The organism is Paenibacillus sp. 276b (assembly GCF_900107875.1).
GTDB lineage: Bacteria > Bacillota > Bacilli > Paenibacillales > Paenibacillaceae > Paenibacillus > Paenibacillus marchantiae.
The window spans coordinates 1-57,108 of sequence record NZ_FNRR01000014.1 but is presented as its reverse complement, the minus strand read 5'-3'; the positions used below and the strand labels follow the sequence as shown (position 1 = coordinate 57,108).

Here is a 57,108-nt window from a genome sequence, read left to right as displayed (position 1 = left end):
CGACGTGCTTCTTCACCCTGATCTACTTTATATAAGCTCTTCACTTCCAGCAATCCATAGGTTACTCCGTCATTATCGCCAATAAGTGCCACAGTCTCACCGATCTGGAGTGATGCAGCCTGCTGCTCATCTACAGCTAAGGTAATGGGGATACTCCAGACTGTTCCGTCAGCAAGACGCATACGAGATATAACTGAAAGATAGTCTTCTTCATTCATGAAACCTTGAAGCGGTGAGAATGCACCCACACCAATGAGATCCAAATCCGAAATTGTCCAGCTGTTAATACGTAAAGAGGACAGTTTCTCACTCTCTCGTAATAATTGTTCCCGTTCTTCTCCTTGTACGACACGCTGTATCAGCGTACCTCCATGAGGCAGAATCGAAGTCATCTTGTCAGCTCCCTGTTTCACCATTTTTTATATCATCAAGAATGATTCTAGTGCATTATTATATCCATCACTTATTCTGAATAAATTATTTATGAAGACCACATTCCGTTTTTTCGTTCCCCGACCAGCGTCCCGCACGTGGATCTTCTCCAGGCATAACCTGACGTGTGCAATACTCACAACCGATACTCGGGTAATTTTGATCATGCAGCGGATTGTACACGACATTATTGACACGAATATAATCCCATACATCCTCTGTAGTCCAGTGTGCAATCGGGTTGAACTTCATAAGTCCAAACTTAGCATCATATTCGACCTTCTTGGAATTTGCACGTGTCGGTGCTTGATCTCTCCGAATACCGGTAATCCATGCATCATACTGGGATAGAATACGTGTCAGCGGCTCAACCTTCCGAATATTACAGCAAGCATTAGGATCCGACTTCCACAATTGTTCTCCATGTTGAGCTGCCTGCTCCTCCGGAGTAATTTTCGGAGCCACACGTACAAAATCAAGATTGTATTTCTCTTTCATTTTGTCACGAGTTTCGTATGTCTCCTTAAAATGAAAATCAGTATCTAGATAAAATATATCCGTGGATGGGCTGATCTTCTGAAGCATATCTACAAGTACAACATCCTCCGCACCGAAGCTGCATGCAAAAGTGATATTTGGAAACGTCTCAATAGCATAACGAATAATATCCTCTGGACTTGCGTTTTCCAATTCTTCAGCCTTCGTCCGTGCAAGTTCTTCTTTCTCCAACAAGTTCATGTCTGCATTTCCCCCATTCTGCATTTCAACAATCACTAAAGCCGACTAATCTAATATGAATTATGTATAGTATAAATCTTTCATGGGGGATGTCAATGCCTGCCATATGGTAAAAAACATCAGTTTTGGCCCATTTTTTTGTTGTTCGTTTTGAATATAATTTGGTGTTAATTATGCATTTAAACGATTTGTGGATAAAAGCATCCATGTGTAACGTCTTCGACTTTTATTTTATCCTTATCTCTTCGTCATTGAAATCCTTTGCCACTGCTGGGTTTATGGTGCCAATTTGATAAAACGATGTATAGAATAACTCTATAGAATCGAAGGAATATAGAAATACGAGAAGGATTTAATAATGAGATAAATGCGGGAATCCTATTCTTCAATTGTAAGGGACCTTTATCAAAACCATAAGAAAAACTGATGAAAATTGAGAATGAAAAATGAATGATTACAACCATTATGATGTTCCTAACCTGCAAATTTGATCTTTGTGCTATAGGAGGTTTGCGTTTACTGGAGTATTAGCTGGAGGAAGAAACTTTAACCGATACAGAGGAACCCGAAGCTACTTTGGTGCATCTTCTAAAGTAAAGAACATTTAATACACCTATTGGTCTGTAAATACAAAAAAGCCTTTGACCGAGGCCAAAGGCTTGTAATGCATATTAACGTTTGGAGAACTGAGGTGCGCGACGTGCGGCTTTGAGACCGTATTTTTTACGCTCTTTCATCCGTGGGTCACGAGTCAGGAATCCTGCTTTTTTCAGGGAAGCACGGTATTCCGGATCTGCTTTCAACAGAGCGCGGGAGATACCATGACGGATAGCGCCGGCTTGACCGGAGATTCCGCCACCATGAGCGATAACAAGAACATCATAGTTGCTGAGTGTTTCTGTCAGGTTCAGTGGTTGTTTTACGATCAGTTTGAGTGTTTCCAAACCGAAGTATTCATTAATATCACGTTTATTGATGACAATGCGTCCTTCACCCGGTACAAGGCGAACACGAGCTACCGAATGTTTACGACGACCTGTCCCATAGTATTGTACTTGTGCCATGAAACTGTCCTCCTTTTAATTAACCGCGAAGTTCATAAACTTCTGGTTTTTGTGCTGCATGTGGATGCTCAGTGCCTCTGTACGCTTTAAGTCTCAACTTCATTTTCTCGCCCATGCGAGTTTTAGGAAGCATACCGCGAACAGCCAATTCCAACATACGTTCCGGTTTGTTTTTAACCATCTCTTCAGCAGTAGTTACTTTCAAACCACCTGGGTGCATCGAGTGACGGTAGTATTTTTTACCTTGCATTTTTTTACCAGTCAATACAATTTTCTCTGCATTGATGATAACAACGAAATCGCCAGTGTCCACATGTGGAGTGAATTGTGGCTTATGTTTGCCGCGGATCAAAGCAGCTGCTTCGCTCGCCAAACGTCCGAGCGTTTTGCCATCGGCATCAATGATGTGCCATTGGCGCTCAACTTCGTTAGGCTTCGCCATGTACGTGGTACGCATGAAAAGTTCCTCCTTAAAATGTTCAACATCATTATATTCATTTATCTTCATTCATTAAGTGATAACTTTAGGTGTTGATGGATAGTTCTTTCGTTGTGACCCTCTTAATTGGGGCTGTGGGAAAGCCATTAAGAAAACACAACTTTTATATTACATGATAGGAGCTTAAATCGCAAGTGTTAATTAAGCATTTCATTTCGCAAATTTAATCTTTTTTGTATTCAAGGTCCCAGAGCATTAAACCGCAGCTAACTGCAGTAGGTCCTGCAGCAGATCGATTACATGCAGCAATCATATTTGGTACATCAGAGGCTTTCCGTTTGCCCTCTCCGATCTCCAGCAGTGTACCTACAATGATACGAACCATATGCTGCAAAAAGCCGTTACCACTCACATAAATGTGAATGACACCCTGATCGCGCGGATGGTCTCTGCACATTGATCGGTCCACTTCCATCCATGCTTCGTACACCGAACGGACATGATTCTCTTTCTGAGACTTGCGTGAAGCAAAAGAGGTAAAATCATACGTCCCTATGAAATGTCGTAAGCCCTCCTGCATTGCCATAATATCAAGCTTCGCATGATGATGATATTGCAGTCTTCTGTTGAATACATCCGGAAATTGATTCGCATTGACTGTATAACGATACGTTTTCTTTTTCGCTGCATAGCGAGAATGAAAATCAGCCGAAACTTCAATCGCATCAATAACGACAATATCGGAGGGTAATCTGGAGTTGAGTGCAATACACCAACGTTCAATCGGGATCTGGGACTCCGTAGGAAAATTGAAGATTTGTCTGCGGGCGTGAACACCTGCATCTGTTCGGCCTGAACCTGTAATTTTAACCTTCTCACCGGTTAAAGCACGAATCGCATCTTCAAGATGATCCTGAATGGTATTCCCACCCGGCTGTACTTGGAAGCCGAAATAGGCAGTGCCATCATAAGTTAACGTCATACATAAGTTCCGCATTATTACCACACCTTTGTTCCATACTATACATATCCCTATCCCGAACAGCAAAAGAAGCCCCTTACGGAGCTTCTATTACAGCACGAATTCCGAAATGAAGAGAAAAAAAGGGTTAATCCAGAATCGTTGATTCTGTCCCCTTTCCTCATCTCATCTGTTTTACGCGCGGTCTACCAGTTCCAAGTAAACCATTGGCGCTGCGTCACCACGACGAGGTCCCAGTTTCAAGATACGAGTGTATCCACCTGGACGCTCAGCGTAACGACCGGACAATTCGCTAAACAGTTTTTGGATTGCATCTTGCTCACCATCGATAGTTTCGCGGCGAACATAAGCTGCCACTTGGCGACGGGCATGAAGATCTCCCTTTTTCGCTTTAGTGATCAGTTTTTCAGCAATAGAACGAACCTCTTTTGCTTTCGCTTCAGTTGTCTGAATGCGTTCGTATAAGAACAGGTCGGTTACCAGGTCACGGAACAAAGCTTTACGTGCGCTGGAATTACGGCCCAACTTTTGGTATGCCATTGTTTTCCCTCCTTCACTTCAAGCACTCGGCTGTCTATTCTTCTGTACGGAGTCCCAAACCAAGTTCCTCAAGCTTCTCTTGAACTTCTTCCAAAGACTTGCGTCCGAGGTTACGGACTTTCATCATGTCTTCTTCTGTTTTTGTAGTCAGCTCTTGTACGGTATTAATACCGGCACGTTTGAGGCAGTTGTAGGAACGAACAGAGAGATCCAGCTCTTCGATCGTCATTTCGAGTACTTTTTCTTTTTTGTCTTCTTCTTTTTCGACCATAATCTCTGCATCTTTCGCTTCGTCTGTAAGACCCACGAAGAGCATCAGATGCTCGGTCAAAATTTTAGCGCCAAGGCTTACAGCCTCTTCAGGACGAATACTTCCGTCAGTCCAAACTTCCAACGTGAGCTTGTCATAGTTGGTTACTTGGCCGACACGCGTATTTTCCACAGCGTAGTTAACGCGGCTGATCGGGGTGAAGATGGAATCGACTGGGATGACGCCGATCGGCTGGTCATCGCGTTTATTCCGATCTGCCTGGACGTAGCCGCGACCGCGATTGGCAAAAATACGCATGTGAAGTCTCGAACCTGGTCCGAGCGTAGCAATGTGCAAATCCGGGTTAAGGATTTCCACATCGGAGTCAGCACGGATATCTCCAGCCGTAATTGCTCCTTCGCCTTCAGCATCAATCTCGAGCACTTTCTCCTCATCAGAATGAATTTTAAGCGACAAAGCTTTCAGGTTAAGAATGACCTCCGTAACATCTTCCATTACGCCAGGAACTGTAGCAAATTCATGCAGAACGCCATCGATTTGAACCGAAGACACTGCCGCACCCGGCAGTGACGAGAGCAAGATTCGGCGAAGCGAGTTTCCAAGCGTCGTACCGTATCCGCGCTCCAGCGGTTCTACTACGAATTTCCCATAGGTGCCATCATCGTTGACGTCTACCGTCTCAATTTTCGGCTTTTCGATTTCAATCACTGCAATACCCCTCCTTCAAAACGTCGGTCCTCTATGAAACATTTACCTTCTCTTGCGAAAACATGTAGTAGTATGCCTAAACAACCATTATTAGCAGATTGTGCCGGAAATATACCACACGCAGGGGCAAATCTCATTAGACACGACGACGTTTTGGAGGACGGCATCCGTTATGCGGGACTGGAGTTACGTCTTTGATCAGGTTAACTTCAAGACCAGCAGCTTGCAAAGAGCGGATCGCTGCTTCACGGCCTGCGCCTGGTCCTTTAACCATAACCTCAACGGCTTTCATCCCATGTTCCATTGCAGCTTTGGCAGCAGTCTCAGCAGCCATTTGTGCAGCAAACGGAGTCGATTTACGGGAACCTCTGAATCCGAGGCCGCCGGAGCTTGCCCACGAAATTGCGTTTCCGTGAGGGTCCGTAATGGTAACGATAGTGTTATTGAACGTGGAGCGGATATGTGCCACGCCAGATTCAATATTTTTACGGTCACGACGTTTAGTACGTACGACTTTTTTCGGTTTAGCCATTTTCTCTTATCCCCCCTTATTATTTCTTCTTGTTCGCTACAGTACGACGAGGACCTTTACGAGTACGAGCATTCGTTTTCGTACGTTGTCCACGAACAGGCAGACCACGACGATGACGAACTCCACGGTAACAACCGATCTCCGTCAAACGTTTAATATTCAAAGAGATTTCACGACGCAGGTCACCTTCTACTTTGACCTCTTTGTCGATACTTTCACGCAATTTGCTGACTTCATCTTCCGTCAAATCACGGACACGAGTGTCCCGATTGATGCCTGTTGTGCTCAGAATTTTCTGGGAAGTCGTTTTACCGATTCCGAAAATATAAGTCAAGGCGATCTCAACGCGCTTATCACGTGGCAAATCCACACCAGCTATACGTGCCATTTTACGCTACACCCCCTTCTTTAACCTTGTTTTTGTTTGTGTTTCGGATTTTCACAGATAACCATAACATTCCCTTTGCGGCGAATGACTTTGCATTTTTCGCAAATCGGCTTGACCGAAGGTCTTACCTTCATGTGAATTACCTCCTCAAAGTTTTGCTAAGCAAAACCCTCTTCGTAAGCATTGACCTTGTTTTACCATTGTAAAACCGGCTTCGAAGCTTTCGCAAGTTTTGCCGGGCAAAACCCGCTTCATAAGCTTCACAGTTCATTGCAACTGTCTACTACTATTTACGGTAAGTTATACGACCTTTTGTCAAATCATAAGGTGATAACTGAACAACTACTTTGTCTCCAGTCAGGATACGAATAAAGTGCATCCGCAACTTGCCGGAAACGTGAGCGAGAATTTGATGACCGTTCTCAAGCTCAACCTTGAACGTTGCATTCGGTAGCGGTTCGAGAACCGTACCTTCCACTTCAATGACATCTTCCTTGGCCATTAGTCAGTCTCCTTTCTCTTCAGCTTGAATGTTGGTGGATTCCAGAAACGAATGAACCGCATAGCGGAGCTTTCCGTTTGTCACCCGACCACTCTCGTTTAAACTGTTTACAACCTCGCTGCTAATCATCGGCTGGAGTTCAAGATGAAGAATATTCTTCTTCTTGGGTTGATCAAACTTACGTTTGTCCCCATCCGCAATATATACGAACTTACTGTCCGCTATAGCAACAATTACTGCGGCTTGGTCCGCATTGCGGCCTTTACGGATCTTCACAAGTTGACCGAGCTGCGGATTAGACTGATTGTTCATGCCTTATCACCTACGCATTCAGTTTTGTGAAAATTTCCATGCCTTCATGTGTAACTGCTACGGTGTGTTCAAAGTGGGCGCATAACGATCCATCAACAGTGACGACAGTCCAGTTATCTTCCAACGTTTTCACATACCGTCTACCTGCGTTAACCATCGGCTCTATGGCCAGCACCATGCCCGCTTTAAGCCGTGGTCCCCGATCAGGAAGACCATAGTTCGGAATCTGTGGTTCTTCGTGCAGATCCGCTCCTATACCGTGACCGACATATTCACGTACTACCGAGAACCCTTCATCTTCAATATATTTCTGAATCGCATGAGATATTGTAAACAAGCGAACGTCCGGTTTTACCAGCGCCAGACCTGCGTATAACGAAGCCTCGGTAACGTCCAGAAGACGACGGGCTTCTTCGGAAATACGGCCGACTGGATAAGTCCAGGCGGAATCTCCGTGATAACCCTGGTACTGCGCGCCAATGTCAAACGTAACGATATCGCCCTCGTTCAACTTTCGTTTGCCGGGAAATCCATGCACCAACTCTTCATTCACTGAAGCGCACACACTGGCAGGGAAACCGTTATAACCTTTGAAAGACGGCACAGCTCCTTGACTGCGGATGTATTGATCGGCCATATGGTCAAGTTCTCCAGTCGTAATACCGGGAGCGATATGCTCTGCCAAGAGACGATGCGTTTCCGCAACAATTCTCCCTGCTTCCCTCATCAAGCCCAGTTCCGTTTCGGACTTACCAATGATCATTCAATTAACCTCGCAGCAGGGACACGATTTCATGAGAAACTTGATCGATATCCTGCTCTCCGTCCATTTGACGAAGAAGGCCTTTGTTCTCATAAAATGTGAGGAGTGGTGCTGTTTTGTTGATATATTCGTCGAGACGTGTGCCTACGCTCTCTTCATTATCATCAGAGCGCTGGTACAAGTCACCGCCGCATTTATCACAAATACCTTCCTGCTTGGGCGGATTGAACACGACATGATATGTGGCGCCACAGTTCTTACAAATACGACGACCCGTCAAACGGGCGAGCAATTTGTTGCGGTCCACTTTCAGGTTGATTACATGATCGAGACCTGAGTTCAGTCGATCCAGAATGCCATCGAGCGCTTCTGCTTGAGACAGGGTTCTTGGAAATCCATCCAAGAGGAATCCTTCTCTGCAATCAGGCTGCTGCAAACGTTCTTCAACAATGCCGATGGTTACATCATCTGGTACGAGCAATCCTTGATCCATATATTCTTTGGCTTTCAGGCCAATGGGAGTTCCCTGCTTAATCGCCAGACGAAATGCATCGCCTGTTGAAATGTGGGGAATACCGAACTCTTTCACAATGACGTCTGCTTGCGTTCCTTTTCCTGCCCCCGGAGGGCCCATGAATAGGATGTTCACGTTATGTCACTCCCTCCAAGACTACCCTACATCAACAAACAGCACAATAGGTGCCGGCAAGTAAATCTTAGCTTGACCGGTACCTATTGCCTATTTATTGATAAAACCTTTGTAGTGGCGTTTGATCAATTGGCTTTCGATTTGCTTCATGGTATCCAGCGCAACACCGATAACGATCAGGAGAGAAGTTCCTCCAATTTGCGCTGATTGAGGCAAACCAGAAAGTGCCCCCAAGATTACAGGCAGAACGGAAATTACTGCCAAGAAGATGGCACCTGCCGTTGTCAAACGAGTCATGACACGGGTCAGATATTTCTCGGTTGCTTTACCCGGACGAATGCCTGGGATGTAACCGCCGTTCTTTTTCATGTTGTCAGCCATCTGCTGTGGATTCATCTGTACAAAAGTATAGAAGAATGTGAACCCGAAAATCATCACTACATAGAGTAACATACCCAGAGGTTTGTGAGTAGTGAGATTGGCTCCGATCCACTGTGCCCACGTACGATCAGCCCAGAAGTTTGCGATGATCGATGGGAACATCAACAGAGATGAAGCAAAGATGACAGGGATAACACCTGCTGCATTAATCTTCAGCGGGATATGTGTGTTCTGTCCACCGTACATTTTGTTACCTACGACACGTTTAGCGTACTGTACAGGAATTTTCCGAATCGCCTGCTGGATGTAAATGACACCTATGATAATCAGCACAATAACAATTGCGACGATTACCCCTTTAAGAATGTTCATGAACAGTTGATCAGCTTGGATGAAGTCGGATTCGATCGTTTGTTTGATAATATTAGGTACCGTTGATAGGATACCCGCAAAGATCAAAATCGAAATCCCGTTTCCTATGCCCTTTTCGGTGATCTGCTCACCAAGCCACATTAGGAATGAAGTACCGGCCGTAAGTACAATTGCGATCAAGATATAATCTGCAAATGTTGCGTTAGGCACCATTTCTGTATTGTACAAGCGGTTGAATCCGATCGACGTACCAAACGCTTGAATCAATGCCAGACCTACCGTTAAATAACGGGTCAGTTGTGCAGATTTCTTCTTACCTTGTTCACCCTGCTTTGCCCACTCCGCTAATTTAGGAATAACGTCCATGGAAAGCAGCTGCACTATGATAGACGCAGTGATGTAAGGCACGATCCCGAGCGCAAATATCGAGAACTGGAAGAGCGCTCCACCCGAGAACGTATTGAGAAGTCCAAAAACTTCTTTACCCGCAGAATTTGTCGCTTCGAACACATCTTTGTTAACTCCCGGTACGGGAACAAAGGAGCCGATGCGGTAAATGATCAGTACAAAAAGGGTAAATAATACCCTTTTGCGCAGATCTTCAACCCGCCAGATATTCTTTAGGGTCTTGAACATTAAATCACCTCAGTTGTACCGCCGGCAGCTTCAATTTTCTCAATAGCAGATTGAGAAAACTTGTTAGCTTTAACAGTCAGCTTCACAGTGACATCACCGTTACCCAGGATTTTGATTCCGGATTTAGCGTTTTTAACTACGCCGTTCGTCATCAAGAATTCTGGAGTTACTTCAGTACCCGCAGCAAAACTGTTCAGGTCTTCAGTATTCACAACTGCATATTCTTTGCGAGTTGGGTTTACAAAACCACGTTTTGGCAAGCGACGATATAATGGATTTTGTCCACCTTCGAAGCCTGGACGTACTCCACCGCCAGAACGAGCGTTTTGTCCTTTGTGACCGCGACCTGATGTTTTACCTGTACCACTACTTGGACCGCGACCAAGACGTTTACGTTCTTTGCGGGATCCAGGAGATGGTGAAAGCTCATGTAACTTCATCGTTCGTTGCACCTCCTTAAAGATTTGTGGGATTAACCCGTTTTTAAGCTTCTACTTCTTTAACAGCAACCAAGTGGCTTACTTTGTTAATCATACCACGGATGGCAGGATTATCGTTTTGTACCACTTTGCTATTGATTTTGCGCAAACCCAATGTTTTCACAGTTGTTCTTTGCGTCTCCGGACGTCCGATCAAGCTGCGGACGAGGGTAATTTCTAATTTAGCCATGAGAATTCCCTCCTTAACCCAGAAGCTCTTCGACGGATTTTCCGCGCAGTTTAGCCACGTCTTCAGCACGCTTCAAACGGGACAAACCTTCCAAAGTCGCATTGACCATGTTCATGGAATTCGAAGAACCCAGAGATTTTGTCAAAATGTCACCTACACCAGCAAGTTCGAGAACCGCACGTACAGGACCACCAGCGATAACACCAGTACCTTCAGATGCTGGTTTCAACAGCACGCGTCCTGCGCCGAACTTACCTGTTACCAAGTGAGGAATCGATGTTCCTACGAGTGGAACGTGTACAAGGTTTTTCTTAGCGTCTTCAATACCTTTGCGAATTGCATCAGGTACTTCGCCCGCTTTACCGATACCAGCTCCAACCCAGCCGTTGCCGTCGCCGACTACAACCAGTGCGCTAAAGCTGAAACGGCGTCCGCCTTTTACTACTTTAGCTACGCGATTAATATTTACAACTCTTTCAGTCAGTTCCAAAGTATTCGGATCTACACGCAAGTCGTTAACCTCCTTTTGAAAAATATCTTAAAACTCAAGTCCTGCTTCACGAGCCGCTTCAGCCAATGCTGCGATACGACCATGGTACAGATAACCGCTACGGTCAAATACGATGTTGGAAACACCTTTGTCTTTAGCACGTTTAGCAACGAGTTCGCCAACTTTACGAGCTGATTCAACAGATGCACCATTTTTGATGTCAGTGCTCAATTCTTTGTCTACGGTAGACGCGGAAGCGATTGTTACACCAGCAACATCATCGATGATTTGAGCATACATATGTTTACCAGAACGGAATACGTTCAAACGAGGACGTGCTGCCGTTCCTTGGATTTTCTTACGAACACGCAGGTGTCTTTTCAGACGTGCCTTGTTTTTATCTGTTTTCGTAATCATCTCAGGGATTCACTCCTTTCAGGTTACCTCGCTGGCTTCAAACCGGAAGCCACGGGGTATATTAGAAACACAAGAAGCAAGCAAGCCGAAAACCGCGCAAAGGCGGTAAGAAAAATCTTATTTCTTCTTACCGGCTTTACCTTCCTTACGGATGATACGCTCGCCTTCATATTTAATACCTTTACCTTTGTACGGCTCAGGTTCACGAACGGAACGGATTTTAGCAGCGTAAGCACCTACACGCTCTTTATCGATTCCGCGAACGATGATTTTCGTATTCGAAGGAACTTCGAATTCGATTCCCGCTTCCGGTGTAATTTCAACCGGGTGAGAGTAGCCAACGTTCAGAACGATTTTATCTCCGGATTTGCTTGCACGATATCCGACCCCAACCAGCTCCAGAGATTTTGCGAATCCTTCAGTAACACCACTCACCATGTTGTTTACAACGCTACGCGTTGTGCCGTGCAAAGAACGGTGAGTTTTGTTATCGGAAGGACGCACAACTGTAATTTCGTTGTTTTCAACTGTTACCTTCATATCTTTATGAAGTTCACGAGTCAAAGATCCTTTTGGTCCTTTTACCGTAATAACGGTGTTGTCCAGTGTGATGTCCACACCACTTGGTACTGTAATTGGTTTGCGACCAATACGAGACATATGTTGCACCTCCTATCTTGTGACGTTATATTACCATACGTAGCAGACGACTTCTCCGCCGGATTTTGATTGACGAGCTTCTTTGTCCGTCATGATACCTTTGGATGTCGAGATGATAGCGATACCCAGACCACCAAGTACACGAGGTACTTCGTTGCTTTTCGTGTAAACACGAAGACCAGGTTTACTGATTCTTTTCAGACCAGTAATAACACGCTCGTTATTTTGACCGTATTTCAGGAAAACACGGATAATCCCTTGTTTGTTATCATCGATAACTTCAGCGTCACGGATGAAACCTTCACGCTTCAGGATATCGGCGATTTGTTTTTTCATTGTCGAAGCAGGCATTTCTACCGTTTCGTGACGAACTGTGTTCGCGTTACGAATACGAGTAAGCATATCTGCAATTGGATCAGACATAGTCATTGTGAGTTAACCTCCTTCCCGTTCAGGACTTTTTACCAGCTTGCTTTTTTCACGCCAGGGATCTGGCCTTTATAAGCTAATTCACGGAAGCAAATTCTGCAAATTTTGAACTTTTGCAGGACCGAATGTGGACGTCCGCAACGCTCACAGCGTGTATAAGCACGTACTTTAAACTTTGGTGTACGTTGTTGTTTAACTTTCATCGAAGTTTTTGCCACTTAGCCTGACACCTCCTAAATAATTTCGGAGAAAAGGGAGTCTTTCCAGACACCCGGAAACGTTATAGCAACATTATTTTACGAAAGGCATTCCGAGTTGCGTGAGCAATTCACGGGATTCTTCGTCTGTTTTCGCCGTTGTTACGATGACAATATCCATACCGCGGACTTTGTCTACTTTATCATACTCGATCTCTGGGAAGATCAATTGTTCTTTCAGACCCAGTGTGTAGTTACCACGTCCGTCGAAAGCTTTGCTCGATACACCGCGGAAGTCGCGGACACGAGGAAGCGTAACGTTGAGCAGTTTATCGAGGAAGAAGTACATGCGCTCGCCGCGCAATGTTACTTTCACACCGATAGGCATGTTCTCACGCAGTTTGAAACCTGCGATAGATTTTTTAGCACGAGTGATTACAGGTTTTTGACCTGCGATCAATTGCAAATCGTTTACTGCGGAATCCAACACTTTGGAGTTTTGGACAGCGTCGCCCACACCCATGTTGATAACGATTTTCTCGATTTTCGGCACTTGCATTACCGTTGTATAGTTAAACTTCTGCATCAAAGCAGGAGCAATTTCGTTCAGGTAACGTTCTTTCATTCTTGCTGCCATGAATCATAGACCTCCTTTCTCATTCGGTTCAATTAGTCGATAATTTCTCCGGAACGTTTAGCAACGCGCACTTTCTTTCCGTTATCCAACACTTTGTAACCTACACGGGTTACTTTTCCGCTCTTTGGATCGATGTGCATTACGTTGGAAACGTGAATCGGAGCTTCCTTCTCGATAATGCCGCCTTGCGGATTTTGCTGGTTAGGCTTCTGGTGTTTTTTAATCATGTTAACACCTTCCACAAGGACGCGGTTCTCACGAGGATAAGCAGCGATGACACGGCCTTTTTTACCTTTGTCTTTACCGCTGATCACCATAACTGTATCTTCTTTTTTAACATGAAGTTTATTGTTATGGGATTCCAGAACTTTTTTCACTCTTGGCATTTCGTACACCTCCTGTTTCTAACATCACGAGATTAAGCTTTAGATAACTTCTGGGGCCAAGGAAACGATTTTCATGAAGTCTTTCTCGCGAAGTTCACGAGCAACAGGTCCGAAAATACGTGTTCCACGCGGGCTTCTGTCGTCTTTTACAACAACCGCTGCATTTTCATCAAAACCGATGTAGGAACCGTCTTTACGACGTACAGAACGCTTCGTACGAACGACAACCGCTCTAACTACATCACCTTTTTTGACAACGCCGCCTGGTGTTGCTTGTTTTACAGAACAAACGATCAGATCACCGATTTGAGCTGTACGACGTCCCGTACCGCCGAGTACGCGGATACACATCAGTTCCTTCGCACCGGAGTTGTCAGCCACAGTCAAACGTGTAAATGGTTGAATCATTTAGTATTCCTCCTTTCAGCTATGCTGCTGATGCATTAGATGATAACCGCTTTTTCTACGATTTCAGTAAGTCTCCAGCGTTTATCTTTCGAAAGCGGACGAGTCTCCATGATTTTCACCGTGTCACCGATTTTCGCAGTGTTTTCTTCGTCATGCGCTTTGAATTTTTTAGTAACCTTAATGCGTTTATGGTACAAGTTGTGTTTTTTGTAAGTTTCTACAGCAACAACAATCGTTTTGTCCATTTTATCGCTGACCACTTTACCGGTTTGCACTTTACGTGCGTTACGTTCTTCGCTCATTGTTGGCCTCCTTCCTGATTACGGACGGATTATACATCCGATCCCTAATTAACCGATTCCCAATTCTCTTTCACGGATAATGGTTTTAGCACGAGCTATTTCTTTCCGCACATCACGGATTCGAGTCGGGTTATCCAGCTGACCGGTAGCGAGTTGAAAGCGGAGGTTAAAGAGTTCTTCTTTAAATCCGGCAATCTTTTGCTCGATTTCAGCAGAGGTTAGGTTGCGAAATTCACTAGCTTTCATTTGCTTCACCACCCAATTCTTCACGTTTCACAAACTTCGTTTTGATTGGCAGTTTATGAGCGGCAAGACGCATTGCTTCACGAGCAACATCCTCCGGTACACCAGCAAGTTCAAACATGATCTTACCTGGTTTCACAACTGCAACCCATTTTTCTACGTTACCTTTACCGCTACCCATCCGAACCTCGAGAGGCTTTTGAGTGATTGGTTTGTCTGGGAAGATCTTGATCCAAACTTTACCACCACGTTTGATGTAACGAGTCATCGCAATACGAGCCGCTTCGATTTGACGGTTCGTAATCCAAGCCGGTTCCGTAGCTTGCAGACCATATTCACCAAAGTTCAGCGTAGTTCCGCCTTTAGCTTGGCCCTTCATATGTCCACGTTGTTGCTTACGGTGTTTTACACGTTTTGGTACCAACATGATTAGTTGCCTCCTTCCTTAGCAGCTTGTTTCTTAGCCGTAGGAAGAACCTCTCCACGATAGATCCATACTTTCACGCCGATACGGCCGTAAGTAGTATGAGCCTCTGCTGTACCGTAGTCGATGTCGGCACGAAGCGTGTGCAGTGGAACAGTTCCTTCGCTGTAGCCTTCCGAACGAGCAATCTCAGCACCGCCAAGACGTCCGCCCACTTGAGTTTTAATACCTTTTGCACCAGAGCGCATTGTTCTTTGAATAGCTTGTTTCAGAGCACGACGGAAAGAAACACGACGCTCCAATTGTTGTGCGATGCTTTCAGCTACCAGGATTGCGTCCAGGTCTTGGTTCTTAATTTCAGAAATGTTGATGTGTACTTTTTTACCGCCTGCGATTTTCGTAATTTGATTACGCAGATTTTCAACTTCCGAACCACCCTTACCGATAACCATACCTGGTTTCGCAGTGTGAATCGTTACGTTTACGCGGTTAGCCGCTCTCTCGATTTCAACACGAGACATAGCGGAGTCTTTCAATTTATTTTTCAGGAATTCACGAATTTTCACGTCTTCCATCAAAAGATCGCCGAAGTCTTTACCTGCATACCACTTAGATTCCCAGTCACGGATAATTCCGACACGGAGTCCGACTGGATTTACCTTTTGGCCCACACATTTCCCCTCCTTCTACTTTTCAGATACCACCAAAGTGATGTGGCTAGTACGTTTGTTAATACGACTTGCACGTCCCATTGCACGAGGGCGGAAACGTTTCATTGTCGGTCCTTGGTTCACGTAAGCTTGCGAGATAACCAAGTTATTAACATCCAAAGAATAGTTATGTTCCGCATTCGCAATAGCGGAATTAAGCAACTTCTCAACGATAGGAGAAGCGGATTTCGGAGTGTGACGGAGAATGGCAACCGCCTCACCTACTTGCTTGCCGCGAATCAAGTCAACAACGAGTTGAACTTTACGAGGAGCAATCCGGATAAACTTAGCATGTGCTTTTGCTTCCATTGTGTAACCTCCTCTCAAACATTAAAGATATTCATTTATCTTCTTGTTTTCTTATCATCATCAGTATGGCCTTTGTACGTACGGGTTGGAGCGAACTCACCCAATTTGTGTCCGACCATGTCCTCAGTTACGTATACTGGTACGTGTTTACGACCGTCATATACGCCAAATGTGTGTCCGATGAATTGCGGGAAAATTGTAGAACGACGGGACCAGGTTTTAATAACAAGCTTTTTACCGGATGCTTCCATGTCTTCTACTTTTTTCAGCATGTAGCCATCAATGAATGGCCCTTTTTTCAAACTGCGACCCATGTGGAGATCCTCCCTTCAAACGTAGCTATTATGCATCCGCAGATGCCTCACGAAGTTATGCACAATGTGTATTACTTCGTGCGGCGGCGAATGATGTATTTATCAGAAGCTTTATTTTTCTTACGCGTTTTGTAACCAAGAGTAGGTTTACCCCATGGTGACATTGGCGATTTACGTCCGATTGGAGCACGACCTTCACCACCACCGTGTGGGTGATCGTTAGGGTTCATTACTACACCACGAACTTCAGGACGTTTACCCAACCAACGGCTACGACCGGCTTTACCGATTTTGATGAGCTCGTGGTCTTGGTTACCAACAGCTCCAATTGTTGCGCGGCAAACTTTCAAAATACGACGAACTTCTCCGGAAGAGAGACGAACAGAAACGTATTTTTCTTCTTTACCAAGCAATTGAGCTTCTGTACCAGCAGCACGAACCAATTGTCCGCCTTTACCTGGTTTCAACTCGATGTTGTGGATAACAGTACCTACTGGAATATTTTCGAGTGGCAATGCGTTTCCGATTTTGATGTCTGATTCAGGTCCGGAGAATACTTGATCTCCAACTTTCAAACCTTTAGGAGCGATGATATAACGTTTTTCACCATCAGCATAGTGAATCAGAGCGATGTTAGATGTACGGTTCGGGTCATACTCAATCGTAGCAACGCGGCCCGGTATTCCATCTTTAGTACGTTTGAAGTCGATGATACGGTATTTACGTTTGTGTCCACCACCATGGTGACGAACTGTAATTTTACCTTGGTTGTTGCGGCCTGCTTGTTTGCTCAATGGGGCCAACAACGATTTCTCCGGCTGATCTGTGGTGATTTCCTCAAATGTAGAAACGGACATGTTCCGTCTTGCCGGGGATGTTGGTTTATACTTTTTGATTGGCACTGGGTTTCCCTCCTTACTTCAAAAATTCAATTATACAGTTTCAAAGAACTCAAGCGTTTTGCTGTCTTGTGTCAGCGTTACAAACGCTTTTTTCCATTCGCTAGTATATCCGGAATAACGTCCGTACCGTTTTGGCTTAGCTGGAACACGAAGCGTGTTCACGTTTTTCACTTTTACGTTGAAAATAGCTTCCACGGCTTTCTTGATCTCGGTTTTGTTTGCACGGATATCGACTTCAAATACATATTTCAAGTCATTCATCATGTCAGCAGTACGTTCCGTAATAATCGGACGTTTTACAATATCACGAGGATCCTTCATTACGCGAGCACCTCCTCTACCTTCTGAACTGCTTCTTTCGTAATGATCAGTTTGTCGTGCGAAAGCACGTCAAGAACATTAATGCCGTCAGCAGCTACGAATTTCACGCCTGGAATATTCCGTGCGGAAAGAGCCACATTATCATCATAGCTAGGAGCTACGATCAAAGCTTTGCGTCCAACTTTCAAGTTATTCAAGATGGCTGCAAATTCTTTCGTTTTAGGTGAGCTCAGCGTGAGAGCGTCCAGAACGATAATGTCATTGTCGATCACTTTGGATGAAAGAGCTGATTTGATCGCCAAACGGCGAACTTTCTTAGGCAGTTTATACGCATAGCTCCGTGGTGTTGGACCAAATACGATACCGCCGCCTTTCCATTGTGGTGAACGAATTGAACCTTGACGAGCGCGACCTGTACCTTTTTGTTTCCAAGGCTTACGTCCACCGCCACGTACTTCAGAACGTCCTTTTACTTTGTGGGTACCTTGACGAAGGGAAGCGCGTTGCATAAGAACTGCATCGTACAGAACGTGTTGGTTCGGCTCAATTCCGAAAACCGCATCGTTCAATTCAACTTCGCCTACTTGGCTACCATCTACATTGTAAACTGATACTTTTGGCATTTTGTGTTCCTCCTTTCTTCAGTGGTTATTTTTTCACTGTTTCTTTAACTTTAATGAGACTGTTTTTCGGTCCAGGAATGGAACCTTTCACGAGCAACACATTACGTTCAGCGTCTACTTTAACTACTTCAAGACGTTGGATTGTAACAGTATCATGTCCCATGTGTCCTGGCAGGCGTTTGCCTTTAGGAACGCGGTTAGCTTGGATCGAACCCATTGAACCAGGGCCACGGTGGTAACGCGAACCGTGTGACATAGGTCCAGTGCTTTGTCCCCAACGTTTGATAACGCCGGCAAAACCTTTACCTTTAGAAATACCCGTTACGTCAACGAATTCGCCTTCAGCGAAAATGTCAGCTTTCAGTTCTTGGCCAACTTCATATTCTGCGATGTTGATACCGCGAACTTCACGAACGTAGCGCTTAGGGGCAGTGTTCGCTTTTTTAGCGTGACCTGCTTCTGGCTTGTTAGCATTTTTCTCTTTCTTATCGGAGTAACCGATTTGAATTGCTTCGTAGCCATCATTCTCAATGTCTTTCTTTTGCAAAACAACACAAGGGCCTGCTTCGATAACCGTTACTGGTACAACGTTACCCTCAGGTGTAAATACTTGAGTCATTCCGAGTTTTTTTCCTAAGATTGCTTTCATGTTGACACCTCTTTTCCTTTATACATGGTCTTTGTTGTAGCTTGTATTACAATTTAATTTCGATATCTACACCGGACGGCAGATCCAAGCGCATCAAGGCATCCACAGTTTGTGGAGTCGGGTTAACGATGTCGATCAAACGCTTATGTGTGCGTTGTTCGAATTGTTCCCGAGAATCCTTGTACTTGTGCACCGCACGAAGAATAGTAATGATTTGTTTTTCAGTAGGAAGCGGAATCGGACCGGATACACCTGCACCCGAACGTTTTGCTGTTTCAACAATTTTCTCCGCGGATTGATCAAGAATTCTGTGGTCGTAAGCTTTCAAACGAATACGAATTTTTTGCTTTGCCATTTTAGTCCCTCCTTCTATCGCCCAATTTTTTATCGGACATACTCCGTGAAAATTTTCTAGCCACTGTCCCATGGCAAAGGGGCCGGGTGTGCCAGTAACCTCTCACATCATCGCAACGTCACAGAACAACATTCATTATTATATAGAAAAGATGGGCGTATTGCAAGCATATTTAAGAAAAACATTTAAACTTATCTTTTCTGATGAAATGACTTCGTTTAGTGCAGTGTTTATCTTCAATATTCATGCTGCCTTACCAATCCATCTACATTCGTAAATGATGTTCATTTCGTATGACGCAGGTTCCGAAACTATTACATAATAAAAGAGTTCTTTATCCGATGTCGGATAAAGAACTCTTCCGAAGCTTCGTTACAATACAATGTTACTCGTTCCAGTACACTGTTGCATATGCTTTATTCAGCGTTAAGCCGAATTATTTTTGGATCGATGCTACGGAACCTGCACCTACTGTACGTCCGCCTTCACGAATGGAGAACTTAGTTCCTTCTTCAATCGCGATTGGGGAGATCAAGGAAACAGTAACCGTGATGTTATCACCAGGCATTACCATTTCAGTACCTTCAGGCAAGTTGATGATGCCTGTTACGTCAGTTGTACGGAAGTAGAACTGTGGACGGTATCCAGTGAAGAAAGGCTTGTGACGGCCACCCTCTTCTTTAGTCAAAACGTAGATTTGTGCAGTGAATTCTGTGTGTGGCTTAACAGAACCTGGTTTTGCAAGTACTTGACCGCGCTCGATTTGAGTACGATCAACACCACGCAACAATGCACCGATGTTGTCGCCCGCTTGAGCGGAGTCCAACAATTTACGGAACATTTCTACGCCCGTAACTACGGATTTTTTAGTTTCTTCAGTAATACCAACGATTTCGATCTCTTCGCCGACTTTAACAGTACCACGCTCTACACGGCCAGTAGCAACAGTACCACGACCAGTGATGGAGAATACGTCCTCGACAGGCATCAAGAAAGGTTTGTCAGTTTGACGCTCAGGCAATGGGATGTACGTATCGATCTCTTTGAACATCTCAACGATTTTTTGAGCCCACTCACCATCAGGGTTTTGCAGAGCTTCACGAGCGGATCCACGAGTGATTGGAGTATCATCACCTGGGAACTCATATTCGTTAAGAAGGTCGCGAACTTCCATCTCAACCAATTCCAACAACTCTTCGTCTTCAACCATATCACATTTGTTCAAGAAAACAACAATGTAAGGTACGCCTACTTGACGGGAGAGCAGGATGTGCTCACGAGTTTGTGGCATTGGGCCGTCAGCTGCGGATACTACCAAGATAGCTCCGTCCATTTGTGCCGCGCCAGTGATCATGTTTTTAACATAGTCGGCGTGACCTGGGCAGTCTACGTGAGCGTAGTGACGAGTGTCAGTTTCATACTCAACGTGTGATGTTGAGATTGTGATACCGCGCTCGCGCTCTTCTGGAGCTTTATCGATTTGATCGAATGCAATTGCTGCGCCACCGTAAGTTTTAGACAATACAGTAGTGATTGCAGCAGTCAGAGTTGTTTTACCATGGTCGACGTGACCAATAGTACCAATGTTAACGTGGGGTTTATTACGTTCGTATTTAGCCTTTGCCATTTGAACGTGGCCTCCTTAAAATTATAATTTTATGTTTTCACTAAATGAAGTGCAAAGAATACATGACTCTTATGCACTTTCATTCAATGAGAGAAAACTACTCGGTTCCTTTTGTTTTGGCAACAATCTCTTCAGCGATGCTCTTAGGAACTTCTTCATAGTGAGAAAGCTCCATGGAGAATACGCCGCGTCCTTGAGTACCGGAACGAAGAGTTGTAGAGTATCCGAACATTTCAGACAAAGGTACTTTAGCACGGATGATTTGGGCTCCACTACGGGAATCCATACCTTCGATGCGGCCACGACGGGAGTTAAGCATACCCATAACGTCACCCATATACTCTTCTGGAACGGTTACTTCTACTTTCATGATTGGCTCAAGCAGAACCGGCTTACATTTGTCTTTCGCAGCTTTTAGCGCCATCGATCCGGCAATTTTAAATGCCATCTCGTTGGAATCGACATCATGGTAAGATCCGTCTACGATTGTAGCCTTAACGTCAACAAGCGGGAAGCCTGCGATAACGCCGTTTTTCATTTGCTCTTCGATACCTGCAAGAGCTGGTTGAATGTATTCTCTTGGAACAGAACCACCGACAACCTTACTTTCGAACTGGCTGCCTGTACCTGCTTCGAGAGGTTCGAACTCAACCCATACGTGACCGTATTGACCACGACCACCGGATTGACGAACGAATTTACCTTCAACACGCGCTGGTGCACGGAAAGTTTCACGGTAAGCTACTTGTGGTTTACCCACAGTAGTTTCAACCTTGAACTCACGACGCATACGGTCAATGATGATATCAAGGTGAAGCTCCCCCATACCTGCCAAGATCGTTTGGCCTGTTTCTTCATCAGTATGAGCACGAAGAGTAGGATCCTCTTCAGTCAACTTACCGAGAGCAACACCCATTTTATCTTGGTCAGCTTTGGTTTTAGGTTCAACGGCGATTTCGATAACCGGATCAGGGAAGTTCATTGACTCCAGGATAACCGGATTTTTCTCATCACACAGTGTATCACCTGTACCCGTATCTTTCAAACCTACAGCAGCTGCAATGTCACCGGAGTAAACTTCAGTGATTTCTTGACGGCTGTTTGCATGCATTTGAAGGATACGACCGATACGCTCACGTTTGTTTTTAGTTGCGTTCAATACGTAAGATCCGGATTGAAGAACACCGGAGTATACGCGGAAGAATGTCAATTTACCAACGTAAGGGTCAGTCATGATTTTGAATGCCAATGCGGAGAAAGGCTCTTCATCGGATGACTTACGAATTGCTTCAGTTCCATCTTCAAGATGACCAGTGATAGATGGAACGTCTGTTGGAGCCGGCAAGTAGTCGATAACAGCATCCAACATCAGTTGAACACCTTTGTTACGATACGAGGATCCACAGATAACCGGGAAGATCTTAACATCAACAACACCTTTACGGAGGGCCGCTTTGATCTCATCAATAGTGATCTCTTCGCCTTCCAGGTATTTCATTGTCAAATCTTCGTCGAGTTCTGCAACACGCTCAACCAATTCGTTACGGAGTTCTGCAACTTGCTCAACAAATTCCGCAGGAATTTCGGTTTCTTCGATATCTTGTCCAAGGTCATCTTTGTACATATGAGCCTTTTGTGCAACGATATCAATGATACCTTTAAAATCATTTTCAGCGCCGATAGGAAGTTGAATCGCAACTGCGTTCGCTTGAAGGCGATCACGCATGTCAGATACAACGTTCAGGAAGTCAGCACCGATGATATCCATTTTGTTTACATAAGCGATACGAGGTACGCCGTACTTGTCAGCCTGTCTCCATACGGTTTCGGACTGAGGCTCAACGCCTTCTTTCGCACTGAATACACCAACTGCTCCGTCCAATACACGAAGGGAACGTTCAACTTCAACAGTGAAGTCAACGTGTCCCGGGGTATCAATGATGTTAACGCGGTGGCCTTTCCAAGCAGCGGTAGTCGCAGCGGAAGTAATTGTAATTCCGCGCTCCTGTTCCTGTTCCATCCAGTCCATTGTCGCAGCGCCTTCGTGTACTTCACCGATTTTGTGCGTACGTCCTGTGTAGAACAAGATCCGCTCAGTTGTCGTGGTTTTACCCGCATCAATATGAGCCATGATCCCGATATTACGTGTATTTTTCAAGGAGAACTCTCTTGCCATGAAATGGGTCTCCCTTCAAAATTGAAGTTATTATTGTGAACCGAATCCTACCAACGGTAGTGAGCAAACGCTTTGTTCGCTTCAGCCATTTTATGCGTATCTTCACGTTTTTTAACGGAAGCGCCTGTGTTGTTGGAAGCGTCGATGATCTCAGCCGCCAAACGCTCTTCCATTGTTTTCTCACCGCGGTTGCGGGAGTAGTTCACGAGCCAACGTAATCCCAAAGCAGTACGTCTCTCTGGTTTTACCTCGATTGGTACTTGGTAGTTGGCACCGCCGACACGGCGAGCTTTAACTTCCAGGACTGGCATGATATTTTTGATTGCTGCTTCAAATACTTCCATAGGGTCATTACCCGTACGTTCTTGAATCAACTTAAACGCATTATACAGAATGCTTTGAGCAACACCGCGTTTTCCGTCGAGCATGATGCGATTGATCAAACGAGTAACCAGCTTGCTGCTGTATACCGGATCTGGCAACACGTCTCTTTTCGTAACTGGACCTTTGCGTGGCATGGATATCCCCCTTTCTTTCTTCATGAGCACATCCTACACCTCCTGGGATTAACCCAGAAGATATTCAGGACTGCTACTTATAATATATTAGGCTTTTTTAGCTTTTGGACGTTTAGCACCGTATTTCGAACGAGCTTGCATACGGTTGTTCACGCCTGCAGTATCAAGAGCTCCGCGAACGATGTGATAACGAACCCCTGCAAGGTCTTTAACTTTACCTCCACGGATCAACACAACACTGTGCTCTTGAAGGTTATGTCCGATACCCGGGATATAAGCAGTTACCTCGAGACGGTTCGTCAAACGAACACGGGCATACTTACGAAGTGCAGAGTTTGGTTTACGTGGAGTCATTGTACCTACACGAGTGCAGACACCACGTTTTTGTGGGGCACTGATGTTAGTTGATTCACGTTTCAAAGCATTGAACCCTTTTTGCAAAGCTGGTGATTTGGACTTATCAACTTTAGCTTGACGTCCTTTACGTACCAGTTGGTTAATAGTTGGCATGTGATTGCCACCCCCTTCCTCAATTTTTCATGTTTCTTTATAAACCTCTTACGCTAAGTCCACAGACCCAGGCGGTTCATAAAAAGACAAATGAAAAGTTTTTGCCTTGGAGAATCCCTAAAAGTTCTCGGACAAAAACGTTCCTTACCGTATCATTTTACGACAGCAGCCATTGCTGCCCCTACTCCAATCCCGCAAGCTTTGCCGAGATTTTTCATTGTGTCCACTTTCGTGCACTTCACATTGTGTTGTTCACACAAAGCAATGATTTTGGAAGTAAGCTGCGGATCACAATCTTCAGCCACATAAACTTCAGAAGCCATACCTGTCTGAACCATCCGCGTGGTCTGTTTGGTACCTATTTTGACATGAGCATCTTGCAGACCTTTTTCATTAGACATTGTTCATTCCTCCGAATAGGACCAAATACAATCAGCTACTCACGCACCTTTGATATATTAGCATCTAGCGCAAGCAATGTCAATGCTAATCCTAAAATATTTCATTTAAAGTTTTGCCTCGCCGGGAACGTTCTTCTGTATGAAACAGCCGTCGCCTCCCGGCGTACAAAACTTTAGTTCACCCTAATAATAAGGATGAATCTAGTGAAATATCTTAATCAACCGAAACTGGCTCAAGTTCTTCTACCGAAGATTGGCCATCTTCCGGCTCAGCAAATTTGATGCTGCGGTAACGGTGCATGCCTGTACCTGCAGGAATCAGTTTACCGATGATTACATTCTCTTTCAGACCGAGCAACTGATCGACTTTACCTTTGATCGCTGCATCTGTCAGTACACGTGTAGTCTCTTGGAACGAAGCCGCCGAGAGGAAGGAGTCTGTTTCCAGGGATGCTTTCGTAATACCGAGCAGAATTGGTTTTGCAACCGCTGGCTCTTTATCACTCAGAATCGCTGTCTTGTTAGCTCTTTCGTACTCATGCGTATCCACGAACGATCCTGGCAACAATGTAGTGTCCCCTGCATCGACGATACGGATTTTACGCAACATTTGACGGATCATAACTTCAACGTGTTTGTCATTGATTTCTACGCCTTGGTTACGGTATACGCGTTGTACTTCCTGCAAAATGTAGTTCTGTACGCCACGTACGCCTTTAATGCGCAGCATTTCTTTTGGATCGATAGAACCATCTGTCAACTCGTCGCCTGCTTCAATTTCCATGCCTTCGCTAACGCGTACACGAGAACCGTAGGTAACAGAGTAAACTTTGGATTCTGCTTCACCTTGAATTTCAATTTCGCGACGATCTTTCGCTTCGCGAATTTCTTTAACAACACCGTCGATCTCACTGATTGTTGCTTGACCCTTAGGATTACGAGCCTCAAACAACTCCTGGATACGCGGCAAACCTTGCGTAATATCGTCTCCGGCTACACCACCGGTGTGGAATGTACGCATTGTCAGCTGTGTTCCTGGCTCACCAATGGATTGTGCTGCGATAATACCAACTGCTTCACCGATCTCCACGTGTTTACCAGTCGCCAAGTTGCGACCATAACACTTCTTGCAGACACCGTGACGTGCACGGCAGCTAAGTACGGAGCGGATTTGTAGTTTGGTTACGCCAGCTTCGATGATTGCCTCAGCTTTATCAGAGTCAATCAGTTCATTACGGTGTGCAATAATTTCTTTTGTTTCCGGATGACGAACAGTCTCGAAGCAGTATCTGCCTTCAATACGGTCGTAGAGATCCTCAATAACCTCTTTACCATCCTGGATACGACTTACGGTAAAGCCTTTATCTGTACCACAATCATCTTCACGCACGATCACGTCTTGTGCCACGTCTACGAGACGACGGGTCAGGTAACCTGAATCCGCTGTACGCAGGGCCGTATCGGCCAAACCTTTACGGGCACCGTGAGTCGAGATAAAGTACTCGAGTACCGTCAGACCTTCACGGAAGTTCGATTTGATTGGGAGTTCAATGATTCGACCGGATGGGTTGGCCATCAGACCACGCATACCGCCCAATTGGGTGATTTGCGATTTGTTACCCCGTGCTTTGGAGTCAACCATCATCATGATGGAATTGTAGCGATCCATCGATTTCATCAGAATCTCGGTGATATCATCTTTCGATTTCGACCAGATATCAATGATGCGGTCATAGCGCTCTTCGTTCGTAATCAGACCACGACGGTATTGGTTCGTAACGATTTGTGCTTTTTCCTCAGACTGTCTAAGAATTTCAAATTTCTCAGGTGGAACGATAACATCCGACACCGCTACAGTGATACCAGCGCGAGTGGAGTATGTGAATCCGAGTTGTTTGATTTTATCCAAAATAACGGCTGTTTCCGTTGTATGATAAATTTCAAAACAACGTGCGATGATAGAACCGAGATATTCTTTACCGACACCACCAGCCAAAGGAGCGTTCATAATCGCTTCTCTAAGGTCAGCACCCTTCTCATAAACAAATGAATGCTCAGCGGTACCCTGGTAGAGGTTCGCACGAGTTGCATCATTGATGTAAGGGAAGCTTGCCGGGAAGATTTCATTAAAGATGATTTTGCCGACCGTAGTCAACATCATTGCATCTTGTTGCTTATCGGTGAAGACTGTTTTGCCAAGCGCTCTAACCGGAATCGCTACACGTGCATGTAAACCTGCAGTACCACGTTGGTACGCGGATACAGCTTCGTTAACCGTGCGCAAGATCATACCTGTTCCCTTTTCTTCCTTGTTGTCCATGGTCAGGTAGTAAGAACCAAGCACCATATCCTGGGAAGGGGTAACAACCGGTTTACCGTCTTTCGGGTTCAAAATGTTACCTGATGCAAGCATCAGGATACGTGCTTCTGCTTGAGCTTCAGCAGACAATGGAACGTGCACGGCCATTTGGTCACCGTCAAAGTCGGCATTGTATGCCGTACATACGAGTGGGTGAAGACGGATCGCTTTACCTTCAACGAGAATCGGTTCAAACGCTTGAATACCGAGTCTGTGAAGTGTAGGGGCACGGTTCAGCAGAACCGGGTGCTCCTTAATTACTTCTTCAAGAACATCCCATACTTCAGGACTTACACGCTCAACTTTACGTTTAGCGCTCTTGATGTTGTGGGCAAGCCCTTTATTTACAAGCTCTTTCATAACAAAAGGCTTGAACAGTTCAAGTGCCATATCTTTAGGCAGACCACACTGATACATTTTCAGGTAAGGTCCAACTACGATAACGGAACGACCGGAATAGTCAACCCGTTTACCGAGCAAGTTCTGACGGAAACGTCCTTGTTTACCTTTCAGCATGTGGCTGAGGGATTTCAAAGGACGGTTACCAGGCCCCGTTACAGGGCGTCCACGACGGCCGTTGTCGATCAATGCGTCAACAGCTTCCTGCAGCATCCGTTTTTCATTTTGCACGATAATGTCTGGTGCGCCCAAGTCAAGCAAACGTTTCAGACGATTGTTCCGGTTGATTACACGGCGATACAGGTCATTCAGGTCAGACGTTGCAAAACGTCCACCATCCAGCTGTACCATTGGACGAAGTTCCGGTGGGATAACAGGAAGTACATCCATGATCATCCACTCAGGTTTATTACCCGAGTTGCGGAAAGCTTCAATAACTTCCAGACGTTTGATTGCACGGTTACGACGTTGTCCTTGTGCAGTGCGGAGCTCTTCCTTCAGGAATTCAAGCTCTTTATCCACATCAATGTCTTGAAGCAGTTTTTTAACCGCTTCTGCACCCATGCCAGCGTGGAATCCATATCCGTATTTCTCACGGTAGCTGCGGTATTCTTTCTCGGACAACAGCTGTTTTTTCTCCAGTGGAGTTTCTCCTGGATCAGTTACTACATATGATGCAAAATAAATAATCTCCTCGAGAGATCTTGGAGACATATCCAGAGCGAGACCCATGCGGCTCGGAATACCTTTGAAGTACCAGATATGCGATACCGGAGCAGCGAGCTCAATATGGCCCATCCGTTCGCGGCGTACTTTCGCACGTGTGACTTCAACGCCACAACGATCACAGACAACGCCTTTATAACGCACGCGTTTGTATTTACCGCAATGACATTCCCAGTCTTTTGTAGGGCCAAAAATCTTTTCGCAGAACAGCCCTTCTTTTTCCGGTTTCAACGTACGATAGTTGATCGTTTCCGGTTTTTTCACTTCTCCGCGGGACCAAGAACGAATTTTTTCTGGGGAAGCAAGCCCGATCTTCATGTATTCGAAATTGTTGACGTCCAACAAGGAGCAACCCTCCTTAACCAAGTCCTGTATTCTAGGTTACGCCCCCTCCGGCCGAAGCCGGAGCAAGACGCGAGCCTGATGAAAAACGCCGGTCATCATGCGCCCGAAGCGGTTACTCCGCTCCGACCTCTGTACCCTCAAGGTTGAGGCTGAGCTTATCGCTCGCAGCGTCATCTTCATCGTCCATTTCTTTCATTTCAATCTCTTGCTCATCTTCGCTCAAAATCTTAACGTCCATACCCAAGCTTTGCAGCTCTTTGATCAATACTTTGAATGATTCAGGAACACCTGGTTCAGGAACATTCTCGCCTTTGACGATGGATTCATACGTTTTCACCCGACCTACAACATCATCGGACTTAACAGTCAAGATTTCTTGCAGTGTATAAGCAGCACCGTATGCCTCAAGCGCCCATACTTCCATCTCCCCGAAACGCTGTCCACCAAATTGGGCTTTACCACCCAATGGCTGTTGCGTAACAAGTGAGTAAGGACCCGTGGAACGGGCATGGATTTTATCATCAACCATGTGTGCCAATTTGATCATGTGCATGACACCTACGGTAACTTCACGTTCAAACTCTTCACCTGTACGACCATCATACAGGACAGTTTTACCATTACGTTGCATACCTGCTTCTTCCATCGTATCGAAGACGTCATACTCCTTCGCTCCGTCGAATACAGGAGTTGCTACGTGAATACCCAGTTGCATCGCCGCCATACCCAAGTGAACCTCGAGTACTTGACCGATATTCATCCGGGAAGGTACGCCCAGTGGGTTAAGAACGATTTGAACTGGTGTTCCGTCCGGCAGGAAAGGCATATCTTCTTCCGGTAGGATACGGGCTACGACCCCTTTGTTACCGTGACGTCCGGCCATTTTATCACCCTCGGAAATTTTCCGTTTTTGAGCGATATAGACACGAACGAGTTGGTTAACACCTGGAGGCAGTTCATCACCGTTTTCACGGGTAAAGACTTTTACATCAACTACGATACCGTCAGTACCGTGAGGTACACGCAGGGAAGTATCACGTACTTCACGCGCTTTCTCACCAAAGATCGCATGCAGGAGACGTTCTTCTGCAGTCAGTTCAGTTACACCTTTTGGTGTTACTTTACCAACCAGAATGTCACCAGCACTGATTTCAGCACCGATACGGATAATACCACGCTCATCCAGATTACGCAGCGCTTCTTCCCCTACGTTCGGGATATCACGTGTGATCTCTTCAGGTCCGAGCTTAGTATCACGTGCTTCAGACTCATATTCCTCGATATGAATGGATGTATACACATCTTCTTTAACGAGTTTTTCGCTGAGCAAGATCGCATCCTCGTAGTTGTAACCTTCCCAAGTCATGAAGGCAACCACTACGTTGCGTCCCAGTGCCAATTCACCCATTTCCGTCGAAGGACCGTCTGCAAGGATGTCACCAGCTTTGACAACAGCACCTCTTTTGACAATCGGACGTTGGTTAATGCATGTTCCTTGGTTCGAACGCATAAATTTGTGTAATTTATATTTAACGATATCGCCTTTGACTTCTTGACCATCAACTTCTTCAATACGACGCAACCAAATCTCATTCGCAGAAGAACGTTCAATAATCCCGTCATATTTGGAGACAATACATACACCGGAATCTTTCGCGGCTTTATGTTCCATACCTGTTCCGACCAGCGGAGCTTTAGGAATCAAGAGTGGAACGGCTTGCCGCTGCATGTTCGATCCCATGAGCGCACGGTTGGAGTCATCGTTCTCAAGGAACGGAATGAGCGCTGTAGCGACAGATACAACTTGCTTAGGAGATACGTCCATGTAGTCAACACGTTCACTCGGCATCGTAAGGATGTTATCCGACTGTTTGTTGTAACGTACAATGATCGCTTCTTCAGCAAAAGTACTGTCTTCATTCAGCTTCGCATTCGCTTGAGCAATTACATAGTTGTCCTCTTCGTCTGCTGTCAGGTAATCGATTTGCTCGGTTACGACACCAGTCTTCGGATCTACCCAGCGATAAGGTGCTTCAATGAATCCATATTCGTTCACACGGGCAAATGTCGACAAGGAGTTGATCAAACCAATGTTTGGTCCCTCTGGTGTCTCGATTGGACACATCCGGCCATAGTGGGATGGATGCACGTCACGGACTTCCATGCCGGCACGCTCACGTGTCAAACCACCCGGTCCGAGTGCGGACAGACGGCGTTTATGTGTCAACTCACCCAGTGGGTTTGTTTGATCCATAAACTGCGACAATTGGGAGCTACCGAAGAACTCTTTAATGGATGCGATAACAGGACGTATGTTAATCAAAGCCTGAGGCGTGATTACGTTAGCATCCTGAATGGACATTCTCTCACGAACCACACGTTCCATACGGGATAAACCGATACGGAATTGGTTTTGCAAGAGTTCACCAACCGAGCGGAGACGACGGTTACCCAGGTGATCGATATCATCTGTGCTTCCGATGCCATGCAGAAGGTTAATGAAGTAACTAATAGAGGAAATGATATCAGCTGGTGTAACGTTCTTCACTGATTTATCAATGTTAGCATTGGCAATCAGTTTAACGACCTTACCATCCTCAATCGGTGAAAATACATCAATTGTTTGCATCGGGATATCATTGGCATCCAAAACGCCATTAGCGACGTGATATGTGCGGAAACCAACGCTCTTCTCCAGTTGCGGCATGATTTCATCCAACAGACGACGGTCTATCATTTGACCTGCTTCAGCGATGATTTCACCAGTTTCGGTGTCCACAAGAGACTCAGCCAAACGTTGGTTGAATAAACGGTTCTTAATGTGAAGCTTTTTGTTGATTTTGTAACGACCCACATTAGCCAGGTCATAACGTTTTGGATCAAAGAAACGCGCTACGAGCAAGCTTTTCGCATTATCCAGCGTTGGTGGCTCGCCCGGACGAAGACGCTCATAAATTTCAATCAGCGCTTTCTCCGTGGAATCCGTATTGTCTTTGTCCAGCGTATTGCGAATATATTCGTCATTACCGAGCAGATCCAGAATCTCAGCGTCTGTGCCAAAACCAAGTGCACGCAGGAGAACCGTCACCGGTATTTTACGTGTGCGGTCGATCCGGACGTAAACAACATCCTTCGCGTCCATCTCCAGTTCGAGCCAAGCGCCGCGGTTAGGAATAACTGTAGCGGTATACGTTTTTTTGGCGTTTTTATCTACTTTGGTACTGAAGTAAACGCTAGGAGAGCGAACCAACTGGCTGACAATAACCCGTTCCGCACCATTAATAATAAATGTGCCGGTGTCGGTCATCAGCGGGAAATCTCCCATGAATACTTCCTGCTCTTTGACTTCGCCGGTTTCCTTATTAATGAGCCGGACTTTGACCCGAAGCGGTGCTGCATAAGTAACGTCACGCTCTTTCGCGTCGTCTACTGTATACTTCGGTTCACCGAGACTGTAATCGATAAATTCCAAAATTAAGTTACCTGTAAAATCCTGGATCGGCGAGATATCCTGGAACATTTCGCGCAACCCTTCCTCCAAAAACCAATCGTAAGATTTTTGTTGGATCTCAATCAGGTTCGGAACTTCGAGTATCTCGTTAATTCGTGCATAACTGCGCCGAGTGCGTCGACCATATTGAACAAGATGTCCTGCCAACTTAAACTCACCCCTCAATGTCTACTCACTTTAAAAATTTCGTTGCGAACCTCTGTTTGTAACCTTATAATGGTACACATACAGAGCAAAGCAATGCATCCACAAATAAAGAAAAGCCCTTACTCGAATGTCGTTCGAAAAAAGAGCAACTTTGATCGGCGGATGTCTTTCCAAATCATACTTATCCCCAGTTTGCCCAAAATGTACATATTATACGCCAAACGTAGGCATAATAAGCCCGTTCGGCGTAAAAAAGGTTGACATTTTTAGTTAGCTAAAGCCAAATAGGGCATCTTAATACTGACATTTTACAATAATACCACGACCTGAATTTCAAGTCAATAGTCCTATTGCAAAAAAAATGCCACCCTGCTTACTTTACAAATTAGGATTTAGCCTAAAGGCGCCTCTTCCAATTTTACCGCTTTGAAAATTCGGTAGCCTTTATCCTTCGTTACTTCCTCCACTCGTCCAAAGAGAGATTCCAGCTTCGCTTTTGCCGAAGGTGCCCCCTGCTTTTTCTGAATGACAATCCATAACGCTCCGCCCATCTTCAAATGACGATATGCCTGTTCAAAGATCGTATGCACGGTTTCCTTACCCGCACGGATCGGAGGATTGGTCAGAATCGCGTCAAAGTCTTCCTTTTTAACCTCAGCCAGAAGATTGCTTTGCATAACCGTTACATTCGTTATGCCGTTCGCTTTTGCATTTTCCCTGGAAAGCTCAACCGCTCTCTCATTGATATCGATCATGGTGACATGTCCATCCGGTACAAGTTTAGCTGCTGTAAGACCAATAGGTCCATACCCGCAGCCCACATCCAGTACATGAGCTCCAGCAGGCAACTCTATAGCATCAATTAACACTCTGCTGCCGTAATCGATTCCGTTTTTGGAAAATACCCCTGCATCCGTAACGAGTCGTAATTTCCATCCGCGTAGCTCCGCTTCTGTAGCCCGTCTGTCATGTGCCACCTGCGGTTTGTCCGAATAATAATGATTGGACATGTCCTCACTCACTTTCCTTTTACAATTACAGCAACAAACCCCTTGATATAAGTCAAGGGGTTTGTTGTTTTGTTCATCTAGCTAATGAAAGCTAAATTATTTAACTTCGATTGAAGCGCCTGCTTCTTCAAGCTTAGCTTTAACCGTTTCTGCTTCTTCTTTGCTAACTTTTTCTTTCAATGCTTTTGGAGCATTGTCAACTACTTCTTTCGCTTCTTTCAGGCCAAGACCTGTGATTTCGCGAACTGCTTTGATAACGTTGATTTTGGAAGCACCAGCGCTAGTCAAGATTACGTCGAACTCGGATTGCTCAGCTTCAGCTGCAGCAGCTCCGCCACCTGCAACAGCTACTGGAGCTGCAGCAGTTACGCCGAATTCTTCTTCGATTGCTTTAACGAGATCATTCAATTCCAGTACAGTCATGCCTTTGATTGCTTCCAAGATTTGCTCTTTACTCATGATTGAACCTCCATATATAATATTATTTTTTTGTATTTCATCACTGCCTAAGCAGCATTCAGATCAAGTTGCTTACGCGCCTTGTTCTTCTTTTTCAGCAACAGCTTTAACCGCAAGCGCGAAGTTGCGCACTGGCGCTTGAAGCACGCTGAGGAGCATGGAAAGGAGACCTTCGCGTGATGGCAATTCTGCCAACGCTTTGACTTCTTGTACTCCAATTACACGACCTTCTACAACTGCACCTTTCAATTCCAGTGCATCGTTCTTTTTCGCGAAGTCGTTCAGAATTTTGGCTGGAGCCACTACGTCGTCTACGCTGAATGCAATTGCACTAGGACCTGTCAGTACTTCGTTAAGTTCTGTCAGTTCTGCTGCAGCTGCTGCGCGGCGAAGCAACGAGTTTTTCAGCACTTGGAATTCGATTCCGGCTTCACGAAGCTGCTTACGCAGCTCAGTTACTTGGGCAACGTTCAAACCGCGATAGTCAACAACAACACTAGTAACGCTCTCGCGCAATTTTGCTGTTACTGCATCAACGGACTCTTGTTTTGCTTGAATCACTTTTGCGTTTGCCAAACTGTACACCTCCTGATCAAATTTATCCCATTAAGAAAAGCCTCCGTAGAATCACGAAGGCTTGATATATACTCATAACCGATTTTCATCGTTCTAAGTTCTATAATCACACCTCGGCAGGAAATTAAGCCAAAATGGCACCTACTGTCTACGGCAAGCATATTCAAATGTCAACGGTCAGTCACTCGGACTCACAACTTTTATAGAATATCAGAACAGGACAAGCCTGTCAAGCGATATTATCTAAAAGATGCTGCGTTCACGCGTGCGCCAGGGCCCATCGTAGAAGAAAGACTTACATTCTTCAGATAAACACCTTTTGCTGCCGCCGGTTTAGCACGAGTCAAAGCGTCCATGAGAGCTTTAAGGTTCTCATTCAATTGCTCTGTCGAGAAAGAAGCTTTACCGATCGGTGCATGAATTTGACCTGCACGATCCAGACGATATTCGATTTTACCGGCTTTAATTTCTTGAACAGCCTTAGATACATCGAAAGTTACCGTTCCGGCTTTAGGGTTAGGCATCAGACCTTTACCGCCGAGCAGTCGGCCCAATTTACCTACTTCACTCATCATGTCTGGTGTCGCTACGCAGACGTCGAATTCGAACCAGCCTTGTTGGATTTTGTTGATCATGTCTGCATCACCAACATAGTCCGCGCCAGCCGCTTCCGCTTCTTTCGCTTTGTCACCTTTTGCAAATACCAATACGCGTTGTGTTTTACCTGTGCCGTGTGGCAAGACAACAACACCACGTACTGCCTGGTCTTGTTTACGTGGGTCAACGCCCAAGCGTACTGCTGCTTCGATAGTTTCATCAAATTTTGCAGTGGCTGCCTTTTTCACAAGCTCTACAGCTTCTGAAGGCTCGTAAGTTGCTTCGCTGTCAATCAGCTTAGCAGCTTCCAGGTATTTTTTACCGTGTTTAGCCATGTTATATTCCTCCTTTGTGGTGTTAGCGGATATACCTCCCACATCAACCGGCCGCGAATCGGCCGGCTTTACGAAGCCATGTTTCAGATGAAAAATTAGTCTTCGATGGTGATACCCATGCTGCGGGCAGTACCTTCGACCATACGCATTGCAGACTCAACGTCAGCAGCATTCAGGTCAGGCATTTTTTGTTCCGCGATTTGACGTACCGCATCACGTTTAACGGTAGCGACTTTTTTCTTGTTCGGTTCGCCGGATCCTTTTTCTACTTTAGCTGCCACTTTCAACAGAACTGCTGCTGGTGGAGTTTTAGTAATGAAAGTAAAGGAACGGTCTTCGAATACTGTGATTTCAACAGGAATAATCAATCCCGCTTGATCGGCTGTACGAGCGTTGAACTCTTTACAGAATGCCATGATGTTGACACCTGCTTGACCCAAAGCTGGACCTACCGGCGGCGCTGGATTCGCTTTACCTGCTGGAATTTGCAGTTTTACCATTTTGATTACCTTTTTTGCCATGATTGACACCTCCTTGCAAAATAGTGGTTAACGGGCCTCTCAGCCCTCCCACAAGAAACTTGAAGAGACTATATCTTCTCCACTTGCGTGTATTCCAACTCAAGCGGTGTTTCCCGTCCAAACATGTTCACGTGCACTTTCAACTTGCTTTTGTCTACCAAGATTTCTTCCACGGAGCCCACAAAATTCGCAAAAGGACCAACTTTAATACGTACGGATTCCTTAATATCGAATTCAATTTTAGGCTTCGGCTCAACCATGCCCATGTGCTTCAGAATTTGTTCCACTTCTTCAGGCAGCAAGGCTGTTGGTTTGGACCCGGAACCTGTCGAACCGACAAATCCCGTAACACCTGGTGTGTTGCGAACAACATACCAAGAGTCATCCGTCTGGACCATTTCCACCAAGACATATCCGGGGTAAACTTTACGCATAACGGTTTTTTTCTTACCGTCTTTGTTTACCACTTCTTCTTCCATAGGAACAAGAACGCGGAAAATCTTGTCTTCCATGCCCATGGACTCTACGCGTTTTTCCAAATTGGCTTTGACCTTATTCTCATACCCTGAATAGGTATGAACGACGTACCATCTTTTTTCCATATCAAGCCACCTGGGACCCTTCTTAAATAATCGCTTCGATCACAGCGGAGATGCCGATATCAATGACCCAAAAAAACAGCGTCATAACCACAACAGTACCAAGAACGATCAATGTGTAGTTGGTCAGCTCTTTACGATTAGGCCAGCGAACTTTTTTAAGTTCAGCCCAGCTTTCAGAGAAAAAGGAAATCAGAGATTTGAAACTACGTTTCACGCCGACTACACCTCCAAAAAACTATCTGGTTTCGCGATGAGAAGTCTGCTCGTTACAAAACTTGCAAAATTTCTTCATCTCCATGCGGTCGGGGTGATTACGCTTGTTTTTTGTCGTAGTGTAATTTCTTTGTTTGCAGTTTGTACAAGCCAAAGTAATAATTACCCGCATGATGTACACCTCCCGAAGACTTCCACATTCAAGCGGAGTCTCTAAATTAATCCTAAAAAAAAGCCGCGAATTTAGGCCTACCTAAAACACTTTATCATAAGGGTATAACCATGTCAATGAAAGAATAGCCTTTCATCATTGGGTAAAAAGTTCCTATCAAACACATTCAGTTTCTCATCTCTGTTTTTCTCTTCTCCTGCATGGACCAAGCGATTACTAGTATAATCATTCTTTAACTTTATAAACTTGAGGCAGCAAAAAAAGACTCAAACCCCGAGCCTTTTCCGTCAACGACAACATGTGTTCAATTATCTCGAACTTCCAGGTACTTTTCAAGTTTACGCTTCACGCGCTGAAGTGCATTATCAATGGACTTTACATGCCTGTCCAAATCCACTGCAATCTCTTGATAAGATCTCCCGTCCAGATACAACATCAATACTTTACGTTCCAGATCACTCAGAATCTCAGACATCTTATCTTCCAGGCCCACAAACTCTTCCTGATTGATGATAAGTTCTTCCGGATCGCTGACCTGTGTTCCACAAATCACATCGAGTAACGTACGATCGGACTCTTCGTCATAAATAGGTTTGTCCAGTGATACATAAGAATTAAGCGGAATATGCTTCTGACGTGTTGCTGTCTTAATTGCCGTAATAATCTGTCGTGTAATACACAACTCGGCGAAGGCTTTGAAAGAAGCGAGCTTGTCCCCTTTGAAATCCCTAATGGATTTATAGAGTCCAATCATTCCTTCTTGAATGATATCTTCCCGGTCAGCCCCAATCAGAAAATAAGATCTTGCCTTGGCGCGTACAAAGTTACGATATTTGTTAATCAAAAACTCCAGCGCTTCGCTTTCACCTTCACGGACCGCTTCGACAATGTCTTCGTCACTTTGGTAATCATACTTGGATAACATGATATCTTTGAGGTCGACACTCACAGACAATCCCTCCGGCTGCAACGCAAGGTACCCCGTTACTCTACTCTATGAAATATAGGATCAGTATATATGATGGTACCTCACACCGTCAACCACGCTCTGCCTAAAAAAGAACATCAATAACATAATTGTCAAGAGTTTCAAAATTCTAATTTTTGTAAAACCGTGCTGTTATTCCCGGCGCCACCGCTCAAACTGCTTCAAAACATCCGGACTTAACTTCCCGCCAAGTGTATTTCGCGTTGCTTTAGCCTGATCTTCTTCCAAACGTTTCTGTAACTCTTTTTCGTTCTGCTCTACTTCGATCAGCAATTCCCTTGCGGATACACGCAGAGCTCCTTGTCCAAAAATGACATGCTGCTCTACCATATCGCTTGTAGCCACATAGATTTGGCGTCTTCGCGTGCTTAGTTCCCGAACGAGTCTCTCAATGCATTCGTCAGCCGTCTCTTTTTCCTTTGTAAAAAAGATCTGCACTTTGCTCTGTGTAAAGGATTTACCGAGTCCAGGCACGAGGTAGGCGTCAAAAACAACAATGACTCTCAAGCCGGAGAATGCCTGATAGTCGGCTAGTCGAGATAGAAGCCTGTTGCGGGCCTCCTCCAATCCACTCTCCGCCAATCTGGATAGCTCCGGCCAGTCACCAATCATGTTGTACCCGTCTACAAGAAGCACATCACGGGAATCAGCCATATCTTCTAGTCCTGCGCTTGGCGCGAGCGGAGCACTTCATACATGACAACACCCGCTGCCACGGAAGCATTCAGGGAATTAATCTGACCTTGCATCGGCAATTTGATCAACACATCGCATTTTTCACGAATGAGTCGTCCCATTCCCTTGTTTTCGTTTCCGATCACGAGGGCTACCGGGCCTGTAAAGACGCCGTTACCAAACACGCTCTCCTGAGCAGCCACATCTGTGCCTACGACCCATACGCCCTCTTCCTTGAGACGGTCAATGGTTTGACCCAGATTGCTTACACGAGCCACTGGCACATACTCCACCGCACCTGCTGAAGTTTTGGATACAGTCACTGTAACTGCAGCTGAGCGCCGTTTAGGTACAATGACACCATGTGCACCTGTGCAGTCGGCCGTCCGCAAAATCGATCCAAGATTATGTGGATCTTCGATCTCATCCAGCAAAATCAAAAATGGATGTTCATTTTTAGCAGCCGCTGCAGCAAGAATGTCTTCAACCTCTACATAAGCGTAAGGAGCCGCTTGCGCCATCACACCCTGGTGTTGAATGCCCGGAACTGTTTGATCCAGTTTACGCTTGTCTACGTGCTGAATGACAACACCTAATTTTTTTGCTTCAGCGATAATAGGCTGCGTCAAATGTTTTTGCGCTGTATCTGCAATCCATATTTTATTAATGGTCCGGCCTGAACGCAGCGCCTCCGTTACGGAATGCTTACCGGCGATCCATTCTTCTTCCATCTTTGTTCGATCCTCTCTATAACGCCCTGTGATTTACTGCACCCTAATTGGCGCACCCTACAGAAGCGGCTTTGTTGTAATTTATATTATTTTGTCGGTGATTGCGAATGTTGTTCCGCATGCTCGATGCCTCGGCGAATCAGTTCAATCATGCGATCATGCCGACCACTGCTATACAGGTAACCGATCAGACACTCCAGAGCCGTGGCATGTCTATACTCCAAAACGTCTGCGTTTTTGGGAATACTGCCAGACTTGGCATTACGACCTTGTCTGACAATGTCACGCTCTTCCTCGGTCAGCTCAGCCTCAATACCTGTGAGAATACGGCTTTGTGCCTTCGCCGATACCAAACCGGTCGCACTACGGTGCAGATGGTTAGGACGCATGTTGGCTTTGGATAACAGATACTGCCGTACTGCTACCTCATATACCGCATCACCAATGTAGGCGAGAGCGATGGGAGGAATCAACCGTGCAGGCCGGGAGGGGGGATAAGGAAACCATCCTCCCTGGTCAACGCTCAGAGACTGTTCATCTGTCTGCTGTTCATCTCGTTGCTCGGTATGCTCGACGGATTCTGACAACTTTTTCAGTTGTTCCTCGCTCATTTGCGCCGCCATCTCATTCCTTGAGCCGTATCCTCAAGCAAGATGCCCTGCGCAGACAGTTCATCCCGAATTTCATCAGCCCGCGCCCAGTTTTTGGTTTTGCGTGCTTCGTTACGTTCTACAATTAGACGTTCGATTTCTTCGTCCAAAAGCTCCGGTTCAGCCTCGGTATAGATACGAAGCACTGCATTCAACTCATTGAACAATTCCAGCAGAGCGCGAATGTCCGCAGCGTTTACCACATCTTGCTGCAACAGTTGGTTAGCTTCCCCAGCCCACTCAAACATTGCCGTAATCGCATCAGGCGTATTGAAGTCGTCCTGCATTTTCTCATGATACTGCTGACGAATCTGCTCCAGTCTCGCTGCAAACTCAGCTGACACAGCCTGATCCACGCTCACAGCCTGCAAGCGATGATTAAGGTTACCTACGGCATTTGCGATCCGGTCCACACTATTCTGTGCCTGTTCCATCGTATCTTCCGTGAAGTTCAACGGATTGCGATAGTGAGTAGACAACATGAAATAACGAATGGCTTCGCGTTTATATTGATTGCGAAGGTCTTTGACAAGCACACCGTTGCCGAGTGATTTCGACATTTTTTCGTTATCAATACGGATGAATCCGTTATGCATCCAGTAGTTTGCAAGTGGTTTACCAGTCAACACCTCGGATTGAGCGCATTCGCACTCATGGTGAGGGAACTGCAAATCCTGTCCTCCGCCGTGAATATCCAACGTATCCCCCAGGTATTCCCGTGCCATGGCAGAGCACTCGATATGCCAGCCCGGACGACCATCGCCCCATGGACTGGACCAGAAAATCTCACCCGGCTTCGCAGCTTTCCAGAGGACAAAGTCTTCTGGATGCTCTTTGCGCTCATCTACACCAATACGAATTCCAAACTGTAATTCCTGAAGGTTTTGCTTCGATAGTTTGCCGTACTCCGCAAATTTGCCTGTGCGATAATATACGTCACCCCCATTTTCATAGGCGAAGTCCTTTTCAACCAGCTCACGGATAAAATCAATAATAAGCGGCATGTTTTCGGTCACTCTTGGATTACTGCTTGCCTTCGGAATACCCAGCCCTTCGAGATCCTCGTAGTACGCTGCAATAAACTTCTCTGCGACATGAGGAACATCCGTGCCAAGCTGCTCAGCTTTACGAATGAGCTTATCATCGACATCCGTGAAGTTTACGACATAGTTCACCTCATGTCCGGTCTGTTCCAAATATCCGCGAACTGTGTCGAAAAAGATAACTGGACGTGCATTCCCGATATGAATGTAATCATATACCGTCGGCCCGCACACATACATTTTCACTTTCCCCGGCTCTTGAGGAACAAAATTCTCTTTGGTACGACTCATCGTATTGTAAATTTGAAGCGTCATAGTCACTTTCCTTTCATCCGTTTCCATCATTATTCTATTGTACCACGGGAAAACTCACTTTCACGTGTACTCTGCAAAGTACGCACTTCTTCACGTAATCGTTCGATTTCTTGCTGCATAGTGCGCAGGGAATCGATGACCGGATCTGGAAGCTGCTGATTCAGGCGGTCCACCCGGCGGCCATCCTGCTTCACGATTCTGCCCGGTATGCCTACAACGGTGCTATTCGAAGGGACTTCCTTCAGCACAACCGAGTTCGCACCAATATTACATTGATCCCCCACGCTGAAGGAACCTAGCACCTTCGCTCCGGATGAGATAACCACATTATTGCCAATTGTCGGATGTCTCTTCCCTTTTTCTTTACCCGTTCCGCCAAGTGTGACCCCCTGATAGATGACAACATCGTCGCCAATTTCACACGTTTCCCCAATCACCACGCCCATGCCATGGTCAATAAACAACCGATTGCCAATCGTAGCGCCTGGATGGATTTCGATGCCTGTCATAAAGCGGCTGACCTGTGAAATGAACCGCGCGAAAGAAAACCATCTCCGCTTGTATAAAAAGTGTGCCACCCGGTGCGCCCATATCGCATGCAGCCCCGAGTAGGTAAATACAACCTCAAACCATCCCCGGGCCGCCGGATCGTTTTCAAACACCGCCTGGATATCTGATCTGATCTTCTTGAACATGCTCGTTCCCCTCTTGTTCAGGTCTTCGTCCTCCGGCTTTCCGGATGGCGCGGCCCTCATGGTAGTGTTCTTCTGACTCGACCTAAATAGAAAACGCCCCTGCAGCTATTAAGCTGCAGAGGCGTTTATCGCGGTCCCACTCTGCTCGGTTCATGCCTTAACATACAAGAACTAGGCTACCTGTTATAGCTGCCTCATATCCTTGCACAAGAATGAACCCTCAACAGTTCCGTAACGGGAACCAACCGTCACAACCTATCCTGACGTTTTCCTCTCTCCTACATAACGAGAGGCGGGGCCGGATTCGGCTATGCAGCTCACGGGTGCATTTCGACTGACGGACAGCGGATGGCTCACAGCCACCTCAGCAAAGAATCTTGTTCTTTACTGCGGGACCATCCTCTCTGAATCTGTCCGGTTCAGCCTACTTCTCCCGGTCTTTGCTGTTTTTATGATGAATGATAAAATCATACCATTTAACCTTTGTGTTGCTATTATAGCGAAAAGGTTATGGACTGACAACAATCTTCCTTCATATCGGTGGGAACGAAGTTCCATCCTTAAGTCAAAGTAGACTAAACAAGGGCGTTACTTACGCGCCTTTTACCTGAGCATGCAATCGATCAATGACCGTATCGCGGCCAAGCAGTACAATTGTTTGGTTCAGATCGCGTCCATGAGTCTGTCCTGTCAGAGCTACACGGATCGGCATAAACAGCTGTTTACCCTTAAATCCGGTCTCTTTCTGAACTTCTTTGATCAGCGTAGCCATCTTGCTTGGTGTAAATTCGTCGCTAGCCTGTACTTTATCAGCAAATGCCTTCAGAACGGTTGGTACCTGCTCCTCAGCCAGTACAGCAGCCCCTTCACTTTCCAGCTCCAGGTGGGAACGGAAGAACACTTCCGACAACTCCACGATATCGGAGGCAGAATTCATTTGCTCTTGGTAGAGATGAACAAGCGTATATGCCCATTCTTTTTGTTCAGGTGAGAGCTCAGCGGCAATACGTCCCGCTTTTTGCAGATGTGGAATCGCCATTTCGGCAATGCGATCTGGTTCAGCATTTTTGATGTAGTGGTTGTTCAAGTGAGCCAGCTTGTGTGTATCAAATACCGCCGGGCTCTTGGACAGACGCTTCGTATCAAAAATGGAGATTAACTGCTCCTGCGAGAAGATCTCTTCTTCTCCTTCAGGCGACCAGCCAAGAAGGGAGATGAAGTTAAACATCGCCTCAGGCAGATAGCCGAGCTGATCATATTGTTCAATAAACTGAATAACGGATTCGTCACGTTTACTCAGCTTTTTGTGGTTTTCATTCACGATCAACGTCATATGACCGAATTGCGGCGGCTCCCAGCCAAGCGCTTCATAAATCATCAGTTGACGCGGTGTGTTAGAGATGTGATCTTCCCCACGCAGGACGTGGGAGATTTTCATCAAATGATCATCGACAGCAACTGCATAGTTGTACGTAGGAATGCCGTCTTTTTTCACAATAACGAAGTCGCCGGATTCCTTGCTGTTGAATGAGATTGTTCCTTTGACCATGTCATCAAACGTATAGATGCGTTCTTCCGGTACACGGAAACGAATACTCGCCACACGGCCTTCCGCTTCAAATGCGTTCTGTTGCTCCGGTGTCAGATCACGGTGTTTACCCGAATAACGCGGAGTTTCTCCACGTGCTGTCTGTTCCTCACGTTCTTGCTCCAGCTCTTCTTCCGTGCAATAGCAGCGGTAAGCCAGACCTTTATCCAGCAGCTCCTGCGTATATTTACGATAGATGTCCAAACGTTCCGTCTGACGGTATGGTCCGTACTCGCCGCCGACATCAATACTTTCGTCCCACTCGATTCCGAGCCATTTCAGGTATTTCAGCTGGCTTTCCTCACCACCGGCAATGTTGCGTTTCACGTCCGTATCCTCAATACGAATAATGAATTTGCCGTTATTATGTTTGGCATACAAATAGTTAAACAGCGCCGTACGGGCGTTCCCGATATGCAGGTGTCCCGTTGGACTCGGCGCGTAGCGCACGCGAACTTCGGTGCTCATAATATCCCCTCCGTCTCTAATTGGTTGATAATATCACACGCGAACAAGGCAAACAACCGATTGGGCAGCTATACCCTCTCCCCGTCCGGGGAATCCGAGTTGCTCTGTTGTTGTCGCTTTGACATTCACCTGAGTTACATCCGCTTCAAGTGCCTTGGCAATAACTTCGGCCATCTGCGGAACATAAGGTGCCATCTTCGGTTTCTGTGCAATAATGGTTGAATCAATGTTCCCCAGACGGTATCCACGATCCTTCACCAACTGCCAGACATGCTCCAGCAGTTTCAGGCTATCAGCATCTTTGAACTCCGGATCCGTATCCGGGAAGTGTTTGCCAATATCCCCAAGTGCAAGCGCACCAAGAATGGCATCACTGATGGCATGCAGCAGCACGTCTGCGTCCGAGTGACCCAGCAGTCCTTTTTCATAAGGGATCGTTACCCCGCCAATAATGCATGGGCGTCCCTCTACCAGTTGATGTACATCGAATCCCTGTCCTACACGTATCATCGCTTCTTCTCTCCCTTGAGCAAAAACGCGGCGTATTCCAAATCTTCCGGCGTCGTTAATTTGATGTTCTTATAACTGCCTTCCACAACCTTGACCGACATTCCCTGGCGTTCAGCCAGCATTGCGTCATCCGTTCCTAGAAATCCGTCCCGGTCCGCCGATTCGTACGCAATCAGCAGGGAAGAAAGACGAAAAGCCTGCGGGGTTTGAATGCTCCACAGACTGCTGCGGTCCGGCGTCGCCGTAACGATTCCATCCGCATTTACTTGTTTGATCGTATCCTTCACTGGAACGGCCAGTACAGCTGCTCCACCCGACATAGCGGCCTTCATACACCCCATAATCTGCTCACGGTTTATAAAAGGACGTACCCCGTCGTGAACGAGGACCCAGTCTGTCCCTAGTGCCTTAAGGCCTTCGTGGACCGAATGTTGTCTCTCTTTCCCTCCGGGGATGACACGGACACGTGATTCCAGTCGGTATTCTTTTACCCAATCCTGGCAGCGTTCAACATCGGCAGCTCCCGTGACCAGCACCATTTCGCTGATCTCGTCCAAAGCCGCAAACACTTCAAGCGTATGTATGAAAACGGGCTTGTCCTGCAGCAGCAGAAACTGCTTACTCTCGGTTGTTCCCATCCGGGTCCCCCGACCTGCCGCCACAATGACAACACCCCACCCTTTATCCATGCCGCAATCCCTGCCTTGTCTGTCAGTTTATCGTCCTAAGATACAAAATATCTACTATCGATATTAAATATCGTTAAACGATACACTACCCATCATACCGCTTTATTGGGCTTTTTCCAACAGTTTCGGCTTGGCAAAAATCATTCGTCCCGCTGACGTCTGCAGCACACTGGTCACCAGCACTTCCATCATCATGCCGATATACTCGCGTCCGCCTTCCACTACGATCATCGTGCCATCATCCAGATAGGCTACACCTTGACCGTGTTCCTTACCATCCTTGATAATTTGCACCATAATCTCCTCACCTGGCAATACCACCGGCTTAACAGCATTGGCGAGGTCATTGATGTTTAGCACGGATACTCCTTGCAGTTCACAGACCTTATTCAGGTTGAAGTCGTTGGTGACAACTTTACCCTGAAGCACCTTGGCGAGCTTGACCAGCTTGCTGTCCACTTCCGAAATCTCCTCGAAATCACCTTCGTAGATGAGCACTTTAACGTCCAATTCCTTCTGAATTTTATTCAGAATATCAAGCCCACGCCGTCCTCTGTTCCGCTTGAGCAAGTCCGATGAATCGGCAATGTGCTGCAATTCCTCCAGAACGAATTCCGGGATTACAATCGTGCCCTCGATAAATCCGGTTTTGCATATATCCGCGATGCGACCATCGATAATTACACTGGTATCCAAAATTTTGTGCTCTTCTAGCCGTCTTTCCTCATCCACCTCAGGATGACCCCAGCGTCCTGACATCCAGAAGGCCGCCAGATCGTCTTTCTTCGCCATGGCAAGCATATAGCCTATATAGCTACTTACGACCGTCAGTGCCACTTGCAGCACTTCTCCGGCCGTCCCCAGCCATGCTACACAAGGATATAACAGCAAGGCCACCAGCAGTCCTGCAACTGTACCCGCCGCACCCGCAGCCAATTCATTCATCGGTACTTTGGCCAACGAATCAATACTATTATGTAGTCTGGTTGCCATTAATGTTCCACCAATGTTACACACGGACATAAACAATACAGCACCTAGTAGGGTTGATACCCCAGCCCCCAATAATCCTGCTGATTGAATCCATTCAGCCATCCAAGGGACGGATTTTCCTGCCAGATGATATGCCGTGTAGCCGAACCATGCACCGCACAATCCTGTAAAAGTTAAAATGCCTTTTTTCCACATAAGTCCCTGCACCTCCTTCAATATAACTTCATCTTTATATCCAGTATGATCCAATTCTCAGATTGCTAATCCCGCTTTTGAAGAACTTTTTGGAAATGTTGCAATCGTCAGTTGAAAGAAGGTAAATTATTGGCATATAATGAATTCAATTCATATCCCGAGGTGAGTAGCAAAATGAGTACGCTAAGTTTACAGGCTTTTCAGGATCAAGTTTCCGAGCTGTTGCTGCGTCATCGCAGCCTGATTGATGTACTGTCCAAAACAGGACAAGCCGGCGCCTCTGTCAACCGTGCCGTGTCCAAGGCCATTACCGAATGCGGCTGCATTGAGCTGCACGCCACCAAGCAGAAATATGCCCCAGAGAGCGACATTGCTCAATCAAAAGGCCTGCTGGAAACGCATGTGGAAGGTGAATTGTGCGAGAATTGTAAAGAGGTGATCAGCTCTGAACTAGGGCGGAACCTGTTTTATATGTCGGCTCTCTGCAATCTGCTGGACATCAACATGGAAGAGGTCGTAAATCACGAGTCACAGAAATGTTCGACGTTAGGGATGTTCAATTTGTCGTAAACAATACGTATTTCATTGCAAATGGTTAAGTTAACGTATAGATTTTAAAAACAAAAATAAGCACGTATTCTCCTGTTGAGGAGCATACGTGCTTTCTTTTTATTTCCCGAAATGATGGAATGCCTAGCGATCGGAAGGACGGGAAGACTTCTCTTCTTTACGCTTTTTGGCTCGGTTCCGCGAGGCTGCCGTCCGCATATTATGCTTCATCCCATATAGAGCGTATAACACAAGTGGAATAAAGATCAATTTGGACAATTGTTCTGGAAACATAACAGCCACCACTACCGCGAAGACGATGACCCAAGGTGCAATCCAGATCGCTTTACGCGGTAGACCAACCTTTTTGAAATTGGGATATTTCAGCGAACTTACCATCAGATACGATAACAGCAAGGTCGCAATCATCATACTCACGGGACCGATATCCTTATTAAACAGGGATAGTGTTGCCAGTACCCCTCCAGCCGCTGGGATCGGCAAACCTGTGAAGTACCCGGGAATACCGGGGCGAACGTTAAACCGGGCTAACCGGATAGCCCCACAGATTGGAAAGCTTGCGGTTGCGATCCAGGCGAAAACCGGAGTTGCGTCCTGAAACGAGACCATGAATATAATTAGAGCTGGAGCTGCACCAAATGAAACCATGTCAGACAAAGAATCCAGCTCTTTGCCAAACTCACTCTGGGCATTAAGTGCACGTGCGACACGGCCATCCAGGCCATCCAGTAACATCGCAATAATGACCAAAATGGCAGCCAAACTATACTTCCCATCAATTGCAAGCAGGATTGCCATCATTCCAAGAAACAGATTACCCAAGGTAAAGAGATTCGGAATGAATCTGGTTAACATCGTTGTTTCACCTCATTATTTTCAAGCCGTTATAGGCAAACCCTTACATTTGTCTGTCAATAAACATCTGCTCCTGCAAACGCTTGAGACCTTCCTTAATGGTTCGGGCCCGTACCTCTCCAATCCCGTCCACTTCGTCCAGCTCTTCTATTGTAGCCATAATGACATGAGGCAATTGTTCGAATTGATCCACCAGGTTATGGATGATGACATTCGGCAGGCGGGGTATCTTATTTAATACCCGATATCCCCGAGGTGCAACCGAATCTTCAGACGTAGCCGCTGACGAAGGGTATCCCAGAAGACGTACAATATGATGTGCATCCAGCAATTCATCGTCCGACAATCTTTTCAGACCAACGATAATCTCACGGATTTTGTCATCACTGTCATCACGGGCATAGTCCTTATACAGCAACCAGGCTTCCTCTTCTGTTGTACCGACGAGCTCCTCCATCTGCATGGAGATCAGACGTCCCTCGTTGCCGAGTTCATGAATGTAACGCTTGATTTCCGTTTTGATGCGCATAACCATTTCCGTACGCTGAATGACATTGACTACCTCAGGAATCGTAACCAGTTCCTCGAACTCGGCGGCGCTCAGATTCGTAAGGGACTGTGTCAATACAGCCTTGTATTTCTCCAAGGTTTGAATCGCTTGATTCGCCTTGGTCAAAATAACCCCGATTTCCTTGAGGGAATACCGTAGTGTTCCTTGGTATAAGGTGATAATATTCCGCCGCTGCGATATAGATACGACTAATTTGCCTGTTTGTTTCGCGACACGCTCAGCCGTCCGGTGACGGATCCCCGTCTCAGATGAAGAGATGGATGAGTCAGGAATAAGTTGAGTATTGGCGTATAGAATACGTTTTAAATCCTCGCTAAGGATAATGGCACCGTCCATCTTGGCGAGTTCATACAAATAGTTCGGGGAGAAATCACAGTTAATCGAGAATCCTCCATCCACCACTTCCATTACTTCAGGGCTGTATCCTACAACCAGCAGTGCACCCGTCTTGGCGCGCAGCACGTTCTCCAGACCTTCGCGGAAAGGTGTACCTGGTGCAATCAGCCTTAACAATTCGTTCATATTATCCAGTTGGCTCGAATCTTTCATCTTGTTATGCCCCCTAATCTAAAGCAACCGCTAGTGCATCTGCCACGGTATTCACACCGATCAGTTGTATCCCGCGAGGATGTTTCCAGCCCTTTAAGCTTTTTTCTGGTAAAATGACACGCTTAAAGCCCAATTTCTGAGCTTCTTTCACACGTTGTTCAGCCCTTGAAACGGCCCGAACTTCACCCGTTAAACCGATTTCCCCAAAGATGACGTCATCTGGCTTGGTCGGTACATCTCTCAAGCTGGATGCGATACTTACAGCAACCGCCAAATCTACTGCCGGCTCATCTAATCTCACACCACCAGCTACGTTCAGATAAGCATCCTGCGTTTGCAAGAACATGCCCATCCGTTTCTCCAGTACCGCAATAATCAGGTTTAATCGATGGAGATCTACCCCTGTTGCCATACGCCGCGGAGAAGGGAAATGTGTGGTTGAAATCAATGCCTGCAATTCCACAAGCAGAGGACGTGTGCCCTCCATGCTGGCAACTACGGTAGAACCAGCCACACCCAGAGGACGTTCTGACAAAAAGAGCTCAGAAGGGTTGCCTACTTCACGAAGTCCATCTTCGCCCATTTCAAAAATGCCGATCTCATTGGTCGAACCAAAACGGTTCTTTACCGCACGTAAAAGGCGATACGTATGATGCCGTTCTCCTTCAAAATAAAGAACACAGTCCACCATATGTTCCAACATACGTGGACCTGCAATGGCGCCTTCTTTCGTAACATGCCCCACAAGTACGGTTGCAATGCCTCGCCCTTTGGCGATTCGCATGAACCGTGAGGTACATTCCCTTACCTGAGCTACACTGCCGGGTGCACTGGTGACTTCTGGCAGATAAACGGTCTGAATAGAGTCGATGACTAGAAAATGCGGCTGGATCTGCTCTACCGCTTCCTCTACCCGCTCCATATTGGTCTCACATAGTACATATAACTCAGGAGACAGCGCACCCAGACGGTCAGCCCGCAATTTCGTTTGCTTAACTGATTCCTCACCTGAGACATATAACACACGCAAACCTGAGTGAGTCAAAGCATGAGATGTTTGCAACATCAATGTTGATTTTCCGATTCCGGGGTCTCCGCCCACCAGAACGAGAGATCCTGGAACAATTCCGCCGCCCAAAACCCGGTTCAGCTCTTCAATTCCAGTCTGTACACGCGGTTCCTGACCGCTATCTATATCTATGATGGGAAGTGGCTTATCTTTACTCTCAAAGAGAGGGGAATTTCTCCCTTGTGTTTTGACCACCGTTTCGGTTTCTTCCACCATTGAATTCCAAGACTGACAACCCGGACATTTGCCGTACCATTTGGGGGCTTCATAGCCGCATTCCGTACACTGAAACTTGGTTTTAACTTTGGCCACTTCAGCACTCCTAGGATTTATTTTATAACAGCATTTTGCATTTTTCGACGAATTTTGCCTTAATTCCCTGACGTGCAGGGTTAATAAAAGTTTACCATTGTTTGAGATTTTTCGTAAAGGATTATCGCAAACTTTACACATGTTCGTAGCACTTCTAAGTTTATTTTCTGATAAACAACAGCTCTGGGTCTCTGACTGGCACAAAAACACAAAAAAATCCTTCCCGACTAAAGCCAGGAAGGATTTTTGTTTTATACATCAGACTCAGTAGTTATGTCACTAGTTGAGTGTTACTTATTTCGTTTCGATTTCCTCAGTGGAAGGAACAACAACGTCTTTTTTAGTTACAGACAATGCTCCATTCTCTTCATCGATGAGCAACGAATCACCTTTAGTCACATTACCCGTGAGCAATTCTTCCGACAATTTGTCTTCAATATGCTTCTGGATCGCCCGACGAAGCGGACGAGCACCATAGGCTGGATCGAAGCCTGCTTTGGCAAGGAAAGCCTTGGCATTGTCTGTGAGCTCGAAGTCGACCTCGTATTCATTCAGACGTTTACGAAGCTCTTCACTCATCAGTGTAACAATCTCAGCAATGTGTTTTTCTTCAAGAGAATGGAACACGATAATTTCATCAATCCGGTTAAGGAACTCAGGACGGAAGCTTTTCTTCAGCTCATCCATCACTTTACCCTTCATGTTATCGTAATCCGCACCTGCATCCACTACTGCCGTAAAGCCCAGTGTAGAGTTACGTTTGATCGCTTCCGCACCCACATTGGATGTCAAAATAATCAACGTATTCCGGAAGTCTACGACGCGACCTTTGGAGTCGGTCAGACGACCATCCTCAAGCACTTGCAGCAAGATGTTGAATACTTCAGGATGTGCTTTCTCGATTTCATCGAGCAGGACGACAGAGTAAGGTTTGCGACGAACTTTCTCTGTCAGCTGTCCACCTTCTTCATATCCCACATATCCCGGAGGCGCTCCGACGAGTCTTGAAGTGGAATGCTTCTCGCCATACTCGGACATATCAATCCGGATGACTGCATTTTCATCCCCGAACATGGCTTCTGCAAGAGCACGAGCCAGCTCGGTTTTACCTACCCCTGTAGGACCAAGGAAGATAAATGAACCCATTGGACGTTTCGGATCTTTCAATCCGGCACGAGCACGACGAACTGCACGACTGACGGACTTCACAGCCTCATCCTGACCGATGACACGTTCATGCAGAATTGATTCCAGATTCATCAAGCGTTGTGTCTCTTCTTCTTTCAGCTGATTCACCGGAATACCAGTCCAGCTGGCTACTACTTGTGCGATATCCTCAGGAGTTACCTCAGAATCCGTGCGACCTTGTTTTTCTTTCCATTGGTTCTTCGTTACATCCAGCTCTTCACGGATTTTTTGTTCCGTGTCACGTAGTGCTGCTGCCTTTTCGAACTCCTGGCTTTGAACCGCTGCGTCTTTTTCCTTCCGGATATCCTCGAGACGGCTCTCCAGTTGTTTGAGGTTAGGTGGGATCGTGTAAGAGTTCAGTCTTACTTTGGAACCCGCCTCATCAATCAGGTCAATCGCTTTGTCCGGCAGGAAACGGTCTGTAATGTACCGATCAGACAGTTTAACCGCCTGCACAATCGCTTCATCCGTAATTTTTACCCGGTGATGCGCTTCGTAACGATCACGTAAACCATGCAAAATTTGAACCGCTTCTTCTGGAGAAGGCTGATCGACCGTAATCGGTTGGAAACGACGCTCTAGCGCAGCATCCTTCTCGATATATTTGCGATATTCATCCAACGTTGTAGCACCGATGCACTGCAATTCTCCACGGGCCAAAGCCGGTTTCAAAATGTTCGAAGCATCAATTGCACCTTCCGCTCCGCCTGCACCAATCAGGGTATGCAATTCGTCGATGAACAAGACAATGTTACCCGCTTGACGAATTTCATCCATAATTTTTTTCAGACGATCTTCGAATTCACCGCGATATTTTGTACCTGCAACAACTGAACCCATATCCAATGTCATGACACGTTTGTCACGCAAAGTCTCTGGAATTTCGTTGGCGATGATTTTTTGTGCAAGTCCTTCAGCGATAGCTGTTTTACCTACACCTGGCTCACCGATCAGTACTGGGTTGTTCTTGGTACGACGGCTCAGCACCTGGATAACACGTTCGATTTCTTTACTACGTCCAATCACTGGGTCCAGGTTGTTCTCCTTGGCATACGCCGTAAGATCACGTGCCAGACTGTCCAGTGTTGGTGTGCTGACATTGGAAGGCGTACCATTATGACTGGATACAGCTTCACTGCTGCCAAGCAGTTGCAGCACTTGTTGACGTGCCTTGTTCAAACTAATACCCAGGTTGTTCAGCACACGTGCTGCAACCCCTTCGCCTTCACGAATCAATCCTAGCAGGATATGCTCTGTGCCTACATAGGTATGGCCCAATTTGCGAGCTTCATCCATAGACAATTCAATCACTTTTTTCGCACGAGGCGTATATGCAATGTTCGTAGGTTGCTCTTGGCCACGGCCAATTAGCGTCTCTACTTCATCTTGAATTTTTTCCAATCCGAGTCCCAGGCCGATCAGCGCTTTGGCTGCGATGCCTTCGCCTTCACGAATGAGGCCGAGCAAAATGTGCTCTGTACCGATGTTATTATGACCAAGACGGACAGCTTCTTCCTGCGCCAATGCGAGCACCTTTTGGGCCCGTTCCGTAAATCTTCCAAACATCATATCTCCTGCACCTCCATGGTTTTGGATAAAACGGGGGCTGTTGAAAGGATCCCACCGTATTCTTCATATCATTTTTGTTTGCAGCCATGCTGCGAATAAAATCATTCAGCATTCATTTATAAAAATGCTCTATTATATAAAAGCCGCAATGCGGCGTGAAACCTTTATAAACAACTATTGAACAACCTAGGATTGATTGGCTGCACTGATCGTATCACGGATCAACTGAGCCCGATATATGTCACGCTCATCTGTCCGCATGTCTTCCCCAAATGTTTTCTGCAAAAAGCCCGGCTGCGTCATCACATTCAACTCGTTCATCACGGTAATGGACAAGCCGTCCAACAATCCGAGATCTACACCAAGTCGAACATCAGACAGACGCTGTGCAGCTTCCTTCGAATCAACGATGGCTGCATGGGACAAAATGCCGTAAGAACGCATAACCCTGTCGGTAATCCGCAATCTGGAGTCGGTAATTAACCGTTCTCTGGCGGTACGCTCATGCCCAATCATCTGTAACACAACACTATGCAGGTTATCGATGACTTCTTGTTCCGTCTGCCCCAGTGTGATCTGGTTCGAGATCTGGAACAGGTTACCCATCGCCTCACTGCCTTCACCGTAAATTCCCCGTACAGTCAGTCCGACTTGGGATACTGCGGTTAGAATCCGGCCAATCTGCTGTGTCATCACCAGAGCGGGCAGATGCATCATGACAGATGCTCTTACACCTGTACCTACATTCGTAGGACAGCTGGTTAAATATCCTCTGCGGTCATCAAAAGCATAATCCACATGCGCTTCAAAAGCATCATCTATGGCGGAAGCTTTCTCCCAGGCTTCTTTCACCTGGGACCCCGGATAGAGGCACTGGATACGAAGATGATCCTCTTCATTAATCATAATACTGACAGATTCATCCTCACTGAGAATAACAGCACCATTTCTGGATTCGTTCGCAAGACTGGGACTGATCAAATGCTTCTCCACCAGCACCCGTTTGTCAAGGTCATCGATATCAATCAGATCCAGGGTATGAAAATCTCCAAAAGCATGAACGTCATCGTATTGAAGTACTTCGCTCAGCTTATTCAGCACTTCTTCCGATTGCTCATTGGAAGCCAGCATCGGAAACGGATAATGCTGCAGGTTGCGTGCGATCCGGACTCGGCTGCTAATGACGATTTCGGAATCAGCCGCATCACTACGCATCCAGTCGCTGAGCGCCTTCTCTGTAAAACGCAGATTAGGCATTACGCATCCCTCCTACTCATCACAAACTTTACTCCTGAGCTATTTCTTTTTCAAGTTCCCTGATCTGATCACGAATTTGAGCGGCTTCTTCAAACTCCTCTTGCGTTATGCTCTCCTGAAGATCCCGTTTCAGATCAGCAATCTGTCTTTTGACCTTGATGCGACCACCAGCCCGTGCAGGCACTTTACCCACGTGGGAAGTGCTACCGTGAACCCGTTTAAATAGTGGGTCCAAACGACTGTCAAAATATTTATAACAAGAACTACAGCCAAAGCGGCCGATTTTGCTAAACTGTGAATAGGTCATGCCGCATTCTTCACAACGAAGGGATTGCGCAGGTGTTGCTCCCGCACTGCCATTCTTGCCTGAGGGTTCAAAATCAAGCAACCCGGACAATAAGTTATGAATGGAAAATCCGTTGGATGTTCCGGGAATCATTTCCCCTTTTTCACGAGCACATGACTCACAAATATGGAATTCCGTCTTCTCTCCGTTCACGATCTTCGTGAAATGGAGTGTTGCCGGACGGTTGTTGCATTCTTGGCACAGCACAATGATGTACCCCCTTGATCCCGATAGTTTTCATTTACCGAGCAAAGATATTAACATCGCCTTTAACATTCTGGCACGAATTTGATCCCGGTAAGGAAGTTTGACCAATATAATCTCTCTCGATACAGCTGCCCGCATCAACCCGGCTTCCCTTTTGCTTAAGAAACGTGCTTCTTCCAGTTGGTAGATCAGACCTTCGGCAGCTGTCTGCCCGATCTCATCTCCAATACTATGGTGCAAATGGTTATGCAGAGCCGAGTGAGCCGGCAATTCAATCCGCTGTATGCGAACATAACCGCCGCCGCCACGTTTACTCTCTACAAGGTAACCTTTTTCGAGTGTAAATCGGGTGCTGATGACATAATTGATCTGGGAAGGCACACATGAAAATTGATCAGCCAGATCATTACGTTGAATTTCGACCAATCCTTCGGGACTTTCATGCAAAATACTCTTCAGATATTGTTCGATAATATCAGAGATATTACGCATCCACTCATCCTCCACTGTCTGAAACGTTAAGTCAATAAGGACCCACACGCCCCTACAGAGTACACCTTCTCAACCCATTTAACCAATCAAGGAAACAGCGAAACTGATCTTCAACGGTCTTTAACAGGAGAGCGAAGGACGCTCGAAGGTCCTTTAATATTGCTTTTATCCGCTGATGTGTACTACCTTCAATATGGCTCCCACCACCGGATTGCAGAAAGAAAGCTACGTAAGTATTTAACCTTTAGTTGACTTTGACTTTCTTTGACTTTATATACATTATAGCATATTTTGTGGTTTTGCCAAGAGGGAGCACTATTCATTTTTTACGATTTTACACGAAATATTCGGCTGACACAAAAAAACCTCTCCAAAATAGCTGGAGAAGTCCATTTGTCTCACACTAGCATCGTAATGCTATACAAGTTAAGTCTATGAAATTGATCCTAAAATACTCGTTACTCTATGAGGATCAGAAAAAATCAAGTAAATACGTTTCCCGTTCAGGAATCGCTTGCTCCAAAGCCTTAATCGCTCCATTCGGTCCTTCAATTCTACCTATTTGAGCCATCTCTGCGGGCCTACGATACCCCATCAGCATTGCGGTGAGCGCCTGTATGTCTACTTTAACAGTCTGATCTTTAGCTGCCGACTCAGATGTTTTCCATATCGAAGCTGTACCATTCATCGCCACATTCAACTGCCATACCCCTTCATTCCATGGTGCATGGGCATCCTCTACCTGGAGATTAATCTGTACTGGTGAGTCTGGGCTCGCAAAAGGATACTGTGAAATAAATTGTTCTACACTCACAATACGTGCCATGAAGAAAGGTACAATTTCCTGCTGAATCCGCGGATTATCTAATTGAAAAGCAAGCATATCACTGGCTGGTGCCTGTAAAGTGACTTCCTCAATCATGGAATCATGGTTGGCAATAAAGGTCCACAAACCTTGTCTTGTCTCTTCATTCAGATAAATGATCTCTTTAATGGTAAACTTTCTTTCCTTAACCTCATATAAAACATAGCCTTTTGCTTTACCAGCTTCATCATAATATACAGCCTTCTGGCTGGCGCCATTAGATAGAACTGAATTCTCCCATCTCGCATCATCCCGAATCAAGGTTCCGTTATAGCGTTCAGCGTACGCACTGTATACTTCCTTTAATATACTGAGTCCCGGATCGCCACGGCGAATTGTTCCAGGGGTTGCCTTTTTCGCAGGCAGATGAGCTGTAGGCACTTTATATCGTTTAAACTCAACATACGTCTCCCATCCATATCTCCGATAAAATGCAAAAGAAAACGGATGCAAAAACGATATACTTTGTTTGTTACGGTTCATTTCCTCCAGCGCATGCTTCAACAGCCCAGCTACCCAGCCTTTACGTCTATATTCTGGCCATGTCGCTACTCCCGCAATACCGCCCATCTCGAACGATCTCCCATGAATATAGGTTTGAAAAGGAATAATATGAAGTTTGGCACCCAATTGTCCTTCCTCAAATACACCCCATATATCCTGTGAATCAAATTGACTCCGTCTCTTCTCCGTTTGCTCTTCACTCATTACCACTTGAAAAGCATACTCGGAGAGTGCCATAGCTGGCTCAAAATCATCTACGGTTAATTTCTGAATTTCCATGTCGTCCTGCACCCCGTTCTCTAAGTTATGATATCTTTCAAATCATGGCCTGATACGTGATGTATGTATCCATTTATGAGTGTGTCAGAGGAACGGGACAAAGTCAAACAAGAGATGCGCGGGCATCTCTCGGGGATAACGATCTATATTAAAAAACACAAATAAAAACCACCACCGAATAACATCGGCAGTGGTTCTTCGCTTGGCGGCGTCCTACTCTCCCAGGACCCTGCGGTCCAAGTACCATCGGCGCTAGAGGGCTTAACGGTCGTGTTCGGGATGGGTACGTGTGGAACCCCTCCGCCATCGCCACCAAACGCGATTTGTCGAAGCATAGCTTCTTGAAATCATTGTAGAACTGAAAATCATACACACATTCTGTGATGTACCGATTTTCATTTCAGAGTTTATTCTCTGAAAACTAGATCCGAAACGAAATGTGCGATTTATAACTTGCATATTGGATAAGCCCTCGACCGATTAGTACTGGTCAGCTCCATGCATTGCTGCACTTCCACCCCCAGCCTATCTACCTCGTCGTCTTCAAGGGGTCTTACATACTGGGAAATCTCATCTT

At 46.0% G+C, this 57,108-nt stretch carries 70 protein-coding genes, 2 rRNA genes and 1 other annotated feature (1 of these 73 only partly in view); of the genes, 1 reads left to right on the top strand and 71 read right to left on the bottom strand.

Going from position 1 to position 57,108, the window contains the following annotated elements:
• The 61 genes from sat to BLV50_RS31535 form a co-directional block, all read right to left on the bottom strand.
• Positions 1-392, bottom strand: the beginning of a protein-coding gene (gene sat, locus BLV50_RS31840) for a sulfate adenylyltransferase (protein WP_079697656.1). The gene continues 778 nt to the left of window position 1, outside the view; the window shows 392 of its 1,170 coding nt (coding positions 1-392); its start codon is at positions 390-392; the stop codon falls past the left edge of the window.
• Positions 393-477: 85 nt separating this feature from the next.
• Positions 478-1,170, bottom strand: a complete 693-nt coding sequence (locus tag BLV50_RS31835) for a phosphoadenylyl-sulfate reductase (RefSeq protein ID WP_063567430.1) — start codon at positions 1,168-1,170, stop codon at positions 478-480.
• Between the two features lie 671 nt (positions 1,171-1,841).
• Complete coding sequence (gene rpsI / locus BLV50_RS31830; RefSeq protein WP_024633563.1) at positions 1,842-2,234, bottom strand: 30S ribosomal protein S9; 393 nt, start codon at positions 2,232-2,234, stop codon at positions 1,842-1,844.
• 19 nt (positions 2,235-2,253) lie between these two features.
• A complete protein-coding gene (gene rplM / locus BLV50_RS31825; RefSeq protein ID WP_064642097.1) occupies positions 2,254-2,691 on the bottom strand; it encodes a 50S ribosomal protein L13 in 438 nt (145 codons plus the stop codon).
• Between the two features lie 205 nt (positions 2,692-2,896).
• Positions 2,897-3,670: a tRNA pseudouridine(38-40) synthase TruA gene (truA, locus tag BLV50_RS31820; protein ID WP_017692103.1), complete on the bottom strand. Its 774-nt coding sequence runs from the start codon at positions 3,668-3,670 to the stop codon at positions 2,897-2,899.
• Positions 3,671-3,829: 159 nt separating this feature from the next.
• Positions 3,830-4,195 (bottom strand): 50S ribosomal protein L17, encoded by a 366-nt coding sequence (gene rplQ / locus BLV50_RS31815; RefSeq protein WP_017692102.1) that lies wholly within the window; start codon positions 4,193-4,195, stop codon positions 3,830-3,832.
• Between the two features lie 34 nt (positions 4,196-4,229).
• On the bottom strand, positions 4,230-5,174 hold the full coding sequence (locus tag BLV50_RS31810; RefSeq protein ID WP_017692101.1) for a DNA-directed RNA polymerase subunit alpha: 945 nt from the start codon (positions 5,172-5,174) through the stop codon (positions 4,230-4,232).
• A gap of 136 nt (positions 5,175-5,310) precedes the next feature.
• The gene (gene rpsK / locus BLV50_RS31805; RefSeq protein WP_017692100.1) at positions 5,311-5,706 is read right to left on the bottom strand and encodes a 30S ribosomal protein S11; all 396 of its coding nucleotides are present in this window, start codon (positions 5,704-5,706) and stop codon (positions 5,311-5,313) included.
• A gap of 19 nt (positions 5,707-5,725) precedes the next feature.
• A complete protein-coding gene (rpsM, locus tag BLV50_RS31800; RefSeq protein WP_053779200.1) occupies positions 5,726-6,094 on the bottom strand; it encodes a 30S ribosomal protein S13 in 369 nt (122 codons plus the stop codon).
• Positions 6,095-6,114: 20 nt separating this feature from the next.
• Positions 6,115-6,228, bottom strand: coding sequence for a 50S ribosomal protein L36 (gene rpmJ / locus BLV50_RS31795; protein ID WP_003333770.1), 114 nt, complete (start codon positions 6,226-6,228; stop codon positions 6,115-6,117).
• A 152-nt stretch (positions 6,229-6,380) separates the two neighbouring features.
• Complete coding sequence (gene infA, locus BLV50_RS31790) at positions 6,381-6,596, bottom strand: translation initiation factor IF-1 (RefSeq protein WP_017692098.1); 216 nt, start codon at positions 6,594-6,596, stop codon at positions 6,381-6,383.
• 3 nt (positions 6,597-6,599) lie between these two features.
• On the bottom strand, positions 6,600-6,908 hold the full coding sequence (locus BLV50_RS31785) for a KOW domain-containing RNA-binding protein (RefSeq protein WP_024633568.1): 309 nt from the start codon (positions 6,906-6,908) through the stop codon (positions 6,600-6,602).
• A 10-nt stretch (positions 6,909-6,918) separates the two neighbouring features.
• On the bottom strand, positions 6,919-7,671 hold the full coding sequence (map, locus tag BLV50_RS31780) for a type I methionyl aminopeptidase (protein ID WP_053779202.1): 753 nt from the start codon (positions 7,669-7,671) through the stop codon (positions 6,919-6,921).
• 4 nt (positions 7,672-7,675) lie between these two features.
• The gene (locus BLV50_RS31775) at positions 7,676-8,320 is read right to left on the bottom strand and encodes an adenylate kinase (RefSeq protein WP_024633570.1); all 645 of its coding nucleotides are present in this window, start codon (positions 8,318-8,320) and stop codon (positions 7,676-7,678) included.
• A 90-nt stretch (positions 8,321-8,410) separates the two neighbouring features.
• Positions 8,411-9,709 carry a preprotein translocase subunit SecY gene (secY, locus tag BLV50_RS31770; RefSeq protein WP_063567428.1) on the bottom strand — a complete coding sequence of 433 codons (1,299 nt, stop codon included), beginning with the start codon at positions 9,707-9,709 and terminating at the stop codon, positions 8,411-8,413.
• Entirely contained in the window at positions 9,709-10,149 is a 441-nt protein-coding gene (gene rplO, locus BLV50_RS31765) for a 50S ribosomal protein L15 (protein ID WP_062836188.1), read from the bottom strand. Before rplO ends, secY begins: the two co-directional genes overlap by 1 nt.
• Positions 10,150-10,192: 43 nt before the next feature.
• The gene (gene rpmD / locus BLV50_RS31760; RefSeq protein ID WP_017692092.1) at positions 10,193-10,378 is read right to left on the bottom strand and encodes a 50S ribosomal protein L30; all 186 of its coding nucleotides are present in this window, start codon (positions 10,376-10,378) and stop codon (positions 10,193-10,195) included.
• Positions 10,379-10,391: 13 nt separating this feature from the next.
• Positions 10,392-10,889 carry a 30S ribosomal protein S5 gene (gene rpsE, locus BLV50_RS31755; RefSeq protein WP_017692091.1) on the bottom strand — a complete coding sequence of 166 codons (498 nt, stop codon included), beginning with the start codon at positions 10,887-10,889 and terminating at the stop codon, positions 10,392-10,394.
• A gap of 27 nt (positions 10,890-10,916) precedes the next feature.
• A complete protein-coding gene (gene rplR, locus BLV50_RS31750; protein ID WP_063567427.1) occupies positions 10,917-11,285 on the bottom strand; it encodes a 50S ribosomal protein L18 in 369 nt (122 codons plus the stop codon).
• 117 nt (positions 11,286-11,402) lie between these two features.
• Positions 11,403-11,945: a 50S ribosomal protein L6 gene (gene rplF / locus BLV50_RS31745; RefSeq protein ID WP_024633576.1), complete on the bottom strand. Its 543-nt coding sequence runs from the start codon at positions 11,943-11,945 to the stop codon at positions 11,403-11,405.
• 30 nt (positions 11,946-11,975) lie between these two features.
• Positions 11,976-12,374 carry a 30S ribosomal protein S8 gene (rpsH, locus tag BLV50_RS31740; RefSeq protein ID WP_017692088.1) on the bottom strand — a complete coding sequence of 133 codons (399 nt, stop codon included), beginning with the start codon at positions 12,372-12,374 and terminating at the stop codon, positions 11,976-11,978.
• A 32-nt stretch (positions 12,375-12,406) separates the two neighbouring features.
• Complete coding sequence (locus tag BLV50_RS31735; protein WP_013312154.1) at positions 12,407-12,592, bottom strand: type Z 30S ribosomal protein S14; 186 nt, start codon at positions 12,590-12,592, stop codon at positions 12,407-12,409.
• 73 nt (positions 12,593-12,665) lie between these two features.
• Positions 12,666-13,208 carry a 50S ribosomal protein L5 gene (gene rplE, locus BLV50_RS31730; RefSeq protein WP_024633577.1) on the bottom strand — a complete coding sequence of 181 codons (543 nt, stop codon included), beginning with the start codon at positions 13,206-13,208 and terminating at the stop codon, positions 12,666-12,668.
• Positions 13,209-13,240: 32 nt separating this feature from the next.
• Positions 13,241-13,594: a 50S ribosomal protein L24 gene (gene rplX, locus BLV50_RS31725; RefSeq protein WP_024633578.1), complete on the bottom strand. Its 354-nt coding sequence runs from the start codon at positions 13,592-13,594 to the stop codon at positions 13,241-13,243.
• Positions 13,595-13,633: 39 nt separating this feature from the next.
• On the bottom strand, positions 13,634-14,002 hold the full coding sequence (gene rplN, locus BLV50_RS31720) for a 50S ribosomal protein L14 (protein ID WP_024633579.1): 369 nt from the start codon (positions 14,000-14,002) through the stop codon (positions 13,634-13,636).
• Positions 14,003-14,037: 35 nt separating this feature from the next.
• The gene (gene rpsQ / locus BLV50_RS31715) at positions 14,038-14,304 is read right to left on the bottom strand and encodes a 30S ribosomal protein S17 (RefSeq protein ID WP_017692084.1); all 267 of its coding nucleotides are present in this window, start codon (positions 14,302-14,304) and stop codon (positions 14,038-14,040) included.
• Positions 14,305-14,352: 48 nt separating this feature from the next.
• On the bottom strand, positions 14,353-14,550 hold the full coding sequence (gene rpmC / locus BLV50_RS31710; protein ID WP_017692083.1) for a 50S ribosomal protein L29: 198 nt from the start codon (positions 14,548-14,550) through the stop codon (positions 14,353-14,355).
• On the bottom strand, positions 14,540-14,974 hold the full coding sequence (gene rplP, locus BLV50_RS31705) for a 50S ribosomal protein L16 (RefSeq protein ID WP_024633581.1): 435 nt from the start codon (positions 14,972-14,974) through the stop codon (positions 14,540-14,542). Before rplP ends, rpmC begins: the two co-directional genes overlap by 11 nt.
• A gap of 2 nt (positions 14,975-14,976) precedes the next feature.
• Positions 14,977-15,642, bottom strand: a complete 666-nt coding sequence (gene rpsC, locus BLV50_RS31700) for a 30S ribosomal protein S3 (RefSeq protein ID WP_024633582.1) — start codon at positions 15,640-15,642, stop codon at positions 14,977-14,979.
• 15 nt (positions 15,643-15,657) lie between these two features.
• The gene (rplV, locus tag BLV50_RS31695; RefSeq protein WP_024633583.1) at positions 15,658-15,990 is read right to left on the bottom strand and encodes a 50S ribosomal protein L22; all 333 of its coding nucleotides are present in this window, start codon (positions 15,988-15,990) and stop codon (positions 15,658-15,660) included.
• 35 nt (positions 15,991-16,025) lie between these two features.
• Positions 16,026-16,304, bottom strand: coding sequence for a 30S ribosomal protein S19 (rpsS, locus tag BLV50_RS31690; RefSeq protein ID WP_053779207.1), 279 nt, complete (start codon positions 16,302-16,304; stop codon positions 16,026-16,028).
• 71 nt (positions 16,305-16,375) lie between these two features.
• Positions 16,376-17,206: a 50S ribosomal protein L2 gene (rplB, locus tag BLV50_RS31685; RefSeq protein ID WP_063567426.1), complete on the bottom strand. Its 831-nt coding sequence runs from the start codon at positions 17,204-17,206 to the stop codon at positions 16,376-16,378.
• Positions 17,207-17,236: 30 nt separating this feature from the next.
• Positions 17,237-17,527, bottom strand: coding sequence for a 50S ribosomal protein L23 (rplW, locus tag BLV50_RS31680; protein WP_024633586.1), 291 nt, complete (start codon positions 17,525-17,527; stop codon positions 17,237-17,239).
• On the bottom strand, positions 17,527-18,150 hold the full coding sequence (rplD, locus tag BLV50_RS31675) for a 50S ribosomal protein L4 (RefSeq protein WP_063567425.1): 624 nt from the start codon (positions 18,148-18,150) through the stop codon (positions 17,527-17,529). The genes rplW and rplD overlap by 1 nt, the downstream gene beginning before the upstream one ends.
• Positions 18,151-18,175: 25 nt before the next feature.
• Positions 18,176-18,799: a 50S ribosomal protein L3 gene (gene rplC, locus BLV50_RS31670; RefSeq protein ID WP_024633587.1), complete on the bottom strand. Its 624-nt coding sequence runs from the start codon at positions 18,797-18,799 to the stop codon at positions 18,176-18,178.
• Positions 18,800-18,845: 46 nt separating this feature from the next.
• The gene (gene rpsJ, locus BLV50_RS31665; protein WP_017692074.1) at positions 18,846-19,154 is read right to left on the bottom strand and encodes a 30S ribosomal protein S10; all 309 of its coding nucleotides are present in this window, start codon (positions 19,152-19,154) and stop codon (positions 18,846-18,848) included.
• Between the two features lie 436 nt (positions 19,155-19,590).
• A complete protein-coding gene (tuf, locus tag BLV50_RS31660) occupies positions 19,591-20,781 on the bottom strand; it encodes an elongation factor Tu (protein ID WP_024633588.1) in 1,191 nt (396 codons plus the stop codon).
• A gap of 97 nt (positions 20,782-20,878) precedes the next feature.
• Complete coding sequence (fusA, locus tag BLV50_RS31655; protein ID WP_063567424.1) at positions 20,879-22,957, bottom strand: elongation factor G; 2,079 nt, start codon at positions 22,955-22,957, stop codon at positions 20,879-20,881.
• Between the two features lie 47 nt (positions 22,958-23,004).
• On the bottom strand, positions 23,005-23,475 hold the full coding sequence (gene rpsG / locus BLV50_RS31650; protein ID WP_024633590.1) for a 30S ribosomal protein S7: 471 nt from the start codon (positions 23,473-23,475) through the stop codon (positions 23,005-23,007).
• 87 nt (positions 23,476-23,562) lie between these two features.
• The gene (gene rpsL / locus BLV50_RS31645; protein ID WP_056697677.1) at positions 23,563-23,985 is read right to left on the bottom strand and encodes a 30S ribosomal protein S12; all 423 of its coding nucleotides are present in this window, start codon (positions 23,983-23,985) and stop codon (positions 23,563-23,565) included.
• A 152-nt stretch (positions 23,986-24,137) separates the two neighbouring features.
• Positions 24,138-24,386: a ribosomal L7Ae/L30e/S12e/Gadd45 family protein gene (locus BLV50_RS31640; RefSeq protein WP_024633591.1), complete on the bottom strand. Its 249-nt coding sequence runs from the start codon at positions 24,384-24,386 to the stop codon at positions 24,138-24,140.
• A 214-nt stretch (positions 24,387-24,600) separates the two neighbouring features.
• Complete coding sequence (gene rpoC, locus BLV50_RS31635; protein WP_063567423.1) at positions 24,601-28,215, bottom strand: DNA-directed RNA polymerase subunit beta'; 3,615 nt, start codon at positions 28,213-28,215, stop codon at positions 24,601-24,603.
• Between the two features lie 112 nt (positions 28,216-28,327).
• Positions 28,328-31,873, bottom strand: a complete 3,546-nt coding sequence (rpoB, locus tag BLV50_RS31630) for a DNA-directed RNA polymerase subunit beta (RefSeq protein WP_063567422.1) — start codon at positions 31,871-31,873, stop codon at positions 28,328-28,330.
• Positions 31,874-32,265: 392 nt separating this feature from the next.
• Entirely contained in the window at positions 32,266-32,883 is a 618-nt protein-coding gene (locus BLV50_RS31625) for a class I SAM-dependent methyltransferase (RefSeq protein ID WP_063567421.1), read from the bottom strand.
• Positions 32,884-32,979: 96 nt separating this feature from the next.
• On the bottom strand, positions 32,980-33,342 hold the full coding sequence (gene rplL, locus BLV50_RS31620) for a 50S ribosomal protein L7/L12 (RefSeq protein WP_024633595.1): 363 nt from the start codon (positions 33,340-33,342) through the stop codon (positions 32,980-32,982).
• Positions 33,343-33,414: 72 nt separating this feature from the next.
• Positions 33,415-33,918, bottom strand: coding sequence for a 50S ribosomal protein L10 (gene rplJ, locus BLV50_RS31615; protein WP_063567419.1), 504 nt, complete (start codon positions 33,916-33,918; stop codon positions 33,415-33,417).
• 23 nt (positions 33,919-33,941) lie between these two features.
• Positions 33,942-34,090: a sequence feature (ribosomal protein L10 leader region), on the bottom strand.
• A gap of 67 nt (positions 34,091-34,157) precedes the next feature.
• Positions 34,158-34,850: a 50S ribosomal protein L1 gene (gene rplA, locus BLV50_RS31610; protein ID WP_063567418.1), complete on the bottom strand. Its 693-nt coding sequence runs from the start codon at positions 34,848-34,850 to the stop codon at positions 34,158-34,160.
• Between the two features lie 95 nt (positions 34,851-34,945).
• Entirely contained in the window at positions 34,946-35,371 is a 426-nt protein-coding gene (gene rplK, locus BLV50_RS31605; protein ID WP_024633598.1) for a 50S ribosomal protein L11, read from the bottom strand.
• A 68-nt stretch (positions 35,372-35,439) separates the two neighbouring features.
• Positions 35,440-35,973: a transcription termination/antitermination protein NusG gene (gene nusG, locus BLV50_RS31600; protein WP_024633599.1), complete on the bottom strand. Its 534-nt coding sequence runs from the start codon at positions 35,971-35,973 to the stop codon at positions 35,440-35,442.
• Positions 35,974-35,995: 22 nt separating this feature from the next.
• On the bottom strand, positions 35,996-36,187 hold the full coding sequence (secE, locus tag BLV50_RS31595) for a preprotein translocase subunit SecE (RefSeq protein ID WP_053779219.1): 192 nt from the start codon (positions 36,185-36,187) through the stop codon (positions 35,996-35,998).
• Positions 36,188-36,208: 21 nt separating this feature from the next.
• Positions 36,209-36,358, bottom strand: coding sequence for a 50S ribosomal protein L33 (gene rpmG / locus BLV50_RS31590; protein WP_072735843.1), 150 nt, complete (start codon positions 36,356-36,358; stop codon positions 36,209-36,211).
• Positions 36,359-36,662: 304 nt separating this feature from the next.
• Positions 36,663-37,307 (bottom strand): RNA polymerase sporulation sigma factor SigH, encoded by a 645-nt coding sequence (gene sigH / locus BLV50_RS31585; RefSeq protein WP_024633601.1) that lies wholly within the window; start codon positions 37,305-37,307, stop codon positions 36,663-36,665.
• Between the two features lie 171 nt (positions 37,308-37,478).
• Positions 37,479-38,000: an NYN domain-containing protein gene (locus BLV50_RS31580; RefSeq protein ID WP_063567417.1), complete on the bottom strand. Its 522-nt coding sequence runs from the start codon at positions 37,998-38,000 to the stop codon at positions 37,479-37,481.
• 5 nt (positions 38,001-38,005) lie between these two features.
• Positions 38,006-38,752, bottom strand: coding sequence for a 23S rRNA (guanosine(2251)-2'-O)-methyltransferase RlmB (gene rlmB, locus BLV50_RS31575; RefSeq protein WP_063567416.1), 747 nt, complete (start codon positions 38,750-38,752; stop codon positions 38,006-38,008).
• 86 nt (positions 38,753-38,838) lie between these two features.
• Entirely contained in the window at positions 38,839-39,363 is a 525-nt protein-coding gene (locus BLV50_RS31570) for a Mini-ribonuclease 3 (protein WP_079697651.1), read from the bottom strand.
• Positions 39,360-40,760, bottom strand: coding sequence for a cysteine--tRNA ligase (gene cysS, locus BLV50_RS31565; protein ID WP_063567415.1), 1,401 nt, complete (start codon positions 40,758-40,760; stop codon positions 39,360-39,362). The genes BLV50_RS31570 and cysS overlap by 4 nt, the downstream gene beginning before the upstream one ends.
• Before the next feature lie 29 nt (positions 40,761-40,789).
• Positions 40,790-41,455, bottom strand: coding sequence for a serine O-acetyltransferase (gene cysE, locus BLV50_RS31560; RefSeq protein WP_063567438.1), 666 nt, complete (start codon positions 41,453-41,455; stop codon positions 40,790-40,792).
• Positions 41,456-42,047: 592 nt separating this feature from the next.
• A complete protein-coding gene (gene gltX / locus BLV50_RS31550) occupies positions 42,048-43,511 on the bottom strand; it encodes a glutamate--tRNA ligase (protein ID WP_090811991.1) in 1,464 nt (487 codons plus the stop codon).
• 33 nt (positions 43,512-43,544) lie between these two features.
• On the bottom strand, positions 43,545-44,021 hold the full coding sequence (gene ispF / locus BLV50_RS31545) for a 2-C-methyl-D-erythritol 2,4-cyclodiphosphate synthase (protein WP_053779226.1): 477 nt from the start codon (positions 44,019-44,021) through the stop codon (positions 43,545-43,547).
• Positions 44,018-44,710, bottom strand: coding sequence for a 2-C-methyl-D-erythritol 4-phosphate cytidylyltransferase (gene ispD / locus BLV50_RS31540; RefSeq protein ID WP_090811989.1), 693 nt, complete (start codon positions 44,708-44,710; stop codon positions 44,018-44,020). The genes ispF and ispD overlap by 4 nt, the downstream gene beginning before the upstream one ends.
• 102 nt (positions 44,711-44,812) lie before the next feature.
• On the bottom strand, positions 44,813-45,898 hold the full coding sequence (locus BLV50_RS31535; RefSeq protein ID WP_063567412.1) for a PIN/TRAM domain-containing protein: 1,086 nt from the start codon (positions 45,896-45,898) through the stop codon (positions 44,813-44,815).
• 174 nt (positions 45,899-46,072) lie between these two features.
• On the opposite strand from BLV50_RS31535, the gene BLV50_RS31530 reads away from it, so the two are divergent.
• On the top strand, positions 46,073-46,468 hold the full coding sequence (locus BLV50_RS31530) for a nucleoside triphosphate pyrophosphohydrolase family protein (RefSeq protein ID WP_024633611.1): 396 nt from the start codon (positions 46,073-46,075) through the stop codon (positions 46,466-46,468).
• A 123-nt stretch (positions 46,469-46,591) separates the two neighbouring features.
• Here the strand turns inward: BLV50_RS31530 and pssA are convergent, their stop codons facing one another.
• The 10 genes from pssA to BLV50_RS31480 all read right to left on the bottom strand — a co-directional run.
• Positions 46,592-47,323, bottom strand: coding sequence for a CDP-diacylglycerol--serine O-phosphatidyltransferase (pssA, locus tag BLV50_RS31525; protein ID WP_090811987.1), 732 nt, complete (start codon positions 47,321-47,323; stop codon positions 46,592-46,594).
• Between the two features lie 43 nt (positions 47,324-47,366).
• Positions 47,367-48,443 carry a DNA integrity scanning diadenylate cyclase DisA gene (gene disA, locus BLV50_RS31520; protein ID WP_063567410.1) on the bottom strand — a complete coding sequence of 359 codons (1,077 nt, stop codon included), beginning with the start codon at positions 48,441-48,443 and terminating at the stop codon, positions 47,367-47,369.
• Positions 48,444-48,456: 13 nt separating this feature from the next.
• On the bottom strand, positions 48,457-49,824 hold the full coding sequence (radA, locus tag BLV50_RS31515; RefSeq protein ID WP_063567409.1) for a DNA repair protein RadA: 1,368 nt from the start codon (positions 49,822-49,824) through the stop codon (positions 48,457-48,459).
• Positions 49,825-50,118: 294 nt separating this feature from the next.
• Complete coding sequence (clpC, locus tag BLV50_RS31510; RefSeq protein WP_063567408.1) at positions 50,119-52,581, bottom strand: ATP-dependent protease ATP-binding subunit ClpC; 2,463 nt, start codon at positions 52,579-52,581, stop codon at positions 50,119-50,121.
• 186 nt (positions 52,582-52,767) lie between these two features.
• Positions 52,768-53,838 carry a protein-arginine kinase McsB gene (locus tag BLV50_RS31505; protein ID WP_090811985.1) on the bottom strand — a complete coding sequence of 357 codons (1,071 nt, stop codon included), beginning with the start codon at positions 53,836-53,838 and terminating at the stop codon, positions 52,768-52,770.
• Between the two features lie 28 nt (positions 53,839-53,866).
• Positions 53,867-54,391: a protein-arginine kinase activator protein McsA gene (locus BLV50_RS31500; protein WP_063567406.1), complete on the bottom strand. Its 525-nt coding sequence runs from the start codon at positions 54,389-54,391 to the stop codon at positions 53,867-53,869.
• A 30-nt stretch (positions 54,392-54,421) separates the two neighbouring features.
• Positions 54,422-54,883, bottom strand: a complete 462-nt coding sequence (locus BLV50_RS31495; protein ID WP_063567405.1) for a CtsR family transcriptional regulator — start codon at positions 54,881-54,883, stop codon at positions 54,422-54,424.
• Between the two features lie 472 nt (positions 54,884-55,355).
• The gene (eis, locus tag BLV50_RS31490; protein ID WP_090811983.1) at positions 55,356-56,531 is read right to left on the bottom strand and encodes a GNAT family N-acetyltransferase; all 1,176 of its coding nucleotides are present in this window, start codon (positions 56,529-56,531) and stop codon (positions 55,356-55,358) included.
• A gap of 200 nt (positions 56,532-56,731) precedes the next feature.
• A 5S ribosomal RNA gene (rrf, locus tag BLV50_RS31485) occupies positions 56,732-56,848 on the bottom strand.
• Positions 56,849-56,991: 143 nt separating this feature from the next.
• Positions 56,992-57,108: ribosomal RNA gene (locus BLV50_RS31480) — 23S ribosomal RNA — on the bottom strand; the annotation flags it as partial.

Coding starts and splice junctions, on each gene's coding strand:
- rpsK (WP_017692100.1), bottom strand. CDS start 5,706: ATGGCTAAACCGAAAAAAGTCGTACGTACTAAACGTCGTGACCGTAAA.
- eis (WP_090811983.1), bottom strand. CDS start 56,531: ATGGAAATTCAGAAATTAACCGTAGATGATTTTGAGCCAGCTATGGCA.
- disA (WP_063567410.1), bottom strand. CDS start 48,443: ATGAAAGATTCGAGCCAACTGGATAATATGAACGAATTGTTAAGGCTG.
- rplD (WP_063567425.1), bottom strand. CDS start 18,150: ATGCCAAAAGTATCAGTTTACAATGTAGATGGTAGCCAAGTAGGCGAA.
- rpmC (WP_017692083.1), bottom strand. CDS start 14,550: ATGAAAGCTAGTGAATTTCGCAACCTAACCTCTGCTGAAATCGAGCAA.
- secY (WP_063567428.1), bottom strand. CDS start 9,709: ATGTTCAAGACCCTAAAGAATATCTGGCGGGTTGAAGATCTGCGCAAA.
- rplX (WP_024633578.1), bottom strand. CDS start 13,594: ATGCCAAGAGTGAAAAAAGTTCTGGAATCCCATAACAATAAACTTCAT.
- rplC (WP_024633587.1), bottom strand. CDS start 18,799: ATGAAAGCAATCTTAGGAAAAAAACTCGGAATGACTCAAGTATTTACA.
- rpsI (WP_024633563.1), bottom strand. CDS start 2,234: ATGGCACAAGTACAATACTATGGGACAGGTCGTCGTAAACATTCGGTA.
- ispD (WP_090811989.1), bottom strand. CDS start 44,710: ATGGATAAAGGGTGGGGTGTTGTCATTGTGGCGGCAGGTCGGGGGACC.
- pssA (WP_090811987.1), bottom strand. CDS start 47,323: ATGTTAACCAGATTCATTCCGAATCTCTTTACCTTGGGTAATCTGTTT.
- BLV50_RS31785 (WP_024633568.1), bottom strand. CDS start 6,908: ATGAACAATCAGTCTAATCCGCAGCTCGGTCAACTTGTGAAGATCCGT.
- rpsQ (WP_017692084.1), bottom strand. CDS start 14,304: ATGAGCGAAGAACGTAACGCACGTAAAGTGCAAACCGGTAAAGTGGTC.
- infA (WP_017692098.1), bottom strand. CDS start 6,596: ATGGCCAAGGAAGATGTCATTGAAGTGGAAGGTACGGTTCTCGAACCG.
- rlmB (WP_063567416.1), bottom strand. CDS start 38,752: ATGGAAGAAGAATGGATCGCCGGTAAGCATTCCGTAACGGAGGCGCTG.
- rplL (WP_024633595.1), bottom strand. CDS start 33,342: ATGAGTAAAGAGCAAATCTTGGAAGCAATCAAAGGCATGACTGTACTG.
- clpC (WP_063567408.1), bottom strand. CDS start 52,581: ATGATGTTTGGAAGATTTACGGAACGGGCCCAAAAGGTGCTCGCATTG.
- rplO (WP_062836188.1), bottom strand. CDS start 10,149: ATGAAGTTACATGAGCTTTCACCATCTCCTGGATCCCGCAAAGAACGT.
- rplM (WP_064642097.1), bottom strand. CDS start 2,691: ATGCGTACCACGTACATGGCGAAGCCTAACGAAGTTGAGCGCCAATGG.
- rpsM (WP_053779200.1), bottom strand. CDS start 6,094: ATGGCACGTATAGCTGGTGTGGATTTGCCACGTGATAAGCGCGTTGAG.
- rplQ (WP_017692102.1), bottom strand. CDS start 4,195: ATGGCATACCAAAAGTTGGGCCGTAATTCCAGCGCACGTAAAGCTTTG.
- BLV50_RS31530 (WP_024633611.1), top strand. CDS start 46,073: ATGAGTACGCTAAGTTTACAGGCTTTTCAGGATCAAGTTTCCGAGCTG.
- BLV50_RS31625 (WP_063567421.1), bottom strand. CDS start 32,883: ATGTCCAATCATTATTATTCGGACAAACCGCAGGTGGCACATGACAGA.
- map (WP_053779202.1), bottom strand. CDS start 7,671: ATGATCATTGGTAAGTCCGAAACGGAACTGGGCTTGATGAGGGAAGCA.
- BLV50_RS31640 (WP_024633591.1), bottom strand. CDS start 24,386: ATGTCTAATGAAAAAGGTCTGCAAGATGCTCATGTCAAAATAGGTACC.
- rplP (WP_024633581.1), bottom strand. CDS start 14,974: ATGTTGGTACCAAAACGTGTAAAACACCGTAAGCAACAACGTGGACAT.
- truA (WP_017692103.1), bottom strand. CDS start 3,670: ATGCGGAACTTATGTATGACGTTAACTTATGATGGCACTGCCTATTTC.
- ispF (WP_053779226.1), bottom strand. CDS start 44,021: ATGATACGTGTAGGACAGGGATTCGATGTACATCAACTGGTAGAGGGA.
- BLV50_RS31495 (WP_063567405.1), bottom strand. CDS start 54,883: ATGCGTAATATCTCTGATATTATCGAACAATATCTGAAGAGTATTTTG.
- nusG (WP_024633599.1), bottom strand. CDS start 35,973: ATGGAAAAAAGATGGTACGTCGTTCATACCTATTCAGGGTATGAGAAT.
- BLV50_RS31570 (WP_079697651.1), bottom strand. CDS start 39,363: ATGAGCGAGGAACAACTGAAAAAGTTGTCAGAATCCGTCGAGCATACC.
- rplW (WP_024633586.1), bottom strand. CDS start 17,527: ATGAAGGATCCTCGTGATATTGTAAAACGTCCGATTATTACGGAACGT.
- rplE (WP_024633577.1), bottom strand. CDS start 13,208: ATGGCAGCAAGAATGAAAGAACGTTACCTGAACGAAATTGCTCCTGCT.
- rpsG (WP_024633590.1), bottom strand. CDS start 23,475: ATGCCACGCAAAGGTCCAGTTACGAAAAGAGACGTGTTGCCAGATCCG.
- rpsL (WP_056697677.1), bottom strand. CDS start 23,985: ATGCCAACTATTAACCAACTGGTACGTAAAGGACGTCAAGCTAAAGTT.
- rplN (WP_024633579.1), bottom strand. CDS start 14,002: ATGATTCAACCATTTACACGTTTGACTGTGGCTGACAACTCCGGTGCG.
- rplA (WP_063567418.1), bottom strand. CDS start 34,850: ATGGCTAAACACGGTAAAAAATACCTGGAAGCTGCTAAGCTGATTGAC.
- rpmJ (WP_003333770.1), bottom strand. CDS start 6,228: ATGAAGGTAAGACCTTCGGTCAAGCCGATTTGCGAAAAATGCAAAGTC.
- BLV50_RS31505 (WP_090811985.1), bottom strand. CDS start 53,838: ATGCCTAATCTGCGTTTTACAGAGAAGGCGCTCAGCGACTGGATGCGT.
- rpmG (WP_072735843.1), bottom strand. CDS start 36,358: ATGCGGGTAATTATTACTTTGGCTTGTACAAACTGCAAACAAAGAAAT.
- BLV50_RS31835 (WP_063567430.1), bottom strand. CDS start 1,170: ATGAACTTGTTGGAGAAAGAAGAACTTGCACGGACGAAGGCTGAAGAA.
- cysS (WP_063567415.1), bottom strand. CDS start 40,760: ATGACGCTTCAAATTTACAATACGATGAGTCGTACCAAAGAGAATTTT.
- rpsJ (WP_017692074.1), bottom strand. CDS start 19,154: ATGGCAAAGCAAAAAATTCGTATTCGTTTGAAAGCTTACGACCACAGA.
- rpsH (WP_017692088.1), bottom strand. CDS start 12,374: ATGACTATGTCTGATCCAATTGCAGATATGCTTACTCGTATTCGTAAC.
- BLV50_RS31535 (WP_063567412.1), bottom strand. CDS start 45,898: ATGTGGAAAAAAGGCATTTTAACTTTTACAGGATTGTGCGGTGCATGG.
- BLV50_RS31580 (WP_063567417.1), bottom strand. CDS start 38,000: ATGGCTGATTCCCGTGATGTGCTTCTTGTAGACGGGTACAACATGATT.
- rpsS (WP_053779207.1), bottom strand. CDS start 16,304: ATGGGTCGCAGTTTGAAAAAAGGGCCATTCATTGATGGCTACATGCTG.
- tuf (WP_024633588.1), bottom strand. CDS start 20,781: ATGGCAAAGGCTAAATACGAACGTAATAAACCCCACGTTAACATTGGT.
- rplF (WP_024633576.1), bottom strand. CDS start 11,945: ATGTCTCGTATTGGTCGCAAACCAATTACAGTACCAAGTGGTGTGGAC.
- rplK (WP_024633598.1), bottom strand. CDS start 35,371: ATGGCAAAAAAGGTAATCAAAATGGTAAAACTGCAAATTCCAGCAGGT.
- rplV (WP_024633583.1), bottom strand. CDS start 15,990: ATGGAAGCAAAAGCACATGCTAAGTTTATCCGGATTGCTCCTCGTAAA.
- cysE (WP_063567438.1), bottom strand. CDS start 41,455: ATGTTCAAGAAGATCAGATCAGATATCCAGGCGGTGTTTGAAAACGAT.
- fusA (WP_063567424.1), bottom strand. CDS start 22,957: ATGGCAAGAGAGTTCTCCTTGAAAAATACACGTAATATCGGGATCATG.
- gltX (WP_090811991.1), bottom strand. CDS start 43,511: ATGAGCACCGAAGTTCGCGTGCGCTACGCGCCGAGTCCAACGGGACAC.
- rplR (WP_063567427.1), bottom strand. CDS start 11,285: ATGATTACGAAAACAGATAAAAACAAGGCACGTCTGAAAAGACACCTG.
- rpmD (WP_017692092.1), bottom strand. CDS start 10,378: ATGGCTAAATTAGAAATTACCCTCGTCCGCAGCTTGATCGGACGTCCG.